Annotated in this window: 53 protein-coding genes and 2 rRNA genes (2 of these 55 only partly in view); 30 read left to right on the top strand and 25 right to left on the bottom strand. The window is 68.6% G+C overall.

The annotated features are described in order from the left end of the window. Window positions 1-1074: the 3' portion of a hypothetical protein gene (locus OG709_RS19650; RefSeq protein WP_329167193.1), read on the top strand. It extends 366 nt beyond the left edge of the window; the window shows 1074 of its 1440 coding nt (coding positions 367-1440); its start codon lies off the left edge, out of view; it ends in the stop codon at window positions 1072-1074. After that, window positions 1071-6107, top strand: a complete 5037-nt coding sequence (locus tag OG709_RS19645; protein ID WP_266922490.1) for an FtsK/SpoIIIE domain-containing protein — start codon at window positions 1071-1073, stop codon at window positions 6105-6107. The genes OG709_RS19650 and OG709_RS19645 overlap by 4 nt, the downstream gene beginning before the upstream one ends. Window positions 6108-6231: 124 nt before the next feature. Here OG709_RS19645 and OG709_RS19640 read toward each other — a convergent pair whose 3' ends face one another. The 3 genes from OG709_RS19640 to OG709_RS19630 all read right to left on the bottom strand — a co-directional run bounded on the left by OG709_RS19640 (window position 6232) and on the right by OG709_RS19630 (window position 8196). Continuing rightward, window positions 6232-6735 (bottom strand): very short patch repair endonuclease, encoded by a 504-nt coding sequence (locus OG709_RS19640; protein WP_266922489.1) that lies wholly within the window; start codon window positions 6733-6735, stop codon window positions 6232-6234. A 202-nt stretch (window positions 6736-6937) separates the two neighbouring features. After that, window positions 6938-7126, bottom strand: coding sequence for a hypothetical protein (locus OG709_RS19635; protein WP_073788316.1), 189 nt, complete (start codon window positions 7124-7126; stop codon window positions 6938-6940). An 872-nt stretch (window positions 7127-7998) separates the two neighbouring features. Next, window positions 7999-8196, bottom strand: coding sequence for a hypothetical protein (locus OG709_RS19630; protein WP_329167185.1), 198 nt, complete (start codon window positions 8194-8196; stop codon window positions 7999-8001). A 489-nt stretch (window positions 8197-8685) separates the two neighbouring features. Here OG709_RS19630 and OG709_RS19625 point away from each other — a divergent pair, with 489 nt between their 5' ends. Further along, window positions 8686-9168: a hypothetical protein gene (locus OG709_RS19625; protein ID WP_329167183.1), complete on the top strand. Its 483-nt coding sequence runs from the start codon at window positions 8686-8688 to the stop codon at window positions 9166-9168. Window positions 9169-9262: 94 nt separating this feature from the next. Here OG709_RS19625 and OG709_RS19620 read toward each other — a convergent pair whose 3' ends face one another. The 8 genes from OG709_RS19620 to OG709_RS19585 all read right to left on the bottom strand — a co-directional run bounded on the left by OG709_RS19620 (window position 9263) and on the right by OG709_RS19585 (window position 15040). After that, window positions 9263-9769, bottom strand: a complete 507-nt coding sequence (locus OG709_RS19620; protein WP_326694315.1) for a GNAT family N-acetyltransferase — start codon at window positions 9767-9769, stop codon at window positions 9263-9265. Window positions 9770-10041: 272 nt separating this feature from the next. After that, the gene (locus OG709_RS19615; RefSeq protein WP_250305548.1) at window positions 10042-10671 is read right to left on the bottom strand and encodes a hypothetical protein; all 630 of its coding nucleotides are present in this window, start codon (window positions 10669-10671) and stop codon (window positions 10042-10044) included. Between the two features lie 40 nt (window positions 10672-10711). Further along, window positions 10712-11131, bottom strand: a complete 420-nt coding sequence (locus tag OG709_RS19610) for a hypothetical protein (RefSeq protein ID WP_250305549.1) — start codon at window positions 11129-11131, stop codon at window positions 10712-10714. A 253-nt stretch (window positions 11132-11384) separates the two neighbouring features. Continuing rightward, window positions 11385-12353, bottom strand: a complete 969-nt coding sequence (locus OG709_RS19605; RefSeq protein WP_329167179.1) for a LysR family transcriptional regulator — start codon at window positions 12351-12353, stop codon at window positions 11385-11387. Between the two features lie 246 nt (window positions 12354-12599). Beyond that, complete coding sequence (locus OG709_RS19600) at window positions 12600-13019, bottom strand: nuclear transport factor 2 family protein (protein ID WP_250305601.1); 420 nt, start codon at window positions 13017-13019, stop codon at window positions 12600-12602. 253 nt (window positions 13020-13272) lie between these two features. Beyond that, window positions 13273-13668 (bottom strand): hypothetical protein, encoded by a 396-nt coding sequence (locus OG709_RS19595; protein ID WP_250305551.1) that lies wholly within the window; start codon window positions 13666-13668, stop codon window positions 13273-13275. 312 nt (window positions 13669-13980) lie between these two features. Further along, the gene (locus tag OG709_RS19590; RefSeq protein ID WP_266641635.1) at window positions 13981-14175 is read right to left on the bottom strand and encodes a DUF397 domain-containing protein; all 195 of its coding nucleotides are present in this window, start codon (window positions 14173-14175) and stop codon (window positions 13981-13983) included. 13 nt (window positions 14176-14188) lie between these two features. Continuing rightward, complete coding sequence (locus tag OG709_RS19585; protein ID WP_266641636.1) at window positions 14189-15040, bottom strand: Scr1 family TA system antitoxin-like transcriptional regulator; 852 nt, start codon at window positions 15038-15040, stop codon at window positions 14189-14191. Between the two features lie 250 nt (window positions 15041-15290). Between OG709_RS19585 and OG709_RS19580 the strand changes: the two genes are divergently transcribed. Both OG709_RS19580 and OG709_RS19575 read left to right on the top strand, forming a co-directional pair. Further along, window positions 15291-15755 carry an ATP-binding protein gene (locus OG709_RS19580; RefSeq protein WP_250305554.1) on the top strand — a complete coding sequence of 155 codons (465 nt, stop codon included), beginning with the start codon at window positions 15291-15293 and terminating at the stop codon, window positions 15753-15755. Window positions 15756-15918: 163 nt separating this feature from the next. Next, window positions 15919-16389 (top strand): hypothetical protein, encoded by a 471-nt coding sequence (locus tag OG709_RS19575; RefSeq protein ID WP_250305555.1) that lies wholly within the window; start codon window positions 15919-15921, stop codon window positions 16387-16389. 104 nt (window positions 16390-16493) lie between these two features. On the opposite strand, the gene OG709_RS19570 is transcribed toward OG709_RS19575, so the two are convergent. Together OG709_RS19570 and OG709_RS19565 are read right to left on the bottom strand one after the other, a co-directional pair. Further along, on the bottom strand, window positions 16494-18374 hold the full coding sequence (locus tag OG709_RS19570; protein WP_329167176.1) for a bifunctional metallophosphatase/5'-nucleotidase: 1881 nt from the start codon (window positions 18372-18374) through the stop codon (window positions 16494-16496). 154 nt (window positions 18375-18528) lie between these two features. After that, on the bottom strand, window positions 18529-19275 hold the full coding sequence (locus OG709_RS19565) for a helix-turn-helix transcriptional regulator (protein WP_329167174.1): 747 nt from the start codon (window positions 19273-19275) through the stop codon (window positions 18529-18531). A 117-nt stretch (window positions 19276-19392) separates the two neighbouring features. Here OG709_RS19565 and OG709_RS19560 point away from each other — a divergent pair, with 117 nt between their 5' ends. The 13 genes from OG709_RS19560 to pstB all read left to right on the top strand — a co-directional run bounded on the left by OG709_RS19560 (window position 19393) and on the right by pstB (window position 33616). Then, on the top strand, window positions 19393-20643 hold the full coding sequence (locus OG709_RS19560) for an MFS transporter (protein WP_266644952.1): 1251 nt from the start codon (window positions 19393-19395) through the stop codon (window positions 20641-20643). A gap of 153 nt (window positions 20644-20796) precedes the next feature. Next, complete coding sequence (mshD, locus tag OG709_RS19555; protein ID WP_250305558.1) at window positions 20797-21726, top strand: mycothiol synthase; 930 nt, start codon at window positions 20797-20799, stop codon at window positions 21724-21726. Between the two features lie 259 nt (window positions 21727-21985). Continuing rightward, window positions 21986-22444, top strand: coding sequence for a GntR family transcriptional regulator (locus tag OG709_RS19550; RefSeq protein WP_329167172.1), 459 nt, complete (start codon window positions 21986-21988; stop codon window positions 22442-22444). Continuing rightward, complete coding sequence (locus OG709_RS19545) at window positions 22441-23334, top strand: ABC transporter ATP-binding protein (RefSeq protein ID WP_250305560.1); 894 nt, start codon at window positions 22441-22443, stop codon at window positions 23332-23334. Before OG709_RS19550 ends, OG709_RS19545 begins: the two co-directional genes overlap by 4 nt. Beyond that, window positions 23331-24293, top strand: a complete 963-nt coding sequence (locus OG709_RS19540) for an ABC transporter permease (RefSeq protein WP_266641641.1) — start codon at window positions 23331-23333, stop codon at window positions 24291-24293. The genes OG709_RS19545 and OG709_RS19540 overlap by 4 nt, the downstream gene beginning before the upstream one ends. Further along, a complete protein-coding gene (locus tag OG709_RS19535) occupies window positions 24290-25072 on the top strand; it encodes a hypothetical protein (RefSeq protein ID WP_250305562.1) in 783 nt (260 codons plus the stop codon). Before OG709_RS19540 ends, OG709_RS19535 begins: the two co-directional genes overlap by 4 nt. Window positions 25073-25287: 215 nt before the next feature. Then, window positions 25288-27513 carry an RNA degradosome polyphosphate kinase gene (locus OG709_RS19530; protein ID WP_250305563.1) on the top strand — a complete coding sequence of 742 codons (2226 nt, stop codon included), beginning with the start codon at window positions 25288-25290 and terminating at the stop codon, window positions 27511-27513. A gap of 32 nt (window positions 27514-27545) precedes the next feature. After that, complete coding sequence (locus OG709_RS19525; RefSeq protein WP_266641644.1) at window positions 27546-28508, top strand: CHAD domain-containing protein; 963 nt, start codon at window positions 27546-27548, stop codon at window positions 28506-28508. After that, complete coding sequence (locus OG709_RS19520; RefSeq protein WP_250305565.1) at window positions 28505-28993, top strand: NUDIX hydrolase; 489 nt, start codon at window positions 28505-28507, stop codon at window positions 28991-28993. The genes OG709_RS19525 and OG709_RS19520 overlap by 4 nt, the downstream gene beginning before the upstream one ends. Before the next feature lie 432 nt (window positions 28994-29425). Continuing rightward, a complete protein-coding gene (gene pstS / locus OG709_RS19515) occupies window positions 29426-30562 on the top strand; it encodes a phosphate ABC transporter substrate-binding protein PstS (RefSeq protein WP_250305566.1) in 1137 nt (378 codons plus the stop codon). A gap of 183 nt (window positions 30563-30745) precedes the next feature. Next, complete coding sequence (pstC, locus tag OG709_RS19510) at window positions 30746-31741, top strand: phosphate ABC transporter permease subunit PstC (RefSeq protein ID WP_250305567.1); 996 nt, start codon at window positions 30746-30748, stop codon at window positions 31739-31741. Beyond that, window positions 31738-32814: a phosphate ABC transporter permease PstA gene (pstA, locus tag OG709_RS19505; protein ID WP_250305568.1), complete on the top strand. Its 1077-nt coding sequence runs from the start codon at window positions 31738-31740 to the stop codon at window positions 32812-32814. Before pstC ends, pstA begins: the two co-directional genes overlap by 4 nt. Window positions 32815-32839: 25 nt before the next feature. After that, complete coding sequence (pstB, locus tag OG709_RS19500; RefSeq protein ID WP_250305569.1) at window positions 32840-33616, top strand: phosphate ABC transporter ATP-binding protein PstB; 777 nt, start codon at window positions 32840-32842, stop codon at window positions 33614-33616. Window positions 33617-33744: 128 nt separating this feature from the next. On the opposite strand, the gene OG709_RS19495 is transcribed toward pstB, so the two are convergent. Together OG709_RS19495 and OG709_RS19490 are read right to left on the bottom strand one after the other, a co-directional pair. Continuing rightward, window positions 33745-34740: an inorganic phosphate transporter gene (locus OG709_RS19495; protein ID WP_250305570.1), complete on the bottom strand. Its 996-nt coding sequence runs from the start codon at window positions 34738-34740 to the stop codon at window positions 33745-33747. 4 nt (window positions 34741-34744) lie between these two features. Beyond that, window positions 34745-35365: a DUF47 domain-containing protein gene (locus OG709_RS19490; protein ID WP_250305571.1), complete on the bottom strand. Its 621-nt coding sequence runs from the start codon at window positions 35363-35365 to the stop codon at window positions 34745-34747. Window positions 35366-35589: 224 nt separating this feature from the next. Between OG709_RS19490 and OG709_RS19485 the strand changes: the two genes are divergently transcribed. Further along, the gene (locus OG709_RS19485; RefSeq protein WP_266641645.1) at window positions 35590-35937 is read left to right on the top strand and encodes a metal-sensitive transcriptional regulator; all 348 of its coding nucleotides are present in this window, start codon (window positions 35590-35592) and stop codon (window positions 35935-35937) included. Between the two features lie 87 nt (window positions 35938-36024). Here the strand turns inward: OG709_RS19485 and OG709_RS19480 are convergent, their stop codons facing one another. Then, entirely contained in the window at window positions 36025-36252 is a 228-nt protein-coding gene (locus OG709_RS19480) for a hypothetical protein (protein WP_250305573.1), read from the bottom strand. Between the two features lie 82 nt (window positions 36253-36334). Then, complete coding sequence (locus OG709_RS19475) at window positions 36335-37156, bottom strand: hypothetical protein (protein WP_329167162.1); 822 nt, start codon at window positions 37154-37156, stop codon at window positions 36335-36337. A gap of 101 nt (window positions 37157-37257) precedes the next feature. Between OG709_RS19475 and OG709_RS19470 the strand changes: the two genes are divergently transcribed. The 3 genes from OG709_RS19470 to OG709_RS19460 all read left to right on the top strand — a co-directional run bounded on the left by OG709_RS19470 (window position 37258) and on the right by OG709_RS19460 (window position 40315). Further along, a complete protein-coding gene (locus tag OG709_RS19470) occupies window positions 37258-37422 on the top strand; it encodes a hypothetical protein (RefSeq protein WP_329167160.1) in 165 nt (54 codons plus the stop codon). Between the two features lie 127 nt (window positions 37423-37549). Further along, on the top strand, window positions 37550-39142 hold the full coding sequence (locus OG709_RS19465; protein WP_250305575.1) for an FAD-binding oxidoreductase: 1593 nt from the start codon (window positions 37550-37552) through the stop codon (window positions 39140-39142). Window positions 39143-39334: 192 nt separating this feature from the next. After that, window positions 39335-40315 carry a YihY/virulence factor BrkB family protein gene (locus tag OG709_RS19460; protein WP_329167158.1) on the top strand — a complete coding sequence of 327 codons (981 nt, stop codon included), beginning with the start codon at window positions 39335-39337 and terminating at the stop codon, window positions 40313-40315. On the opposite strand, the gene OG709_RS19455 is transcribed toward OG709_RS19460, so the two are convergent. The 3 genes from OG709_RS19455 to OG709_RS19445 all read right to left on the bottom strand — a co-directional run bounded on the left by OG709_RS19455 (window position 40277) and on the right by OG709_RS19445 (window position 44151). Beyond that, the gene (locus OG709_RS19455) at window positions 40277-40981 is read right to left on the bottom strand and encodes a phosphatase PAP2 family protein (RefSeq protein WP_329167156.1); all 705 of its coding nucleotides are present in this window, start codon (window positions 40979-40981) and stop codon (window positions 40277-40279) included. The genes OG709_RS19460 and OG709_RS19455 overlap by 39 nt on opposite strands. A gap of 245 nt (window positions 40982-41226) precedes the next feature. Next, window positions 41227-42234 carry a C40 family peptidase gene (locus OG709_RS19450; protein WP_250305578.1) on the bottom strand — a complete coding sequence of 336 codons (1008 nt, stop codon included), beginning with the start codon at window positions 42232-42234 and terminating at the stop codon, window positions 41227-41229. Window positions 42235-42270: 36 nt separating this feature from the next. Beyond that, window positions 42271-44151, bottom strand: coding sequence for a serine/threonine protein kinase (locus OG709_RS19445; RefSeq protein ID WP_329167153.1), 1881 nt, complete (start codon window positions 44149-44151; stop codon window positions 42271-42273). Window positions 44152-44390: 239 nt separating this feature from the next. On the opposite strand from OG709_RS19445, the gene OG709_RS19440 reads away from it, so the two are divergent. From OG709_RS19440 to OG709_RS19410, 7 genes are all read left to right on the top strand, one after another. Beyond that, window positions 44391-44636: a DUF397 domain-containing protein gene (locus tag OG709_RS19440; protein ID WP_250305580.1), complete on the top strand. Its 246-nt coding sequence runs from the start codon at window positions 44391-44393 to the stop codon at window positions 44634-44636. Window positions 44637-45019: 383 nt separating this feature from the next. Beyond that, window positions 45020-45328, top strand: a complete 309-nt coding sequence (locus OG709_RS19435; protein WP_250305603.1) for a hypothetical protein — start codon at window positions 45020-45022, stop codon at window positions 45326-45328. Window positions 45329-45484: 156 nt separating this feature from the next. Next, the gene (locus OG709_RS19430; RefSeq protein ID WP_329167150.1) at window positions 45485-46333 is read left to right on the top strand and encodes a hypothetical protein; all 849 of its coding nucleotides are present in this window, start codon (window positions 45485-45487) and stop codon (window positions 46331-46333) included. After that, window positions 46323-47681, top strand: a complete 1359-nt coding sequence (locus OG709_RS19425; protein ID WP_329167148.1) for a hypothetical protein — start codon at window positions 46323-46325, stop codon at window positions 47679-47681. The genes OG709_RS19430 and OG709_RS19425 overlap by 11 nt, the downstream gene beginning before the upstream one ends. Next, on the top strand, window positions 47678-49228 hold the full coding sequence (locus OG709_RS19420; RefSeq protein WP_250305583.1) for an SCO6880 family protein: 1551 nt from the start codon (window positions 47678-47680) through the stop codon (window positions 49226-49228). The genes OG709_RS19425 and OG709_RS19420 overlap by 4 nt, the downstream gene beginning before the upstream one ends. Before the next feature lie 10 nt (window positions 49229-49238). Beyond that, window positions 49239-50651 (top strand): ATP-binding protein, encoded by a 1413-nt coding sequence (locus OG709_RS19415; protein WP_250305584.1) that lies wholly within the window; start codon window positions 49239-49241, stop codon window positions 50649-50651. A 1-nt stretch (window position 50652) separates the two neighbouring features. Further along, complete coding sequence (locus tag OG709_RS19410) at window positions 50653-52290, top strand: type IV secretory system conjugative DNA transfer family protein (RefSeq protein ID WP_329167143.1); 1638 nt, start codon at window positions 50653-50655, stop codon at window positions 52288-52290. Window positions 52291-52341: 51 nt separating this feature from the next. Here OG709_RS19410 and OG709_RS19405 read toward each other — a convergent pair whose 3' ends face one another. Together OG709_RS19405 and OG709_RS19400 are read right to left on the bottom strand one after the other, a co-directional pair. Continuing rightward, window positions 52342-53058 carry an SDR family oxidoreductase gene (locus tag OG709_RS19405; RefSeq protein WP_266641656.1) on the bottom strand — a complete coding sequence of 239 codons (717 nt, stop codon included), beginning with the start codon at window positions 53056-53058 and terminating at the stop codon, window positions 52342-52344. A 76-nt stretch (window positions 53059-53134) separates the two neighbouring features. After that, window positions 53135-53713 (bottom strand): helix-turn-helix domain-containing protein, encoded by a 579-nt coding sequence (locus OG709_RS19400; protein WP_329167138.1) that lies wholly within the window; start codon window positions 53711-53713, stop codon window positions 53135-53137. A 47-nt stretch (window positions 53714-53760) separates the two neighbouring features. Between OG709_RS19400 and OG709_RS19395 the strand changes: the two genes are divergently transcribed. Further along, on the top strand, window positions 53761-54612 hold the full coding sequence (locus OG709_RS19395) for a class I SAM-dependent methyltransferase (RefSeq protein ID WP_329167135.1): 852 nt from the start codon (window positions 53761-53763) through the stop codon (window positions 54610-54612). A gap of 27 nt (window positions 54613-54639) precedes the next feature. Here OG709_RS19395 and OG709_RS19390 read toward each other — a convergent pair whose 3' ends face one another. The 3 genes from OG709_RS19390 to OG709_RS19380 all read right to left on the bottom strand — a co-directional run. Continuing rightward, window positions 54640-55191 carry a GNAT family N-acetyltransferase gene (locus OG709_RS19390; RefSeq protein ID WP_266641660.1) on the bottom strand — a complete coding sequence of 184 codons (552 nt, stop codon included), beginning with the start codon at window positions 55189-55191 and terminating at the stop codon, window positions 54640-54642. Window positions 55192-55296: 105 nt separating this feature from the next. Next, window positions 55297-55413 (bottom strand): 5S ribosomal RNA (rrf, locus tag OG709_RS19385). Window positions 55414-55509: 96 nt separating this feature from the next. Beyond that, window positions 55510-57671, bottom strand: a 23S ribosomal RNA gene (locus tag OG709_RS19380) (it continues 963 nt past the right edge of the window).

Raw genomic sequence — 57671 nt, 5'->3', positions numbered from 1 at the left:
GCGCACATCTATCCGTTCGTCGGTGAGCTCATCCATTACGACGCAGTCGAACGACGAGTCAAGCAAATCGATGCCAAGAAGAGCGCTAAGAAGCGCAAGCAGGCCACCAAAGTCGATGTCGGCATCAACGCTCCTATTATCGAGCGCTACCTCTTCCGCGATGGTGGGAGTTGGGCCTACAAAGCCCTTCGTGCCGACCTCGATCCTGACCGCAAGGAAGCGACCCGGCAGGGCCTGAGCGACCTCGTGCAGGACAGCGAAACCCCGCTGGGCAATCTCGCGAAGGCCCTCAGCGCGCACGACTTCGACTACGACGAAGCTCCCGTGGAGGGCTCAGACACAGGAATCGAGCTGTATGAGGAGCTCAGCCCGTGGCCTGATCTGCTGAGGGAGGGGACCTGCAACATCGTCAGTCGGATCGCTACGGTCCCGAGGGCCAAGCGCACGGAGAGCCTCATGCACTGGGTCCCCTACTGCTTGGCACGCCATCAGCTCCACCTCGCACGCACCAAGCTCGGTGCCACCAACCGTGAGTCGATCCTGTTGGACTTCGGCAACGAGGCAACCCCGCTGCGCAGGGAATCGCAGAAGAACCTCGCTGGCTTCCGCAACGACATCGTCAAAGCGATCAACGTCCAGGCCCAGGTGATGATCGGCGAAGCCGAAGGCGACGAGGGTAAAAAACGCCGCTACGAGAGATTCATGAAGGAAGGCGGCACCGCGGTCGCCTCACCCCGAGCGTTCTTCAGCGAGACCCTCGCCGCTGTCGGAGCCTTGAACGCGACGGCCGGACGACGACACTTCACCATGAAGCCACCGATGCTCGAGGCTCTGGTCTCTGCCACCGTCGCTCAGGAAGCGGAGATGGAGTTCGACAAGTTCTGCACGCTGCTGTACGAGAGGTATGGGCTTGTGATGGAGGACAAGGTCGCGGCAGCGAGCCCGTTGGCCTACGAGGTCGACCCATCGGTCCTTGACCACAACGGCAAGGCGTTCCGGGAGAAACTCGCCGCTATTGGTCTGCTCACTCAATATTCAGATGCAACCAGCATGGTTCGAGGGGAGCCCCGGTGACCGACAGCAGCATCCGAGCGCTCGGGCGGTTCGTCGCCGACGAAGCACTTCGCAAGGTCACTGAGGCCAACGGGGCCCGCGCCGTCCTACGGGTCAGCGGCTTCGACCGACCGACCGTGGCCGAGGCTCTCCGCCGCACTGCCCGGCAGCTGTTGGGCTCGCAGGACTGTCAGGTTGTCGTCAAGGTCGGCACCTCAGAGCCAATCGAAGGTGTCCCCGCTGACTACCTGTTGGGGCCGCAGGACCAGCTGACCAAGTGGCGAAATTCAGGACAGGGCAGGGCGGTGTTGCTCTTCGAGTGGGGGCAGTCTCCGGACGCACAGGGGCTGGCGGCCATGAACGCCCTGAACGATGCCACGATCCTGGGCAACTACCGTGACTCCTCCGGCGAGCGTGGGTTCGACAGATTCATGGCGGAAGCATGGCGGGAAGCGGGGGGTATCGGCACTGTTCCAGCCGCGATGGGCACCGTTCTGCCGGCGATCTGGGGTGCCGTCACGGATGAGGAGCCCCGGTCCTTGCACCGCTGGGCAGCCTTCCTGGTCGACACTGCGCAGAAGGTCGCAGCAACTCAGGTCCGCACCCCTGACGTGGTCTACCCGGAGATCTCTGCTGCCCTGCCGGCTCTTGATCTCTTCCCAGACCGAGGACTCTTCGTCAAGCCCGCCGCGCTGCCCACCCGGATCAAGAAGAACGTCTCGGTAAGTGCCTTCAAGCAGCCCACGGGCAAGGAGATCACCGAGGACGACCTGATAGACCGCATAAGCGCGACCGAGTTCAGTGCGGAATCCTTGGACCACGTCGGCACGGACTCCGAGACTGCCAAGGAGCTCATGCGCGGCCTCGTACTCAACCTCAATCGCAGTGGCTCCACTCCGCAGGATTCTCGTCAGTTGCGCCGAGAGCAGGACCTGACCCTCTGGCTGGAAGTCTTCGAGCAGAAGTCCAAGAAGATCGGCCTGGGCCAGCAGGTCCGGCAGGAGATCGAGAAGGCCGACGCAGATCGGGTCGACGAGTTCGACGCCATGGTGATCGAAGATGCACTCGACCTCGGAGATCAGGAAGCCGCACAGCGTTTCCTTGACGAGGCTCCTATCGGCGGGGCGGAGCCTCTGGCCGACCTGCTGTCCAAGCGGTCGCGCCGCAAAGTCGAGAAGCTTGCCTTTCCGGACTCTCAGTTCGTCCAGGACCCACTGCGTGCCCTGCTGCGCGAGCTGACCTACTTCTCCGATGAAGAGGAAGGCTCCGTCGTCGTCGGGCTGGAAGGCAACCAGGAAGTTGGGCGGTGGAGCCGTTGGCTCTTCGCTTTCCTGTACGCCAACACCCTGGATGACGTCCGGGAATCCACCGGTCTTCGCCTGACTCTGGACGTCAAGAAGTGCCTGTTGGACCTGACCAAGCCGCCCCTCCCGGAGGAGGACGAGCCGTTCGATCCGAACACGGAGTGGGCCCCGCTGCGCATCCTGGTCGAGATGGACGGCGCCCAGCGACGCTTTCGCTGGGACCCTCTTGGCATCCCGGGGCAGATCGCGCTGGCGGCTCTCATACACGGCTGGCAAACTCCCCCTGGCCAGACCGGTAAATTGACCTTTGACACCTTCCTCGAAAGGTTCAATGACCCCCGGCAGTGGCAGGCCGACGAACCCTTGCCTGTTTCCGAATCGCAGTTTGCCAGTCAGCTGGAGCGCCTCAGGCTGGAGCATTTCAGCCGCTTCTGCGACGGGCTTGACGCCGGGAAGATCAACGATTACGTACGTGAGTGGGAAGGCGTGCTCCGCGAAGCTCGCACCACCCTGGTTCCCGACAACGCTCCGAACGCAGACCTCGAGGCTGTCGTCCTGACCGATGTTGTCGGGCTTGCCGACCACCGCATGATGATGCTGGCCACTCACCCGCTGAAGCTGCGCTGGCTGGCAAAGAACTACGAGGAGGCTGCTGACAGCATCGAGACCGCCCTGAACAAGGAGGGAGGTCTGAGCCTAAACCAGGAAAACGAGGAGCTCTTCTTCGACGCCATTGACCGTATCTCCCCACACGGGACACCTGCTGTCCTCGTCGGTCCCGGCGGCACGATTGCCATTCCGATGCGGGAGTCGGCCGGGCACGAGGAGTACGCACCGGTCCGCTACGGCGGAAACGAGTCCAAGGACTGGCTCTCCAGCGTCGACGAGACCGCGATCGACGAGATGGTCCGCGTCATCACCGACTACCTGACGACCTACCCCCACAAGCTTGATGGGCTGCGCGTACTGCTTCTGGACCGCAACGGCGACCCTGTCCTACCGATGCGCGTGGCCAAGCAGATGCGGGCCAAGAACCCTCGTCTGAAAGTTGATCTGGTTGTACTGGCTCCGCAGGCCACCCACCACGAGATCATCCAGGGTTTCGACCTGCAGTTCTCCGGTACGGAGATGTCCGACGACAGCTTCCTGCCCGACGTCCAACTGATCCTTCAGGCATGGGAGCCCGACCAGGAAGCAGACCTGTCAGGGCTGGAGGACACCATCGACCTCGCTCTGGCGCCGGCACTGTTCGGCACGCAGACCAGTATGAAGGAGAGCACCAAGAAGGAGTCCCTGTCGGGCTACTTCAACCCCTGGAAGCACCCAGCCTCACACAACCTGGCTCAGACCAGCGAGAACGTCGTGAGAGCGCTGTTGCCTGAGACCGCCGACGAGACTCTTGAGTCCTGGTCGACCTTGTGCGTGCGCTACGACCGCCGTTCCCCGGTCTCCCGGGAGAGTGTCGACGGCATCGACTACTTCGAGATGCAGGTGCAGTTCGACCAGCACCAGAACCTGTTCGAGACCCTGCACCGTGTGGCCCACTGGGTCGTCACTCTCGACAGCTTCATCGGCCGTGAGCAAATCGATGCCCTGCGCAACCGCCCTGACGTCATCCTCGTCAAGCCCAGCGTCGGCAAGAACGAGTCCTACACCCTCATTGTCAGCTCGCAGACCGGTCGGCAGTTCGTCGTTCAGCGACTGTGCCGCCGCCTTGAGCAGATCGGTGTCGTCACCCCGCAGGACTCGGAAAGCACCGCTAAACGAATCTACGAGGTCGGCCGCAACGTGGCCCCTGGCGCCGTGCTGCGCTCCCTCGGCATTGGCACTACGGTCAACGAAGTCGTCGGCCTGGTAGCCACGCGGTTTGTCATCGACCAGCAGTTTCCCGTCTCTAGGCAGGGCACGAGCCTGGTCACGTGGATCAGCTTCGACGAGCACCACCGCTGGTTCGGCCGCGGACACAAGACCCGTGCCGACCTCGGCCGGTTTGTGCTGACGGTCCAGGACGACGGCACTGTTCGCCTGGATGTCCTGGTCGCCGAGTCCAAGTTCCGCCAGACCTTCGACGTCGGTTCGGCTGAGGAACAGCTCAACCGCACCACTGACCTGTGTAGGGACGCCTTCCGTTCGGACGGCGAAGCTCGCCACGACCGCCCCTTCTGGCTGGACGAGCTTGCTGCCGCGATCGCTCAGACCAGTGGAAAGACCACGCAGGCCGAAGACCTTCCAGCTCGTACCCTGATCGGTAATGACGACCACCGCCAGGTCGAGGCGAAGGTCCTTGATGCCCTACGCTCCGAGGATGTCCAGCTCGGCCACGTCACTGGCGTTGCCGTGGCTATCTCGGCAGAGGACGATCAGTCGGCACCCGCGGTCGGAAGCCTCGGCAGGCACACCCTGGTGAGGTTGAACAAACGGGAACTGCTGAACCTCATCGGCGCTCTACGCGCCAAGGAGGACCCCACCAACGCCGATCCCCTTGTTGTCTCTGGAGACCTCAGCGGGACCATGAAGGCCGCTGACACTACCGTCGAAACCTCCTCTGTGGGCCTTTCCGCCGAACCGCCCACTCTGGAAGAAACAACGGCATCTGCCGAGGCCGGCGGGGCGGCCGCTCTAACAGCTGCGCCAGGAGCGGTACTTGCGCGTCACCCTGCCGCAGAGGCAGGTCCTGCACCTCTGAAAGCTTCCCGCGGTGGGCTCTCCGAGGAGGAGCTGGCGCTTCGATACAACAAGATCGTTGACGTCTTTGCCCGCCACAAGGTCGCGGTCACCGCACCGGAGGTCGGCAAGTGGCAGGAGGGACCCGGCTTCTATATCTTCCGGTTCATCCCCAATCCTGGGGTCACCGTGGACAAGCTGACCAACCGACGCGACGAGATCTTCCTGGCCCTGGCGCTCCCCTCCGGGTTCAGCATTCGTGCCCGCAGCGACCGCGGCTCCGTGCTCTTCGAGATCCCCAAGATCGACGACGAGAAGTACGGGGTCGACGCCAAGGCGCTGTGGCTGCGGTGCCCGGCCAATCCCGAGAGCCTCATCGCCCCGCTGGGCGCCGACATCGAGGGCAACCCTGTCACCATTGACCTCTCCTCTGCAGACTCACCGCACTTGCTGGTGGCCGGCACTACCGGATCAGGAAAGTCCGTCGCGCTGGATACGATCCTCAAGGGCCTGGTCCGGTACGACAAGAGCACCCTGCGACTCCGCCTCGTTGATCCCAAGGGCACCGAGCTTGTCGACTTCGAGGATGACCCGCACCTTGACGGCGTGATCGGTATGGACGCTGCCGACGCCATCGAGATCCTTGAGGAAACCGTCGAAGAGATGGCCGTGCGCTACAAGGACATGAAGGCAATCCGCACACGCAAGCTCGTCGAGTACAACGCCAAGGTCGACAAGGCAGATCGAAAGCCCTGGATCGTCATCGTCCTTGATGAGTACGCCGATCTCACTAGCGATCCCGAAGAGAAGAAGCAGATCGAAGCGCTGCTCAAGCGCCTGACGCAGAAAGCCCGCGCTGCGGGCATCCACGTCATTACAGCCACGCAGCGACCGAGTGCGGACGTCATCTCTACGACCATCCGCTCCAACTTCCCTGCCCAACTCGCCCTGCGGGTCAAGACAGCGACCGACAGCCGCATCATTCTGGACGAGACGGGAGCCGAAGCTCTGGCCGGACAGGGCGACGCCTTTTTGCACACGGCTAAGAGCACCACGCGACTGCAGGTGGCCTACGACGGGAGCTGACCAGGTCCCGCCAGGTTTGATCAACTCCATCTCGTAGAGAGGCCAAAAAGGCCACCACTGGTACGAGCTCTTCTCGCTGAACTCGGCGGAGTTCAGCTGACCGCTGCCGCCAGCGACGTGACGGTCAGGAGGTCTTCTTCGCGTGCTTTGAGGCTTGGACCTCCTGCCGCCGGGCCGCCACTGCCTCGATGACAGTGGCGGCACACGCCTCTGGTTCGAGGTGTTCCCAGAAACGGAGCACCAGCCAGCCTGCCTCCGTGAGGCGGTTGTCTGTGTCCCGGTCGCGCTGGATGTTCCGGCCGATCTTTTCTTCCCAGTACAGCCGATTCGTCTTGGGCATCACGAAGTGCTCCGGGCAGCCGTGCCAGAAGCAGCCGTCGATAAAGACTGCGACCTTCGTAGGGCGGAAGACCATGTCGGCCGTGCGGCGCATCTTCGGGAGCGGCTTTGCCGCTACCCGGTAGCGCAGTCCAGCGGCGTGGACAAGCGAGCGGAGGAGCAGCTCGGGCTCGGTATCACGACTTCGGTTGCCAAGCATGCTCCGCCGGGTCGCGGCCGACGACGCCCACGACCCCTCCGGCAGTGTCCACTGCTCGGCCGGCGCTTCTGGTACTTCTTGCTCGCTCATACTCCCAGCAGCTCAGAGACAACTTCCTCCAGGGCGTCCCGCCCGGCGAGGACCTGTTCCTGTCCGTCCAACTCCATTCTCGGCGCTTCCCCGTGCCGAGGTCGGGCGGTCGCAAGTCTCGCACCCACGGACGCCACCTGGCTGCACACCGACCTCCCCGATCGCTGCAACGGGAATGGCCTCGCGGCGGTGGGCTCCCCACTCACAGAGTTCCGTCCTGCAGCAGGGCCTTGAAGGCGTCTACCTCTCGCTGCAGCACAATGCGCCCGTCGCCGTCGCTGAACGCCAGGATCCGGCCGCCTGCATCCAGGCCCGCCTCCGCGAGGAGCCCCAGCGGCAGGGACACGCGGCCGTCGTCATCGATCTGCAGTTCTGCTGGTTCGCGTATCACAATCGCAGTCTGCCAGGCTCCAGGTAGGGCTGGGCTGCCCTGACAGGTCCGGCGATCAGGGCAGCCCATGAGCATTACCCTCTTTGACACGTAGATCCGCAGAGGTGAGCAAGAATTGCGATGGTTAACGGACATAGCGCAGACCCCCGGTCCAGGGCAGGTCGGGGCTGACAGGATTGTTCCATGCGCCGTATGTCGCGTGGTCGCCTGCTGCAGAATGCTGGGCCAGCTCCGCGTGGCTCAGCCGAATGTCGAACTGCTCGCCTCGTCGGCCTCCGTGGGTGGCGCGAAACGCGGACTCAGCAGCGGTTGCCTGAGGTCTCGCTGGGAGCCATCTGGGAGCCAACCCGCTCCCCAAGCCCCTTCGAGACCACCCGAGACCAAGACAGACCGACGCTCTGACCAGCGCAAACGCCATCCGCACTGGCTAGATCAGTAACCGGCCCTCATTCGGGACGAAGAGGTCGTGGGTTCAAATCCCGCCACCCCGACAGCCAAAACAGCAGGTCAGGGCTGGTACTGAGAAATCAGTACCAGCCCTGATCTGCGTTGTCCGACACATGACCGTTCGGGGCGGTTGAGCTGGTCCGTTGCTCCGGACGGACGTCGGCCGATCCACATGACGGACACGGATGGCCGGTCTGTGGGACCGCTGCCGCCGAAGCGCGCTGTACGGGTACGGGATCACGCTCCTGGACCTGCGCCTTGCGGCGTCCCAGGCGGGCGGCCCGACTGCCGGGGATTGGCTGCGGCGAGCAAACAAGCAGGCGTCCGGAGGCCTCACCGCTGAGGCGCCCCGGAGCGTCCTCTTCCTTACGAGGAAGCGCCCTGCTCGGAGGCCTTCGCCCGGTCGCCTTCCGGCTCCGCGGCCCTCAGCAGTTCCGCGGACCGGATGGTGCGGGTCCCCGCGAGACCCTCAGCCGCACCTGAGCCCCGGTCGCGATGTCCGGCGAGACCGCGGGCAGCGCCCAGGCGGTGGTCAGGTCCGTGTTCTGGTCGAGGGCCAGGAACCGGGCCACCCCCTTGCCCTTGCGCGACTCCATCCGCAGCACCTCACCGGTGATCACCACTGTGACTCGTTTCCAGCCCTGAGCTGCATTCGAATTACACAAGAACCCCACAACATTCGTGGAATCTCCTCTAATCTGCCCCGAGGCGCCGCACACGGCCGGCCCGGCCCGGCAGGGCGCGTGTGCCGGCATACGCGGACACGGCTCTGCGGCAGTGCAGTGAGTGAAGAACAAGAACTAGGGGGTCGCATGTCTCTTCGGGATGCACCGAGGTCGTCAGAATTCAGCGGTGGCCAGGGCAGAGAGGCCGGCAGAAGGTACGGCCGCAGGGGCTATGGAGGCCTGCTGGTCGGGTTTGTGGCCCTGACCGTCAGCCTGTCGGGGTGCTCCGGCGGGGACCAGGACACCGCCGCATCGGTCAAGTCCTCAGCTGCCGCCTCCGCCTCGGCTCACATATCCGCTTCTCCGTCTACTTCCGCGTCTCCCTCCGCCACGCCTTCGGTATCCCCCTCCGCGACTCCCTCGAAGAAGCCGGTCGTCAAGGAGACGGTGAGCAACTACGCCAACTGGAACGTCCAGAAGGCCGTGGCAGACGCGCGCAAGCACCGGGTCACGTCGGTGTCGTACACGGACGCGAGCGAGCTGAAGCGCACCGTGGTGCACACCTCCAACTGGAAGGTGTGCTCGCAGACTCCGTCCGCCGGCAGCTACAGCACGGCCACGAAGCTCACGTTCAAGATCGTGGGGTCGGGCGAGTCATGCACGCACCCACCGCGCGCCTCGTCCGGCAGTACGTCCAGCAGCGGCGGGTCGTCCTCGTCCGGCGGCGCCGGCACCGGCTCGGGTGGAAGTACGTCGACGGGCGGCAGCTCCACCAAGGCGCAGTTGTGCAGCATCCGTTCCAACGCCGGTAACTGCTACCACGCCGGGCAGTTCTGCCGGAAGGCCGACGTGGGCGCGACGACCACGGACGCGGCCGGGCGGAAGATCGCGTGTGGCTTCGAGTCCGGCTCCAACCGTTGGCATTACTGAGCAACGAGCGGTACAGAGATCACCATGCGGACCCGGTGTGCGAGGGGCAGGGCGTCCCGCGCTCTGCCCCCGCACAGCAGGGTGGGTCGGGAGCCTAGATCCCGAAGGGTGCTGCGTAGTGGACAGTGCCGCTGGGCAATTGGTGGGCCTCGTCGAGGGACATGGCCATCATGGCCTCGTCCGGGACGTCGATGCTCAGGCCGATGCCGTGCGTGGAGGCGCGGATGAAGCCGAAGCGCGGGTAGTACGCGGGGTGTCCGAGGACGGTGACGTAGTGCTCGTCCATGTCCTTGGCGGCCCGGAGGGCGGCACGGATGGCGGCGGAGCCTGCGCCGCTCCTCTGGTGCTCGGGCCGTACGGCGACGGGGGCCAGGCACAGGGCCGGGGTGTCGCCGATGTGGCAACGGGTCAGCAGCGCGTGGCCGATGACCTTGTCGTTCTCGTCGGTGGAGACGAGGGACAGGCCGTCGATCCAGGAGGAGTCGGCGCGGAGGGCGTCGACGAGGTCGGCCTCGCCGGAGGTCTCGAACGCGGCGAGGTTGATGTCGCGGATGGTGGCGATGTCGGCGGGGGTCTCGGGGCGGGTGTCCCAGGTGGTCATGGTTGGGGTTCCGTTCGTGTGTGCACGGGGCGGGGGTGGGGCTGGGAACGCGCGGTGGCGTGGTCGCATTCGCCGCTGTGTTCGCGGCGCAGGGGTGGCCTCCCCCCGCAGCCATGCCTGCGCCTCGCCCGTCCCTGGCCTCGCCCGTCGGCGTGGGCGATCCGCTCGGTGTGCCGAGCAGGTGGCCACCACTGGCGTCGAAGCGGTGCAGACGGCATCTTCGGCCTGGATCTCAGCAGCGTAGGCGTAGGCGTCCACACGCTGCGCCGGAATCATTCCTCGTCGAGGATCTCCCCCAGCGCGGAACGTGTCTCGGCGATCTCGGACTCGGCGAGTTCGTAAGCGCCGTGAGCCCGGTCCACAGCCTCCCTACCAATAGCCAGAAAGCCGAAGAGACCTGCGGTGAACCCAGCCAGGATTGCGCTGAACCTTGCGGCGCGGGCGGCTGATACCGCGTACCGGAGATTCAAGCGAGCTGCGGCTCGCTGCCCCTGTGCCCCTCGATTCCTCGCGGCCTCAGAAGCGTTGACCGTGCCTTTAGCGCAGACCTCCGCGAGGGCCGCGAAAACGAAGGTCAGAGCGACGACACCGCCGAAGGCCGCGCACACTGCGCCGAGAACGCTTCCGAGACGATCTCCCGTCGACGCCCGGCCCATGAGGGCTGCAACCACGCAGTAGCCCGACGCGCCGAAGAGCATGACAGTGAGCCAGGTCCAGCCGAACAACGCCTCTCCGGCCCCTACCCGCTCCTCGGCCTCTTCCTCTTCCGGCTGGTTCCCGGCAGGACGGGCTTTCCCGCGGCATCGCTGTCCCCGGAGTGCCTGAGGCACATCATCCCGGCCGTCACCCGGCGGCGCGTGATGGTTGTTGACGTCCCCGTACACGTCGCCTGCGATGAACACACCAGGCCCACGGTTGTGCTGCCCGCCCTGGCTCGGGGAATCACTCGTGAATGCCATGCGCTGCGCCGTGGTTGATAGTGAGGCCGCCCTCGATGTTTCCGTTGATAAAGGTGCCCGTTCCGTGGTTGTGCTGCTCAACTACAGAGGTCGACCGGCCCTGCCAGGCCAGGGCCGACAGTTCCGCGTACGCGACCGGTTCCGACTCTGCCAGTCCCACGAGCACAGGGGCCCACACAGCCGCGGCGGCCCGTAGGACGGCCTCACGATCACCTGCCAGAGCCTGGACCACAGCGGCCCGGTCCCGGTCCAGACGTTCGAGTTGAGCTGCCGCCTCGTCCTCATGACCGCTACGTCGGCTCAGACGGCCAATTGCCTCCCGAACCCGCTGATACGCCTCCTGGGTCGCCTGGGTGAGAAAGGTCGCAGCCACAGTCGTCGCCGCGAAGGTCGCTTCGTCCACTCGCATCTCCCCCATCCGGTCGCAGCACTGTATCCACGTGCGCCCCAGACGGCGGCCGGAACGGCCCATCCCGCATTCGAGGCAGACTCAAGAGACAAATGCATTCAACTCAGATGTACCAGGGCCGGGCCGACTGGGTAGCTGTTCCCACTAGAGAGTCGGAGCCGTCGGCGTTGTTACCGAGGACCGCGTCCGGGGCGTCTGTCGGAAGCGCGGATGATCCGGTGAACAACGCCAAGAAATGGGGGCCTTCTCACGAAGTTCCCGTCGGCGGGGCGCTCCGTCGCAGGACCGTTCGTGCCGCGGTCAGCAGGGCTGTCAGCGCCGGGTGGTGGTTCCGCGGGAGCCAGACCAGGGCGGAGACCGACGGGGGGAGGTCGGCGACGGAGACATAGGCGACGCCGGGACGGGGGTAGAGGTGCTGGGCCGCGGTGGGGAGGAAGGTGATGGCCTCGCCCCGGGCGACCGTGAGGAGCATCGATTCGATGTCCGGGGCCACCGGCCCGAAGCGTACGGAGGCGCCGTCCGGGCGGGGGTTGACGACCCAGTCGTCCCACCACAGCCGCGGGGCGCCGGCCGGGACGTCGACGACGGTTCGGCCGGACAGCTGCGCGAGGCAGATCTGCGGCTCGCCTGCCAGCGGATCACCGGCGGGCAGGCATGCCATCCGGGGCTCGGTGGCCAGGTGCAGGGTCCTGAAACCCGGGGGCAGCGGGGGCCGCAGAAAGGCGACATCGATGTCCCCGAGCGCGAGGCCCTCGATCTGCTCGGTGAAGTCGACGCTGTGTATCTCGAAGGTGAGGTGCGGGTGTTGGGCGCGCAGTTCGGTGAGGATCGCCTGGGTGTACGGCATGGCCGCCTCGGCGCCGATGGTGCCGATGGTCAGGTGCCCGCGAAGCTCCCGGGAGTGCGCGTCGGCGGTCCGGCGGATCCGGTCCAGCGCCGCGATCACCGCCCTGGCGTCCGGTATCAGCGCGGCGCCGGTGTCGGTGAGCCGTACCGTACGGCTGGTGCGGTCGAGCAACGCGACACCGAGCCGGGTCTCCAGGGTGCGGATCTGCTGGCTGAAGGACGGCTGGGTCACGAACGACCGCGCTGCGGCCCGTCCGAAGTGCAGTTCCTCGGCCAGCACCAGGAACAGACGCAGCTGATGCGTTGTCGGCTCCGGGCGACTGGCGGCAGGCATGGCGTGCGGTTCGGACGTGCCGTTCGCGGGTTCCATGGAGGAAAGGCTATCGATCCGGCGCCATTTCACGCCCGGCCTTCCCCTGGTCTCCCCCTCCCACGGGTGCCAGCATCAGGGAGTCACTCGCTGGGAGGACTTCAGGGGAAAACCGGTCCCGGTCAGTGACGGGGGAAGCGCGATTCGCATCCGCGAGTGCGCTGTGACAGGGGCGACGACCGCACTCGTGGCGAACGGCGTCCCGAACACCGCGGAGCCCTGGGCAGTTGCGGTCCGGGGCTCCGTTCACAGTTCCATGCCTCTTCGTGCCTCGAATGCACCGGCGACGGCAAGGCTGTCCTCGTAGACGTGGTGCCGCGTGACCAGGCCGTTCTCGACCGTGAGGTGGAGGGCGAACCGCGCGCGGTACGCACGTATGGTCGACCGGGCGGTCAGGCGGATCTCGCCGAGCACGACCGCGTCGTTCCCGTCGACGAGGATGCGCTCGATCTCCGTCCCCACCTCCTCGGGCACGTGCTGCTCGGCGAGTTCACGGTAGTGGGCGGCCACGTCGTCCCGGGTGGACCGGTGACGGATCCACGGTGTGGCGGTCCGGCCGTGCTCCGTCTCCGGCCAGTCGAGCTTCCAGTCGACCCGCGCGGCGTACAGTTCGGCGACGCGCGCGGGGTCGCCCTCGCCGATCCTGCCCAGCAGTTCCTCCACCAGCGTGCGTGTGTCGGTGACTGTCGACGTGACTCCCCCTCGATGCCGGGCTCGCGTCCTGGTGACGTGAGCCGGGACGGCCCATTGCTGGCAGCGCGGGAGCAGGAAGAAGGGCTTGCACTCCCCGGGCCTTCTGCCAGTCCGTGGTGACCACCAGATTTCCTCCCGCAAGCAACGCGCCCGATATGACGCCTTTGCCTGCCCCGTCGGATATTGGCAGCAACCGGGATGGCCACGCCAGGCAGAGCCTGGTTGATCAACCGAACGAGTGAGGCAGCACGGGGAGAAGCGCCTCGCCGCGTACGCGAAAGGCCAGGTACGGGCGTACGGTCCACTCGGTCCACGCCCCCCGATGGCTGAGCGAGAAGCCGCAGGGCTCGCCGCGGTGCAGTGCGGCGATCGCGCCGACGCAGCCGCCCCCGTCGACCCAACTCAGCGCGCGGTGCCGCTCCATGGGCGGCAGGGTGTGCGCCAGTTCGCGTACGTCCGCACGGATGCGGCGGATCGCTTCGGCCGGTTCGGTGACGGAGCGGCGCGACGCCTCGGCGATCTTGTCGGCCTCCATGGTCCGGTAGGTGACCCGCTCGCACCAGAAGGCGGGCGTTACGGATGCGGTTGCGGTTACAGGGGCTGTGGATACGGAGTCGCGCACGACGGGACCTCCTGACGCAGCGTCCGGACTACCCCTTGCCCGCGGCCGGCGTGACGAGCAGCGGGCAAGGGGCAGCCCCTTTCTCGCTCCTCAACTGGCGCAAATTGAAGAGGAGTTGCGCACCTTCGGGCGTGGGCCTGCCGAGGAATCAGCCCGTGGCGACGCACTGCGAAGTTAGCTTTTGAGCCCATCCCGTATCAAGCGTTTGACGTCTAACGAGTGAGACCTTTCGCCCGGATGAGTGTTACGCAACGAGACGGGCGGCCCCCACCTGCGCCGGTGGAGACCGCCCGAAGCGGGAGCTGGGCCGTATCAGGCCAGGTCGTCGAACTCGCCCTCCTTCGCGCCCCCGAGGAAGGCGCGCAGCTTGGCCCGGGTCGTGTGGATGACCACACCAGGGTTGTCGCTCTCGCGCATCAGGATCTCGCCTCCCTGCTCGGCGAGTTCGAGGCAGTTGTCCCCATCGGCATCTGCCGACTTGGACGACTTTCGCCACTGAATGTCCATACGTCTCACGCCTTCAGACTTGTTGTGCGATTTCACTGATGAAGTCCCGGGAGCTCTGCGGATCGAGCGACCGCCCCTCGGTCCGGTCAAGCACCGCCCGGAAGTTCAGGAGACGCGTCTCGGCATCGACGAATCCTGAACCGGTCGGGGTGTCCGTCTGCACGGTGTCGAGCTGCGGAACGGGGCCGTACACATAGTGCGTCGAACTCCCGGCGTTCGGAAAGCCACCCGCCGCGAACGGGATCACGCGAACGGTGACGTTCTCACGTTCCGACTCCTTGAGCAGGTGGTCGAGCTGCCTGACGGCGACTTTGCGTCCGCCGTACTGCATACGCAGCGCCGCTTCGTGAATCAGGAAGACACAGGCGGGCGGGTTTTCCCGATCGAGGACGTCGCGACGCCTCAACCGGTGCGAGAGCCGACGGCGAAGGTTCGCCGGCGTCGGCGACGGCATGGCTTCCGCGTACACCGCACGTGCGTAGTCCTCGGTCTGGAGCAAGCCCGGCATATGCATGATCTGCACTGCCCGGAATCCCACGGCGTGATGCTCCAACTCCGCCAGGTCGAGTGCGCCGACCGAGAGATCGCCGCGGTAGTCCTCCCACCACCCCTTCGTACGCTCCTCGGCCATGTCGGCCAGCGCGTCGACATATGCCGGGTCCGGACACGCGTAGCAGTCGGCCCACGTGCGCACTCGCGCGGCGCTCACCCCGAACCGCCCCGATTCGGTGTTGCTGATGGTGGTGCGGTCCGTACCGAGCTGCGATGCGGCCTCCGCAGGCGCGAGACCGGCATGCTCTCGCATCTTGCGCAGCTCGGTACCCAATCGGCGCTGCCGCGCCGTGGGCGGCTTCCTCGGTGGCATCGGCCTCTCCCTTTTCGTCGGGTCCAGTGTGGCCCGCGTCCCTCGAAAGGGTCCACTTCCAGCAAATATTATGGCTATGGATACAACAATTGATACCCAGACGCTAACGTCGTCACTGCACCGCGACGCACGTCAGTTGTCCGAAGTGCAGCCATTTCAGCGCGCCTTGAGACCCGCGCGCCGATCCGGCCATCGCCACGGACAACGAGCGGCGCACCCGTTTCGGATCGAATCCCGTAGGGAGAACGACATGACCCCCGCCGCACCACGCCCCCCACAGGGCGGCGAGTTCTACCGCATCGCTCTGCCCAGTACCGCCAACGCCCCTTGCATCGCAAGGGACTTCGTGGCGTCGCTGCTCACCGTCAGCTGTCATCGCGGGCTCGTCGACGACGCCCGGCTCTGCGTCACGGAGGTGGTGACCAACGCCCACCGCCACACCCGCACGCCCCGGATCCAGCTCTGCGCGACCGTCAACCGCAAGCAGGTCACGGTCTCCGTGGCGGACAACGCACCTTGGTTCCTTCCGGTGTTCACACCCTCGGGTACCGGCGACGAGTTGGAGTGCGGGCGGGGCCTGATGCTGCTCGACCGGCTGGCGTTCGCCTGGGGGTGGACCCTGCTGGGCGGCTGCGCCCCGGACCGTAAGGCCGTCTGGTTCACGCTCGCGCGGGCCGGGGCCGAAGGGGCCGATGAGGTCGGTACGGCCGCCTGACCTGCGCATACAGGTCGAGTGCGGTCCCTTGGCAACGCAGCGGGACTCCGTAGCTCGTTGGAGTGGAAGCGCTGGGCTGATCCCTGCAGAGCGCAATCACTCTGTATACCTATGCCTACGGAGGGTTACCTACACGGTGACCCGTCAGCCAAGGAGCAAGCGCGTGAAATTCCGTACTTCTGTGTGTCTCGCGGCCGTATCGGCAACGCTCGTTCTCGGCGCGGGAAGCGCGTTCGCGGCCCCGGCTCTCACCGCGAGCCAGGCCGGGACCGCCCGGGTCAGCACCGCGCGTCCCGCCAGCGACACCATCATTCGGCCGCGCGCCACCATCTGCAAGAACCAGGCGTGGACCTCGGGCAACGGCCGGGCCGTGCTGCGCATGCAGGAGGACGGCAACTTCGTTCTCTACAAGGACGGCCGCGCCGCCTGGCAGGCTCCCGGCACCTGGTCGCACGGCAACTGCGCGGTGTTCCAGGAGGACGGCAACTTCGTCGTCTACAACTCCGCCAACCAGCCCGTGTGGGCGGCCGGCACCTGGCACAAGGGCGCCTACCTCGCCATTCAGGACGACGGCAACGTCGTCGTCTACAACAGCGCCCGTCAGCCGGTCTGGGCCACCAACACCGGTGACTAGTTGAGCCGTTCCCGGTCCTGCGCGACGTGCTCCTGACACCGCGCGGGGCGGGAAAGGGGTGGCGGGCCGTTCGGCTCGCCACCCCGGTGCACCGTGGCTGTCTGCTACTTGACGACCGTGATCCGGTCCGTCGCCGACGGCGCGATCGGCGCGGACGCCGAGGAGTTCGCCGCCAGGTAGGCGTTGAAGACATCCAGGTCGGACGCGCCGACCAGCTTGTTCGTGCCCTGGCCGAGCGCCGCGAAGCCGTCGCCGCCGCCCGCGAGGAACTCGTTCATCGCGACGCGGTAGGTCGCGGCCGGGTCGATCGCCGTGCCGTTGAGCGCGACGGTGTTCGCGACGACGCGGTCGGCACCGGTCTTCGTCAGGTCGAGGGTGTAGGTGAGGCCCTTCGACACCTGGAGGATCTTCGGTGACTGCTCGTTGGCGCCGCTGACCTGCTGCTGGAGCGCGGTGATGAGCTGCGCGCCGGTCAGGTCGACGACGTTCATCATGTTGGTGAACGGCTGCACGGTGAACGCCTCGCCGTACGTCACCACCCCGTCGCCCTCACTGCCGCTCGCCTTGTAGACGAGGTCGGAGCGGATGCCGCCCGGGTTCATGAAGGCCAGCTGCGCGCCGCCCTTGTCGGCCGGGGCGAGGCCCGCGAGCTGCGCGTCGGCGATCAGGTCGCCGAGCGGGGTCTCGGGCGAGGTGTCGCCGCGGCCGTTGATGTCCGCCGAGATGAAGCCCTGCGGCTTGTCGGCGATCGGCGCGGCCAGCGCGTTCCAGCGGGAGATCAGCGAGGTGATGTCCTTCGCCTTGGGCTGATCGCGGCTGACGATGTGGTTGACGGCCGTCGGGGTCTGTCCCGGCTTACCGGGCTTGCCCGCCTTGACCGCGGTGCGCACGATGTCGTTCGTCCTGAGGTCGTACGTCAGCGTGCTGTCCGTGTACAGCCGCCCGAAGGACGCCGCCGAGGTCACCATGCGGGGGTTCCCCGCCGGGTCCGGGATGCTGCACACGTACGCCTGGTGGGTGTGGCCGGTGACCAGCGCGTCCACCTTCGGCGAGATGCCCTTGGCGATGTCGACGATCGGGCCGGAGATGCCGTCGCCCGCGCCGGGCGAGTCACAGTCGTAGTTGTACGAACTGCTGGCGGGCATGCCGCCCTCGTGGATCAGCGCCACGATCGACTTGACGCCCTGGCGGTCGAGTTCCTTGGCGTACTTGTTGATCGTCTCGATCTCGTCGTGGAACTTGAGCCCCTTGACGCCGTTCGCGGTGACGATGTTCGGCGTGCCCTCCAGCGTCACCCCGATGAAGCCGATCTTGACGCCGTTCTTCTTCCAGACCGTGTACGGCTTGAGGATCGGCTTGCCGGTCTTCTCACTCGTCACGTTGGCGGCGAGGTAGGGGAAGTCCGCGCCCTTGAACTTCTTGCCCTTCTCGAAGCAGCCGTCGGTGGGGTGGCAGCCGCCGTTCTGCATCCGGGCCAGCTCGGTCGCGCCCTCGTCGAACTCGTGGTTGCCGACGGAGGTGACATCGAGCTTGATGTCGTTGAGCGCCTCGATGGTCGGCTCGTCGTGGAAGAGCCCGGACAGCATCGGGCTGGCACCGATCATGTCGCCGCCCGCCGCGGTGATCGAGTACGGGTGACCCTTGCGGGCGGTCCGCAGCGAACTCGCCAGATACTCCGCGCCACCGGCCGGGATCGCCTTCACGGTCCCGTCGGGCTGCGTCTCGTTGACCGTGCCCGAGGAACCGGCGGGCGGCTCCAGGTTTCCGTGCAGGTCGTTGAAGGACAGCAACTGCACGTCGACCGTGGGGTCGGGCTTGGGCTCGTGCTGCCCGTGGTGGCCGTGCCCCGGCCCGTGCCCCGGACCGTGACCGTGGTCCTGCGCCGCGGCGGGCATCGCGGCGACGAGCGCACCGACGGTGGCGAGCCCGGCAGCGGCGGCGAGGATGCGCCGGGTGCCGCGGGTTCTGTGAGGTGTGGCTGACATTCGTCCCCTTGTGAGTTCTGTGTGAAGGGTGAGGGGTGCGAGCGGCAGCCTAGGGTCAACGCGCGTAGCGCGACAGGGGGAACCGGGTTACGAGCTGGTTTCCGTTCGGGTCCTTGCGGGGATCCGAGCCGCCACCGCACCGGTACGGAACCGGTCAGGGGCGGCGGTTGTGGGTGCCCGGGGTGTAGCCGAAGGCGCGGCGGAAGACGTCGATGAAAGCGCTGGTGGAGGACCAGCCGCAGTGGCGGGCGACCGAGGTCACCGGCACGTCGTCGGCCAGCATGCGCAGGGCGTAGTAGAGACGCAGCTGGGTGCGCCACTGAGGGAAGGTCATGCCCAGTTCCCGGCGGAAGAGGCGGCTGAGGGTGCGTTCGCCCGCTCCCGCCGTGGCGGCCAGGGCGGCCAGGGTGCGAGGGTCCGCGGGATTGTCGTGCAGGAGGTCGCAGACGGCCACGAGCCGGGGGTCGGTGGGGGCGGGCAACTGGACGGGTTCCTGCGGTGAGGCCCGCAGTTGGTCGAGGAGGACCGCGCGCAGGCGCAGCCGCTCGGGGGTGTCGTCGTGGGGGTCCCTGGTGAAGGCGAGGATCAGCTCGCGCAGCAGCGGGCCGACGGCGAGGACCGTGGGGGCGCCGAGGCCCAGGGGATTGGTGTCGGGGGGCAGGCCGAGCAGGTGCAGGGCGAGGTGGCCGTAGGCACGGTGGGCGTGCACACATCCGGCGGGGACCCAGATGGCCCGGGTACCGGGAGCGAACCAGGTACCGGCGTCGGTGGTGACGGCCAGGACACCGGAGCCCGCGTAGATGATCTGGTGCTCGTCGTGCCGGTGCGCGTCGATGCTCTCGCCAGGAGCCAGCGTTCGGGTGCAGGTGGTCGCTTCAGGCGTGTGGCGGATTTCCGGCATAGGTTGGCACCTTAATGGAAGCGCGCCAGGACGTGCCCTGGCGACGATGGCACGGTGTCGACCAAAACGAACCAGACCGTGAACCGGACCGCCGACCGGACCGCACGCCCCGGGCCCATCACCCTGCTCTCCCTGGGGCACGCCTGCGTGGACATCTACCAGGGCGCGGTGGCGGCCCTGGTGCCGTTCTTCGTCTCCGAACGCGCCTACTCCTACGCCGCCGCGTCCGGCATCGTGCTGGCCGCGTCCCTGCTGTCCTCGGTGGTCCAGCCGCTGTTCGGGGCCCTCACCGACAAGTGGGCCATGCCGTGGCTGCTGCCGGTGAGCACGCTGGTGGGCGGTGCCGGGGTCGCCCTCGCCGGGGTCAGCGGCTCGTACCCCCTGACCCTGGTGGTCGTCGCGGTGTCCGGCATCGGAATCGCCGCCTACCACCCGGAATCCGCCCGCGTGGCACGGGGCGTCAGCCGTGGCAGCCACACCGCGATGGGCTGGTTCTCCCTCGGCGGCAACCTCGGCTTCGCCGCAGCGCCCCTGCTGGTCTGGGGCGTCATGGCCACCGGCGGTCTGCACGCCTCGCCCCTGCTGATCGTGCCCGCCCTCGCCGGTGCGGCGCTGTGCGTGGCCGCGCTGCGGGGCGTCAAGGCCTCGGCCCCGGCGACGGTGTCCACGCACGCGGACCGGGCCACCGGCCGGGACGACTGGGGGTCCTTCCTGAAACTGTCGGGGGCCATCGTGTGCCGCTCGATCGTCTTCGTCGGGCTCAGCGCGTTCATTTCGCTGTACGTGCGCCAGCGCACCGGAGGCGGCGAAGTCGCCGGTACGGCCGCGCTGTTCGTGCTCTACCTCGGTGGCGCGGTGGGCACCGTGGCCGGGGGGAAACTGGCCACCCGCCACGGCCGTGTCCCGGTCGTCCAGTGGTCCTACGCGCTGACCGTCCTCGCCGTGGCCGGTGTGGTCCTCGTTCCCGGCCCGCTCCTCTATGTGTGCGTCGCCCTCACCTCGGCCGGACTGTATGTGCCCTTCTCCCTGCACATCACCCTCGGTCAGGACTACCTGCCCCGGCGCGTGGGCACCGCCAGCGGCGTCACCCTGGGCCTGGCCGTCAGCGTCGGCGGCGTCGCCAGCCCGGTCATCGGCGCCGTCGCCGACGCCACCTCCCTGCAGACCGCTCTCGCACCGCTGATCGCGCTGCCCGCGCTCGGCTCGCTGCTCCTGTTCACGCTCAAGGAGCCGGCGGGACTCGAAGGGCCCACAGGACTCGAAGGGCCCACAGGGCCCGCAGGACCAGGAGGGCCCGGAGCGGCTACCGGCGGGCCGTCGGCCTCCGCGCAGCCGGAACCCGCCGTGGACCCGACGATCCGCCCCTGAGCACGGCTCCACGAACGCGTCACCCCGAGTCCGAACGCCCTTGAGTTCGCTCGCCCCTGGGTCCGCCCTCGTGGGAACCAGCCCGCCGCAAGTCCCCGGACGCCCGTCCCCGTACACCCGTCCCCTCGCGCCCGTCCCCGTACGCTCGTCCTCATGACGAATGCGCCCGCAGTTCCCGCCTCCGGCCGGCAGATCCAGACCCTCGACACGCTCACCGCCGATCAGGAGCAGGCCGTTCGCGCGCTGCTCGCCGAGGCCGCCCGTACCGATGGACAGCAGGCCGTCTCCGAGCAGGGGCGGCTTCAGCTGCGGGGCGGGCGGCGGGAGGGGGTGCAGCACTTCCTCGTCACCGTCGACGGCACCCTCACCGGGTACGCCCAGCTGGAGGCCACCGACCCGGTCGAGGCGCCCGCCGCCGAGCTGGTCGTGCACCCCTCGCACCGTGGACAGGGGAACGGGCGCGCGCTCGGTTCCGCACTGATGGCGGCCTCCGGGCGGCGCCTGCGGGTGTGGGCGCACGGGGGGCACTCCGCCGCCCGCCATCTGGCGCAGGTCCTCGGGCTGGCCAAGTTCCGTGAACTTCGGCAGCTGCGGCGGCCGTTGGTGCCGCTCGACATTCCCGAGCCGGTGTACCCGGACGGGGTGACCGTCCGTACCTTCGTCCCCGGTCAGGACGATGCCGCCTGGCTCGCCGTGAACGCCGCCGCCTTCGCCCACCACCCCGAACAGGGCGCCATGACCCAACGCGACCTGGACGACCGCAAGGCCGAGTCCTGGTTCGACCCGAAGGGGTTCTTCCTCGCGGTACGGGAGGAGGACGGCGAGGTCGTCGGCTTCCACTGGACCAAGGTGCACACCGACGAGCAGCTGGGCGAGGTGTACGTGGTCGGCATCCGCCCCGACGCGCAGGGCGGCGGCCTGGGCAAGGCACTCACCGCGACCGGGCTGCACCATCTCGCGTCGGAGGGGCTGCCGACGGCGATGCTGTACGTCGACGCCGACAACCCGGCTGCTCTCGCGGTGTACGAGCGGTTGGGGTTCGTGACGCACGAGGTGGATCTGATGTACCGGTCGGAGTCGTGACCGTGGGCGCACGTCGCCGGAGCAAGTAACCCGGGGCGCGCGTCACGGGGCGAGTGCCCCGGGGGCGCGTGTCGCGAGGTGAGTGACCCGGGCGTGCGCGTCGAGGACCGAAGGGTTCACCGCACGCCGCTGGATCACCACGCACGGAAACGCCCTCCCCCTGCCTTGGCGCCTCGGGGGAGGGCGTTTCCGTGTGCGGTTGACAGCAGCCGCCGCCTTGCACCAAGCTTTCACTACTCAATTAGTGAAAGGGGGGTGAGTGATCGAGTTCCGCATCGACCGCCGCAGTGGCGTCTCGACGTACCTCCAGATCGTCCAGCAGACCAAACAGGCCCTGCGCCTGGGCCTGTTGGTCCCCGGCGACCAGCTGCCGACCGCACGCGCCGTCGTCGAGGCCACCGCCATCAATCCCAACACCGTCCTCAAGGCCTACCGGGAGCTGGAGCGCGAAGGCCTGGTCGAGGCCCGGCGGGGGATGGGCACCTTCGTCCGCAAGTCCCTCGGCAGGACCACCCCGGACGACCCGGCTCTGCGGGCCGAACTCACCGCGTGGGCGGCCCGAGCCCGTGCGGCCGGGCTGGAGAAGGACGACGCGGCGGCGCTCTGCGCATCCGTACTCGACGACTGCTTCGACGCCACCACCACCACAGCCACAGCCACCGACGACAGCACCGGCACCAGAGCAGATGACCGCTCCAAGGGGGACGCACAGAAATGACCGGCACCGCGATCGAGGCCACAGGCCTCGGCAAGACGTACGGCAGGCGGCGCGGCTGGGCGCTGCGGAACTGCTCCTTCCGGCTGCCCGCAGGCCGTGTCTGTGCGCTCGTCGGGCCCAACGGCGCGGGCAAGTCGACCCTCCTCGCCCACGCGGCGGGGCTGCTCCGGCCCACCGAGGGCGCCGTTCAGGTGCTCGGCCACACGCCCGGCGCCGCGCGTGAGCGGATCGCGTACGTCGCCCAGGACAAGCCGCTGATCGGGCAGTTGACCGTCGCCGACACGCTGCGGCTGGGGCGCGAGCTGAACCCGGCCCGCTGGGACACGGCGACCGCCGAGCGGATCGTGGCGGGCGGCAAGCTGGACGGGGGCGCCACCGTGCGTACGCTCTCCGGCGGCCAGCGCACCCGGGTCGCCCTCGCGCTCGCCCTGGGCAAGCGGCCCGAGCTGATGCTGCTCGACGAACCGATGGCCGACCTGGACCCGCTCGCCCGGCACGAGCTGATGGGCACCCTGATGTCCGAGGCCGCCGAACACGGCACGACGATCGTGATGTCCTCGCACGTCCTCGCCGAACTGGAAGGCGCCTGCGACTACTTGCTGCTGGTCGAGGGCGGCCGGATCCGGCTGGGCGGCGAGACCGACGACCTGCTGTCCGCCCATACGCTGCTGAGCGGACCGGTGGCCGAGCTGGCCCCGCACACGGTCATCGAATCGCGGACCACGGGCCGTCAGATGACCGCGCTGGTACGGCGGGACGGACCGGTCGCGGGCGACTGGCAGAGCATGGAACCCTCCCTGGAGGAGCTGCTGCTCGCGCACCTGCGGTCACCGGACGCGCCTCTTCTGCTCACCCCGAGCGCGGAGAACCGTACGGCGGTGACGGCATGAGCGCGCTCGCCCCGAGCGGCCCGGCCTGGGTCGCGGTTCGGACGCACCGCAGGACCCTGTGGTGGGCGCTCGGACTCACCGTACTGGCGGTGGCGCTGCTGGTCGCCGTGCGGCTGTGGTCCACCCATCTCGCCGACGAGTTCGCCGGCAGCGGCTGCCCGATCCGGCTGTCGGACGGCACCTGCTCCGACAACACCTGGTTCATCGCGAGCAGCGAATGGACCTACAGCCAGCTGATGGCGAAGGGCAGCGCGGTCATCGCCCTGCTGCCGTTCCTGGTCGCCGCGTTCGTCGCGGGACCGGTGGTCGGACGCGAAATGGAGTCCGGCACCTACCGGATGCTGTGGACCCAGTCCGTCTCCCCCGTCCGCTGGTTCGCGGTGAAGCTCGCCGTACCGGCCGCCATGGCCCTGGCGGGGTCGACGGTCCTGATCGGCGCCTACCGCTGGGCCTGGTCCACCGGTCCGGGCCACGGTGGACCAGGCATGGAGTGGTACGACATCGACGTCTACACCGCGATCGGCCCGGTCGGCATCGCCGCCACCGTGCTGGCCGTCCCCGTCGGCGCCCTGATCGGCCTGCTCGTCCGCCGCACGGTCTCCGCCATGGTGAGCGGCATGTTCACCCTCGGGGTCCTGCTGTACGTGCCCGCCAACTTCCGTGGCAACTTCTGGACGACCCGCACCGTCACAGGAAGCCTCGCCGACGGCTACCCGCCGTACGACGGAATGGTGCTCGGCGACGGCGCGCTGACATCGAGCGGTGCGCGGGTGAGCGACCCGATGTGTGTGGACGACAAGGCGTGCCTGACGGCCCATCACATCGTCGGCTACTACCGCACCTCCCAGCCCGCGTCGCACTTCTGGCAGCTCCAACTGGTGGAAACGGGCATCCTGCTGGCCCTGGCCGTCATCGCGGCGGCCCTCGTACTGCGCATCGTGAAGAGGACGACGGCATGAGCGCGCTGAGCCTGCGCGGGCCGGCCTGGGTGACGGCCCGGGAGCATCGCGGTACCGGATGGTCCTTCCTCATCTTCCTGATCGTCGCGACGGGCACCGTCATCGCACTGCGCACCGGGGCCGGTGACCTGCCACGTACCGGCGGGACCGGCACACCGCCCGCCGACGCGCAGGCGCCGCCATGGCTGACCACCGTCGTCGCCGTGGTGGGCGGTGCGCTGCTGCTCCTGCCGATGGCCGCCGGGGCGTTCATGGCGGGCCCGGCGGTCGGCCGGACCCTGGAGCGCGGCTCGTACCAGCTGCTGTGGACCCAGTCCGTGACACCGGTTCGCTGGCTGGTGGCGCAGTTCGTCGTGCCCGCCTCGGCGCTCACCGCGGGATCGGCCGTGCTCATCGGCTGCTACCGCATCGGCCGGGCCCGGGTGATCGCCGAGGAGACCGACGCGTTCACCTGGTACGACGGAGCTGTCTTCCCCACGCTGGGGCCCGTCACCGTGGCGTACACACTCCTCGCGCTGGCCGTCGGCGCGCTCGTCGGGCTGCTGCTCCGGCGCGAGGTGGCGGCGATGGCTGTGACCCTGGCCATCGCCGCGGGGTTCCTCGTCGTCGGGGCGCGGGTGCGGGGGCTGCTGTGGCCCGGCCCGAACCCGAGCGGCACGGAGCATCCCGCGTCGTCCCACTTCTGGCCCCTCCAGCTCATGGAAACGGGCATCGTGCTGGCCATAGCCGCCCTCGTGACCGCCGCCGCCTTCCAGGTCCTCCGCCGCAAGCACGGCTGAACCCGGCAGGCACCCCGGCGCCGGGCTCTCCGGCGTCCGGGTGGTTCCGGGGCCGGGGGGCTCCGGAACCACCCGAGGGGGCGGCCCCCGGCGGTCCCGGCCCCGCATCCCGGACGTCATGTCCCCGTTACCCGTCATTCAGACGCGCTTGCGACCCTCACGGAATGCAACCCGCCACCGCGCCCGCCGACCCTCCTGCGCGGAACAATGGACACATGAGCCAGCAGCCCAGTGCAGAGGTCCCGGTCCAGCACCTCCAGCCCTCCGTCGGTTCGATCGCGGCGCACCGCCCGCACACCGTCGCGACGGCCGGTCCGGACCTGGATTCGGGCGTCGACGCCGATGTCGACACGTACGACGCGGACGGCGACAGCACCGAGCTGCCCTCGGGCCGCTTCCTCGACCGGGAGCAGAGCTGGCTCGCCTTCAACGAACGGGTGCTGGAGCTCGCCGAGGATCCGACGACCCCGCTCCTCGAACGGGCTAATTTCCTCGCCATCTTCGCGAGCAACCTGGACGAGTTCTTCATGGTCCGGGTGGCCGGGCTCAAGCGCCGCATCGCGACCGGTGTCGCCGCCCGGTCCGCATCGGGTCTCCAGCCCCGCGAAGTGCTGGAACAGATCTGGACCAGATCCCGTGAGCTCATGGCCAGGCACGCCGCCTGCTTCCAGCAGGACGTCGCGCCCGCCCTCGCCGACGAGAGCATCCACCTGATCCGCTGGGACGACCTGACCGACAAGGAACAGGCCAGGCTCTTCACCTTCTTCCGTCAGCGGATCTTCCCGGTACTGACCCCGCTGGCCGTCGACCCCGCGCACCCGTTCCCGTACATCTCGGGGCTCTCGCTCAACCTCGCCGTGGTCGTCCGCAACCCGGTCAGCGGTCACCGCCACTTCGCCCGGGTCAAGGTGCCGCCGCTGCTCACCCGGTTCCTGGAGGCGTCGCCGCAGCGGTACGTGCCCGTCGAGGACATCATCGCGGCGCACCTGGAGGAGCTCTTCCCCGGCATGGAGGTGCTCGCGCACCACATGTTCCGGGTCACCAGGAACGAGGACCTGGAGGTCGAGGAGGACGACGCGGAGAACCTCCTCAAGGCCCTGGAGAAGGAGCTCATGCGGCGGCGTTTCGGCCCGCCCGTCCGGCTGGAGGTCGAGGAGTCCATCGACCCCTACATACTCGATCTGCTGGTCCGCGAGCTGAAGGTCTCCGAGGCGGAGGTCTATCCGCTGCCCGGCCCCCTCGACCTCACCGGACTCTTCGGCATCGCGTCACTGGACCGGCCCGAGCTGAAGTACCCGCCGTTCATCGCGGGCACCCACCGCGACCTCGCCGAGGTCGAGTCGGCGTCGGCGCCCGACATCTTCGCGGCGCTGCGCGAACGGGACGTACTGCTGCACCACCCGTACGACTCGTTCTCCACCTCCGTCCAGGCCTTCCTGGAACAGGCCGCCGGCGACCCCGACGTCCTCGCCATCAAGCAGACGCTGTACCGGACTTCGGGCGACTCACCGATAGTCGACGCGCTGATCGACGCCGCCGAGTCCGGCAAGCAGGTGCTCGTCCTGGTCGAGATCAAGGCCCGGTTCGACGAGCAGGCCAACATCAAGTGGGCCCGGAAGCTGGAAGAGGCGGGCTGCCATGTCGTCTACGGCCTGGTCGGGCTGAAGACGCACTGCAAGCTGTCGCTCGTCGTCCGGCAGGAGGGCGACACCCTGCGCCGCTACTCCCATGTGGGGACGGGGAACTACCACCCCAAGACGGCCAGGCTCTACGAGGACCTCGGCCTCCTCACCGCCGACCCGCAGGTCGGCGCCGACCTCTCCGACCTCTTCAACCGGCTGTCGGGCTACTCCCGGCGCGAGACGTACCGGCGGCTGCTGGTCGCCCCCAAGTCGCTGCGCGACGGGCTGATCACGCGGATCGACAAGGAGGTCACGCACCGGCGTGCGGGCCGCCCCGCCTACGTACGCATCAAGGTCAACTCGATGGTCGACGAAGCGGTCATCGACGCCTGCTACCGGGCCGCGCAGGCCGGGGTGCCCGTCGACATCTGGGTGCGCGGCATCTGCGCGATACGCCCCGGCGTCACCGGGCTCTCCGAGAACGTCCGGGTCCGCTCGATACTGGGGCGCTTCCTGGAACACTCACGGGTCTTCGCCTTCGGCAACGGCGGCGAGCCCGAAGTCTGGCTGGGCAGCGCCGACATGATGCACCGCAATCTCGACCGCCGCATCGAGGCCCTGGTCCGTGTCACCGACCCGGCCCACCGCGCGGCACTCAGCCGGCTCCTGGAGACCGGCATGTCCGACACCACGTCCTCCTGGCACCTGGGCGCCGACGGCAACTGGACGCGCCGCGCGACCGACGCCGAAGGCCGGCCGCTGCGCCATGTGCAGGAGATGCTCATCGACGCCCGGAGGCGCCGCCGTGCGACCCCTTGATTTTCCGCGTGACGTTCCCCGGAGGCTCCGCCGTGCCACGCCCTGACCCGACAGCCACGGCGGGCGAACTGCTCTCCTGCTATCTGCACGACCAGGCCGCGGAGTTCCTGCGCAGCCTGCGCACCTACGCGGACGGGGACGAGGAGGCCGCCCGCACCCTGCGCCGCTCGGCCCGCCGCATCGGCGGCACCCTGCACACCTTCCGTACGCTGCTCGACCCGGTCTGGGCCGATCAACTGCGGTCCGAACTGGCCTGGTTGTCCGGCGCGCTGGCCCGTGAGCACGCGTACGCGGCCCGGCTGGCCCGGCTGCTCGACGCGCTCGGCCGGCTGTCGGACGGCCCGGCCGCGCTGCCCGCCCCGCGCGCGGAGGCGCCCCATCCGACCATGGCCGTGGGGGCCGCGCGGGCCGGGGCGCTCCTGGAGCGGCAGTTGACGCTGGCCAGGACCCGCGCCCACTCCGCGGCGCTCCAGGCACTGGGCTCGTCCCGCTTCCACGCGGTCGCGGACGCGGTGGCGCTGCTGGCGTCGGAGGTGCCGTTCGCCCCGACGGCGGCCGTCCGCGCCGACGACGCCCTGCCGCCCGCCGCGGACTCGGCGGGCCGCAAGCTGGCGGACGCGGTCGCCGCGCTGCCACTGCACCTGGCGGCGCACCCGTACAACGCGGAGGGGCTGAGCGATTCCCAGGACGCCCCCTGGCACCAGGTCAGACTGCTGCTGCGGCTGCACCGGTACGCCCAGGAGGCGCTGTACGCGGACCGCGACAGCCGACCGGGCCCGGACCTGCGGCTGTACGGCGCCGGGCAGGCGCTGGACCTGCACCGCGAGGCCGCCGAAGCCGCGGCGGCAGCGGCGTCGGCGGCCCGCACGCCCCGGATCGCGCCGGCGACGGCGTACGCCCTGGGGGTCCTGCACGCCGACCAGCGCCATGAGGTCGAGGCCGCCCGGTACAGCTTCCAGCAGACCTGGCAGCACACGGCGGTGACGACAGCATGACGAGGAGCGATCCGGTGCGCGGTGGCAGCCTCGTGCCGTCCGACGACGGCACCGCGGGCTCCGGAGCCGCCGACGACACGGTCCTGGCGGCCGGGTGCGTGCTGTGGCGGCGCGGTGCCTCCCACGGGGACGGCGCCGGCGGGCTGGAGATCTGCCTCGTGCACCGGCCCAAGTACGACGACTGGTCGCACCCGAAGGGCAAGCTGAAGCGCGGCGAGGACCTGCTGTCCGCGGCCCGGCGCGAGGTGCTGGAGGAGACCGGTCACCACTGCGCCCCCGGTGCCCGGCTCGCGACCGTGCGGTACGCGGTGAACGGGCGCCCCAAACAGGTCACCTACTGGGCGGCCGAGGCGACGGGCGGCGGCTTCGTCCCGAACAGCGAGGTCGACCGGGTGAGCTGGCTCTCCCCGGCGGACGCCCGCGACCGGCTCACCCGGCCACGCGACCGGGAGCTGATCGACGCGCTGCCCGAGGGGCTGGGCTGACGGCGGCAGGCCGGGCCGACGGTGCCGGGCCGACAGCCGTGGGTCAACAGCGGTAGACCGACGGCGGTAGGCCGAAGGCGTCGTGTTGACGGCGCCGTGTTGACGGTCTCGGGCCCGCGGCATCACGCCGGCAGTACGGGGGCCTGGGCACCGGCGGGAGGGGACAGGGCTGGTGGCACGGGTGCAGGGGCCCCGGGACGAAGGCGCGGCGCCGTCCGCGACCTCTGCGTAGCGCCCCCGTCACCCGTACGACCCCGCACCCGGTCGTCCGCCGAGGTTCACTCTCCGTTCACTCACACCCGCCGGTCACTTCACCTGTTCTGTCTAATTTCGGCCTTACACGGTGCACGGCACCCCGCCGCACCGGTCACCTCTTCGCACGCCGCCGTACAACGAGACGAAACCCGGCGGCTCCTGGAAGGAACACCCGAAGTGAAGCTTCAGCAGCGCAAGACCCGGCTTCGCGCCGCCGCGCTCGGCGCCCTCGCCGTATCCGGCGCCCTGGTCCTCACGGCGTGCGGTTCGGACAACAACAGCAACTCGACCGGTGGCACCGGCACCAAGACGAGCGCCGCGTCGAACGTCAAGTGCGACGGCGCGAAGGGCCAGCTGCGCGCATCCGGTTCGAGCGCGCAGAAGAACGCGATGGACCTGTGGGCCAAGGGCTACATGTCCGCCTGTTCCGGCGTCGAGATCAACTACAAGTCGTCCTCGTCCGGCGAGGGCATCGTGGCCTTCAACCAGGGCACCGTCGGCTTCGCCGGTTCGGACTCCCCGCTGAAGCCCGCCGAGGTCGCGGACTCCAAGAAGATCTGCACCGGCGGCCAGGGCATCGACCTTCCGATGGTCGGCGGCCCGATCGCGGTCGGTTACCACCTGGAGGGCGTGGACAACCTGGTCCTGGACGGCCCCACCCTCGCGAAGATCTTCTCCACGAAGATCAAGACCTGGGACGACCCGGCGATCAAGAAGCTCAACCCCGACGCGAAGCTGCCGTCGAAGCCGATCCAGCCGCTCCACCGCTCCGAGGACTCCGGCACCACGGAGAACCTGAGCAAGTACCTCACCGCCACGGCGCCCAACGACTGGAAGTACGAGATCGGCAAGTCGTGGCCCGCCCCGGGCGGCCAGGCGGCCACCGGTTCGGCCGGTGTCTCCCAGCAGGTGAAGGCGACCGACGGCTCGATCGGTTACTTCGAGCTCTCGTACGCCACCTCGCAGAAGATCTCCACGGTCAAGATCGACACCGGCGCCAGCACCCCGGCGGAGGCCACCTCCGAGAACGCGTCGAAGGCCATCGCCGCCGCGAAGATCGTCGGCACCGGCTCGGACCTGTCGCTCAAGCTCGACTACAACACCAAGGCCGACGGCGCCTACCCGATCGTCCTGGTGACGTACGAGATCGTCTGCGACAAGGGCAACAAGGCCGACACCCTCGGCACGGTCAAGTCCTACCTGAACTACACCGCGAGCGACGAGGGCCAGAAGCAGCTCTCGACCGCTGGTTACGCCCCGATCCCGGCCGAGATCAACGCCAAGGTCCGCACCGCGATCGCCTCGCTCTCCTAGCACCACCGCACCACCGCACCACCGAACGACCGCACGACCGCACGACAGCTACACCGCACGAAAGCAACACCGCACACGACGGCAGTCGGCCCGGCGCACTCCTCCGGGCCGGCCACCGTCCCCCTCCATCCGGTGCACCGCCGCCAGGGGAGCCGAAGCTCCCCCACACAGACCGGAAAGACGATGGCTACCACCACACAGATAGACACTCCCCCACCGGAAACACCGGTCCACAGCCTGTCGGGTCCCTCCACGGGCCGGATGGGCGACCGGGTCTTCATGGGCCTCACCAGGGGCTCGGGAATCCTGCTCCTCGTGGTGATGGCAGCGATCGCGGGGTTCCTCACCTACCGCGCCTCCATCGCCATCTCGAAGGACCAGGCCAACTTCTTCACGTCGTTCGACTGGCTGCCGTCGCAGACGCCGCCGGTCTTCGGCATCGCCGTCCTGCTCGTCGGCACCGTCGTCAGCTCGGTCGTCGCGATGATCATCGCGGTCCCCGTCGCCGTCGGTATCGCCCTGTTCATCTCGCACTACGCGCCGCGCAAGCTGGCCACGTCCCTCGCCTACGTGGTGGACCTGCTGGCCGCCGTGCCGAGCATCATCTACGGCATCTGGGGCGCCCTCGTCCTGGTGCCCTACCTCGACGGACTCAACGTCTGGCTCGACCAGTACTTCGGCTGGACGTACATCTTCGACCAGACCCAGCCGGGCGCCGCCAGGAACATGCTCACCGTCGGCATCCTGCTCGCGATCATGATCCTGCCGATCGTGACCAGCGTCAGCCGGGAGGTCTTCCTCCAGGTCCCGAGGATGAACGAGGAAGCCGCGCTCGCCCTGGGCGCCACCCGCTGGGAGGTCATCCGGCTGTCCGTCCTGCCCTTCGGACGCTCCGGAGTGATCTCCGCCTCGATGCTCGGCCTCGGCCGTGCGCTCGGCGAGACGATGGCCGTCGCCATCGTCCTCTCGCCGAACTACCTGATGTCGCTGCACCTGCTCAACCCGGGCGGCGGCACCTTCGCCCAGAACATCGCGGCGAAGTTCGACGAGGCCAACCCGCTCGGGCGTGACGCCCTGATCGCTTCCGGCCTGGTCCTCTTCGTCCTGACCCTGCTGGTGAACGGCGCGGCCCGACTGATCATCGCCCGCCGCAAGGAGTACTCGGGGGCCAACGCATGAGCGACACAGCCGTAGAGACCGAGCAGGCGCGGTACCCCGCCGTGAGCACATCGAGCCTCAGCGGGCGCAGCCTTCCCCGCTGGGCACCGGTCGGCTTCGCCGCCGTGGCGATCGTGCTGGGCGCGGGCATCGGCGCCGCCGCGGACCTCAGCAGCAAGGTCCAGTGGGGCCTGATCGCCGTCGTCGCCTTCCTCGTGCTGTCCTACGTCACCACCGCGGTGGTCGAGAACAAGCGCCAGGCCAAGGACCGCTTCGCCACGAGCATCATCTGGGTCTGCTTCATCCTGGCCGTGATCCCGCTGTTCTCCCTGCTGTGGACCACCGTCAGCCACGGTGTGAAGGACCTCAGCCTCAACTTCCTGACCCACTCGATGGGCGGCGTTCTCGCCTCCGACCAGGGCGGCGGCGTCTACCACGCGCTGATCGGCACCCTGGAGCAGGTCGGCATCGCCACCGTGATCGCCGTGCCGATCGGGCTGCTGGTCTCCGTCTACCTGGTGGAGTACGGCAAGGGCCCGCTGGCCAAGGCCGTGACGTTCTTCGTCGACGTGATGACCGGCATCCCGTCCATCGTCGCCGGTCTGTTCATCCTGTCGATCATGCTGATGGCCAAGATCGAGCCCTCGGGCCTGATGGGCTCCCTCGCCCTGACGATCCTGATGATGCCGGTCGTGGTCCGCTCGACCGAGGAGATGCTCAAGCTCGTCCCGAACGAGCTGCGCGAGGCCGCGCTGGCCCTCGGCGTACCGAAGTGGCGCGTGATCCTCAAGGTCGTCCTGCCGACCGCGATCGGCGGTATCACCACCGGGGTGATGCTGGCCATCGCGCGCATCGCCGGAGAGACCGCCCCGATCATGCTGCTGGTCTTCGGCAGCCAGATGATCAACACGAACCCCTTCAAGGACGGGCAGTCCTCGCTGCCGTACTACATCTACGAGCAGTACAAGCTCGGCGAGCCGCCCTCGATCGACCGTGCCTGGGCAGCGGCCCTGGTGCTGATCGCCTTCGTCATGATCCTGAACCTCGTCGCCCGCGGGATAGCCCGCTGGAAGGCCCCGAAGACCGGCCGATGAGGCCGAGAGAAGAAGCTGATTTCCCATGGCCAAGCGAATCGACATCAGCGGCCTGACCGCCTACTACGGCTCCCACAAGGCCATCGAGGACATCTCGATGACCGTGGAACCCCGCTCGGTGACCGCCTTCATCGGCCCCTCGGGCTGCGGCAAGTCGACCTTCCTGCGCACCCTCAACCGGATGCACGAGGTCACGCCCGGAGGCCGGGTCGAGGGCAAGGTACTGCTGGACGACGAGGACCTGTACGGTCCCGCCGTCGACCCGGTCGCCGTACGCCGTACGGTCGGCATGGTCTTCCAGCGCCCGAACCCCTTCCCGACCATGTCGATCTTCGACAACGTCGCGGCCGGGCTGCGCCTCAACGGCTCGTACAAGAAGAGCGAACTGCACGACATCGTCGAGAAGTCGCTCAAGGGCGCCAACCTCTGGAACGAGGTCAAGGACCGCCTCAACAAGCCGGGCTCCGGTCTCTCCGGCGGCCAGCAGCAGCGGCTCTGCATCGCCCGCGCCATCGCGGTCGAGCCGCAGGTCCTGCTGATGGACGAGCCGTGCTCCGCGCTCGACCCGATATCGACCCTCGCCATCGAGGACCTGATCGGCGAGCTGAAGGAACGCTTCACGATCGTGATCGTGACGCACAACATGCAGCAGGCGGCGCGCGTCTCGGACCGTACGGCCTTCTTCAACCTCTCGGCGGTCGGCAAGCCCGGCAAGCTCGTGGAGATCGACGAGACCGAGCGGATCTTCTCCAACCCGTCCGTCCAGGCGACCGAGGACTACATCTCGGGGCGCTTCGGATAGACGACACGACTTGCGGTGCTGCATGGCGGTGCCACCGCAAGACAGAAAGGGCCCGCCCCCGTGGATTCCGGGGGCGGGCCCTTTGCCGTACGCCGTACGGGTACTGCCGGTCGGACGGGTACTGCCGGTCAGAAGATCAGCAGGATGACCCAGTAGCTGAGTGCCGCGACCACCGCCGCGGCCGGCATGGTGATGAACCAGCCGAGCACGATGTTCTTGGCCACGCCCCAGCGCACCGCGCGCGGGCGCTTGGTGGCGCCCACACCCATGATCGCCGAGGTGATGACGTGCGTGGTCGAGATCGGCGCCTGGAAGAGGTACGACGAGCCGAACATGATCGCGGCGCCGGTGGTCTCCGCGGCGAAGCCCTGCGGCGGGTCCAGCTCGATGATCTTCCGGCCGAGGGTCCGCATGATGCGCCAGCCGCCCGCGTACGTGCCGAGCGAGAGCATCAGCGCACAGACCAGCTTGACCCAGACGGGGATGGCGTCCTCGAAGGTCTCGTGCCCCGAGATGACCAGGGCCATCATGACGACACCCATGGTCTTCTGCGCGTCCTGGAGGCCGTGGCCGAGCGCCATGCCCGCCGCGGAGACCGTCTGGGCGATCCGGAATCCGCGCTTCGCCTTGTGCGGGTTGGCCTTACGGAACAGCCACAGGATCGCGACCATCACCAGATAGCCGACGACCAGACCGACGACCGGCGACAGGAACATCGGGATGACGACCTTGTCGACCACCCCGCCCCAGTGCACCATCGTTCCGCCGGCCAGCGCCGCGCCGACCAGACCGCCGAACAGCGCGTGCGAGGAGGAGGACGGCAGGCCGAAGTACCAGGTGATGAGGTTCCAGACGATCGCGCCGACGAGCGCGGCGAAGAGGATTCCCATCCCCTTCTGGCCCTCGGGCGTGGCGATCAGCCCTTCGCTGACGGTCTTGGCGACCCCACTGCCCAGGAAGGCACCAGCGAGGTTCATCACAGCGGCCATCGCCAGGGCCGCCCGGGGCGTCAGGGCCCGGGTGGAGACCGAGGTCGCGATGGCATTGGCGGAGTCGTGGAAGCCGTTCGTGTAGGTGAACCCGAGCGCGACAGCGATGGTCACGATCAGAGTGAAGGTGTCCACGAGGTCAGGACTCCTTGACCGCGATGGTCTCCACCGTGTTGGCGACGTGCTCGAACGCGTCGGCCGCCTCTTCCAGTACGTCCACGATCTGCTTGAGCTTCAGCACCTCCATGGCGTCGTACTTGCCGTTGAAGAGGTGCGCGAGCAGCTTGCGGTGGATCTGGTCGGCCTGGTTCTCCAGGCGGTTGACCTCGATCCAGTACTCGGTGAGGTTGTTCATGGTCCGAAGGCTCGGCATGGCCTCAGCGGTCAGCACGGCCGCCCTGGCCAGCACCTCGATCTGCTGCTCGACGCCCTTGGGCAGCTCCTCGACCTGGTACAGCACGACGAGGTCGACGGCCTCCTCCATGAAGTCCATGATGTCGTCGAGGCACGACGCGAGGTTGTAGATGTCCTCGCGGTCGAACGGCGTGATGAAGGAGGAGTTGAGCTGGTGGAAGATCGCGTGAGTCGCGTCGTCCCCCGCGTGCTCCGCTGCCCGCATCCGCTCCGCGATCTCGACCCGGGCGGAGGCGTCCGCGCCGAGCAGTTCCATGAGGAGCTTGGAGCCCGTGACGATGTTGTCCGCGGACGCGGCAAACATGTCGTAGAAGCTCGTCTCCCTGGGGGTCAGACGAAAGCGCACGTGGGGTCCTCGGGTGCTCTGGATTCGGTCAGGCTGATGCTAGGCGCATCATCCGGCCACGGCTAACCGGCATTCTTCAGTGTCGCCCATGGGGCACAGTGATCAGCACGGGGCCCGCCCCGATTTTCGGAAGGATCGGTACCATATACCCACGAGGGGTATCGAGGACCTTTCGGGGCAACGGGTCATCACCATTCACAACGGTTCCACAACGGGAGGACGCGATGACGACCACCGAGGCGACGGGCGCGCCCGACCACGCCGGACACGAGCCCGGCAGCGAGCCGGTCGTGCACGGCTACCACAAGCAGAAGGACGAACACCTCAAGCGGCTGCGCCGTATCGAGGGCCAGATCCGGGGCCTCCAGCGGCTCGTCGACGAGGACGTCTACTGCATCGACATACTCACGCAGGTTTCGGCCTCCACCAAGGCCCTGCAGTCCTTCGCCCTCCAGCTGCTGGAGGAGCACCTGCGCCACTGCGTGGCGGATGCCGCTGTCCGGGGCGGCGAGGAGATCGACGCGAAGGTCGAGGAAGCGACGAAGGCGATCGCGCGGCTGCTGCGTACGTGAGAGGGCCGGTCCCGGGGCCGACCGTCACGGTCGGCCCCGGGTGGCCGAAAATCGACGCCGGAGACGGGCATTCCGCTCAGCCGTGACTCAGCAGCTGCCCGTGCTCCACCCGGCGCTCGTGCCCCACCCGGTGCCCGCCCGTCGCCCATGGCCTCGGCAGGCGACCGAGGTATCGGACCCCACCATGAGCACCTCGTCGATACGGTCCGGGCTGAGCCGGTCCCCGATCGCGGCGGAGGCCGCGATCATCAACTCACCGCACAGCTCGATCTCGACGAGGGCGATGTGTTCCTGGACGGTCAGTACCCCAGGCATGGCGATCACCCCTTCTGCCGCAGTCGGCTTCCTAGCGTAGGGAGGCGGCCACACCCCGCGCATGGCACGGACGGACCATTTCCTACTGGACAGTTCCGGCGTAGATCCGGCCCGCGGGCGGCAGCGCGAACGCCACCGGCGCCCCGAAGTCGTACAGCAGGGTCGTCGATGCCACTCCGACCGTGTGCCCCTGGTTCGCGAAGCTGAACGTCTCGCGCACCTTGCGCAGCCGTCCCTTCACGTCGAAGTAGGCGTCGAAGGGGACGACGGGCCGGGCGAACCCCTTCGCTGCGGCAGCCAGCACCGGCCTGGCCTGCGGCGAGGCGTTCCGGGCGGCCACCGACAGATCGGCGGTCCCCTTGTAGTGCCGCACCCGGGTCCCGGCCAGCTCCTCCGTACCGGCGTACGTCACCTCGCGCGCCCCGCACAGCAGCTCGGCCGCGACCATCGGATCGGTCGCCCCGTTGGTCACCAGATTCCCGTCGGCGAGCGCGGCGGGGCGGACCCGGACCCACTGGTCGGCGGGCACGTTCGCGCCCCGGTTCTTCATGTACACCGCGGCAGGCGTCAGCAGTTCGGTGATCGGCGGGTGCTCCTCGGCCCCGGCGGCGTCCGCCGGCAGCACCACCCGGAGCCGTCCGGCCCGCCGCTTGAAGTCGAAGCCGCCGGTGCCCCGCACGGTCACCCGGGTGCCGCCGGTCGCCATCGTCATGGACGTGCTGGTCCGGGAACTCCCGGCCCTGGCCAGCACCTCGGCGGCCTGCCGTACGGCGTCGGGTCCCCCGTGCAGGTCATCGGCCGAGGCCCCGGCCCGGGAGGAACAACCGGCGGCCCCCACCACCCCCACCAGAGCGAACGCGGCACCGGCCAGCGCCCCGGCCCTGCCTCTGTTCTGCTGCACCATCGTCTGCCGACCCCCAACGCCTGGCCAGTAATCGTCCGTGGACCGCCCGCTTCGCATAACGACGCCTGGGGATCGCCGTCACGCCCCAGTACCGTGGACGGGTGCACGACCACGCCCCCCCACCGGACGCCCGGGACCACACCACGACCACCTCGGAACGCGGTTCCTTCTGCACGGCACGCTGCGTGTGCGGCTGGCGCGGTCCGGCCCGCCGGTCGAGGGACCGCGCGCGTACGGACGCGGCGGAGCACGCCGCGGACACCTGACCCTCGGCGGAACGGTCACGGGACGGATCACACGGTCCGGGGGGGGCACGGAACCTGACGGCGCGAAACATCCCCGGGCAGGGAACCCCGATGCCCCGGCCGCTCGTCTCGTACCGGGAGGCCCCACATGCATCGTCGCACCCTGCTCACCGCAGTCCCCGTCCTGGCCACCGCCGTCGCCTGCGACAGCAGCGGCGCCACCGGCGACAACAGCCCGCCCGGGACCACGGGCGGCCCCGCCACCGGGACCACGTCGGCCACCGGGACCACGACCACCACCGCCGTACCCGGTCCCAGGACCAGCGCCGCGGCCGACTGGACCGCGCTCGCCCGGGGACTCGACGGCAAGCTCGTCCGGCCCGGCGACGCCGACTACCCCACCGCACGCCAGCTCTACAACACCCGTTACGACGGCCTGAAACCCGCCGCCGTCGCGTACGTCGCGGGCGAGGCCGACATCCGTGAGTGCCTCGCCTACGCCAGGGCGCACGGCGTCCCCGTCTCGATCCGCAACGGCGGGCACTCCTACGCCGGCTGGTCGTCCGGCAACGGCCGCCTGGTCGTGGACGTGTCGAAGCTCTCGCACGTCTCCGCCGACGGCACGATCGGCGCCGGTGCCAAGCTCGCCGACGTCTACGAGACCCTCGGCCGGAGCTCCCGCGCGATACCGGGCGGTTCCTGCCCCACCGTCGGCATCTCCGGTCTCACGCTGGGCGGCGGCCACGGCGTCGCCTCCCGCGCGTACGGCCTGACCTGCGACAGCCTCACCTCCGCCACCCTGATCACCGCCGACGGCACCCGCCTCACGGCCAACTCCAAGGAGAACAAGGACCTCTTCTGGGCGCTGCGCGGCGCGGGCAACGGCAACTTCGGCGTCGTCACCGAGCTGACCTTCCGTACCCACCCCGCCCCGCAGACGGTCTCCGCCTATCTCTCCTGGCCCTGGTCGAACGCGCGCGCCGTCATCGACGCCTGGCAGCGCTGGGGCCCCGAACAGGCCGACGAGATCTGGTCGTCGGCGCATCTGGAGGCGGCATCGGGCGGCGCCACCCCGGGGGTCACCGTCGCCGCGTTCTCCCTCGGTACGTACGGAGATCTGCAGAACGCCGTCGACCGCCTCGCCGACATGGCCGGCGCCTCCGCCTCCTCGGTGTCGCTGCGCCGCCACAGTTACGAGGAGGCGATGCTCGCGTACGCGGGCTGCGCGAGCGTCGGCGCGGACCGGTGCCGACTGCCCGGCGCGACGCCGGGCCGCGGCGTCCGGGGCGTGCTCCAGCGCGAAACGTACGCGGCGGCCTCGGACTTCTACGACCGTACGGTCCCGGCGGCCGGGATCGACGCCCTGCTCTCCCGCACCCAGGCCTTCTCCCGGCTGAGCGCCACGACGGGTTCCGGCGCGGTCGCGCTCACCGCGCTGGGCGGCGCGATCAACCGGGTCTCCCCGACGGCGACGGCGTTCGTCCACCGGCGCTCACGGGTGCTGGCCCAGTACATCGCCTCCTGGCCCCCCGGCACGGCGGGCACCGCGCAGCAGGCCTGGCTGACGGACATCCACACGGCGATGCGGCCGTACGTCTCGGGCGGCGCGTACCAGAACTACATCGACCCGAAACTGACGGACTGGCGGAAGGCGTACTACGGGGATGCGGCGCCGCGGCTGGGGCAGTTGAAGAAGCAGCACGACCCGGACAGGCTCTTCGACTTCCCGCAGGCACTGTGAGCGGCTGAGCAGGGGCGGGCGGGCGGACCCCGGCGACACGAACCGGTCAGGCGGACGGCGATCAGGCCAACGGTGATCACGTGAACCCGGTGACCGGCGAAGCCACCGGAGCCCGCACGCACACGGCACCTCCCGCGCACGACACGATGGGCCCCACGGACATCGGACATCGGCGGAGCGGAGCAGCACAGCATGGACCAGCGGACGGCACCGGACGACGGAGACAGCCCGGCCCCGCCGCGGCTCCCCCGCCCCGGCGGCCCGGCGCCCGCCCCCGGCCGCTCCTCCGGCGCCTGGGCCCACGGACGGACGGCCCTGCGCCGGACTCCCCTCTCCCTGTGGAACGAGGACGTGTCCGACTGGGCCGCCGCCCTCACCTACTACGCGATCCTCGCGCTCGTCCCCGCGCTCCTCGTCACCATCTCCGTCATCGACCTGGTCGCCCCCGCGACCACCGACGAACTCATCGCCGACGTCAGCTCCTGGGCCCCCGCCGAATCCGGCACCGCGCTCCACCAGGCCCTCAGCGGTATGGCGGGCCAGCGCTCCGCCGCTCTGACCGTGCTGATCGGCGGCACGTTCAGCGCCCTGTGGTCCGCCTCCAGCTATCTGGCGGTCTTCCGCCGCGCCCTGCACTCCATGTACGCGGTCAAGGACGAACGCCCCGCCTGGCGCAAGGCGCACCGCATCCTGCTGACGGCCGTGATCCTGCTGGCGCTGCTCGTGGTGAGCGCGCTGGTCCTGGTACTCAGCGGTTCACTGGCCCAGTCGCTGGGCCACGCGCTCGGCCTGGGCAACGCCGGAACGGACGCCTGGGACCTGCTCAAGTGGCCCGCGCTGCTGTGCTGTGTGGCGCTGCTGGTCCTGATCCTCTTCCGCTCGGGACCCCCCGCGGCCCGAACCATCCACCGGGGCCTGCCCGGTGGCGTGCTCGCGGCGCTGCTCTGGCTGACCGCATCGGCGGGCTTCACCGCCTACGCGACGGGCTTCGGCACCTACAGCAGGCTGTACGGATCGCTGGCCGGGGTGGTGGTGTTCCTGGTCTGGCTCTGGGTCTCCAACCTGGCGCTGCTGGCGGGTGCCCAGTTCAACGCGGAACTCTCCCGCGCGGCGGCGGAGACCGCCACCCGGCCGTCAGGCGGCCAGGTCGTTGCGCCCCGACTCCGACCGTGACTCGGGGATCTCCACCGCGGCGGCGGCCAGCGACCGCACCCGCCGGGACCGCACCAGCACCGCGCCCCGCCCCGAGCCGGCCACGGCCCGCACCAGCGGCGTCAGCAACGCCATCGCGGGCACCGAGAGCAGCAGGGTCACCGCGGTCCCCAGTGCGAACCCGCCGACCACGTCGGTCGGATAGTGCACTCCCATGAAGACCCGGCAGAACCCCTCGGCCAGCGCCAGACCGATCGCCGCCAGCCCGAACTTCCGGTGCGCCACGAAGAGTCCGGCCGCGATCGCCATCGCCAGCGTCGCGTGGTCGCTGACGAAGGAGTAGTCCGTCTTGCCCTTCACCAGGACGTCGAGGCCCTGGTGCTCGACGAACGGTCTCGGCCGCTGGACGAATCCACGGATCGGGATGTTCACCAGGACCGCGATCCCGGCGGCCAGCGGCGCCCAGACGGTCCCGGCGACCGCCGTCGCGGCCGACTCGGCGCAGGGCTGCCTGCGCGCGTTCCACCAGCAGCCGAGGACCAGCAGCACCAGGGCGAGCAGGATCCCGTACTCGCCGATGAACTCCACCGCCCGGTCCAGCCAGCCGGGCGCCGACTTCGCGAGGCCGTTGATGTCGTAGAGCAGACCGACATCAGGGGTCGACCCATCGCTTGCGAGTCCAGCCATCTGCTGCCCCTTGCCTTTGCTCCACTGCGCGGCGTACATCCGTGTATGCCGCTGTACCAACCCCCGCGGTCAGTGCGCACTCTTGCCGGTGTCCCAGTTCAGGGAACGCCCGGCACACCCACGGCGTTCCGCTCTCTACCGAAAGATCACCAGGACGTTATCGAAGAGTGACTCATCGTCGCAGCTCAGGGAAGGGGGCCTCACGGTGAGTTCAGGCCATGCAACAGAGCGTCTCCGGCGGCCTCTCAGGCTTCCGGCAGGTGTGTCGGGAGTGCATTCGCGCCATCCTTGGTGACGCGGGTGGCGCCGAAGTAGTCCGGCGCATCGATCTTGTCGAACCGGATCACCGACCCGGTGTACGGCGCGTCGATCATGTATCCGCCGCCCACGTAGAGCCCCACGTGGTGAATGGCCCGCGAGTTGGAGAGGTCGTTCGAGAAGAAGACCAGGTCCCCGGGGAGCAGTTCGTCGCGCGACGGGTGCGCCCCCGCGTTGTACTGGTCGTTCGCCACCCGCGGCAGCGTGATCCCGACACTCTTGTACGCGGCCTGCGTCAGCCCCGAGCAGTCGAACCGCCCGCCCTGACCGGCCGTACCGGTGCCGCCCCAGAGATACGGCGTGCCGAGCTTCTGCTGCGCGTAGTAGATGGCCGCGGCGGCCTGCTGCGAGGCGGCGACACCGTTGACGGGCCTGGCGAAACTCTTCTCCAGGGTCCGGATGACCTTCACGTAGTTCTGCGTCTCACGGTACGGCGGGACGCCTCCGTGCTTGATGACGGCGTAGGAACCCGCGTTGTACGCGGCCAGCATGTTGTCGCTCCGGTCGCCCGGCACGTTCTTGACGTAACCGGCCAGTTCGCAGTCGTACGAGGCGGCTGACGGAATCGCGTCGGCAGGATCCCAGATGTTCTTCTTGCCGTCGCCGTTCCCGTCTATGCCGTGCGTGGCCCAGGTGCCGGGGATGAACTGCGCCATCCCGAGCGCGTTGGCCGGGCTCTTGGCCTGCGGGTCCCAGCCGCTCTCCTGGTACAACTGCGCCGCCAGCAGTGCAGGGTTGAGGGAGGGACAGAGATTGCCCCACTTCTGCACGATCTCCTGGTACGCGCTCGGCACGGCCCCCTTGGCCAGCGCGACCGTACTGCCCGCGGCGCCGCCGAGACCGGCAGCGGCGGAGTACGTACCGACGAGGAGCAGGCCGATGAAGCCCAGGCCCGTCCCGAACCCGATCCCGCTGACCACCAACGCTTTACGCATCCTTCAACCCTCCCCCATTCACGACTGGTTCACCGCCTACTTCACCCGGAAGCCCGAACAACTGATGCTGGCGTAATCCGTTGGGGTCGATTTGACGTGATAGAAGACCACGGTCCAGTCCCCGGGATCGTTCCCGACCGGGATGCTGTCGTAGACGTTGCCGTTCATGTCGTGGTTCTCGAAGTCGTCCGGGTACGTCAGCGTGACGAAGTCGCCCGTCCGCCAGTGCGTGTAGGCGTCGACGGGTCTGCTCGTGTAGCCGACGGTCTTGTCCGGATAGGGCAGGTTCGGTTTCCCCGTACGGAAGTCGATCTCGTGCGGCGGCTTCACGCCGACGGAGATGTAGTACGGGGCACCTTCCGGCCTCTTGCTGCTGAGGTCGGCGTACTTGATGCGGAACTCGATCTTCACCTTGTCCGAGACGTACGGCAGGGTCTCGGAACTGGCGTTGCGCACCGAGTTCTGGAACTCGCCCGGAAGGTTCGACTCCCCGCCGAAGGTACTGCACGCACCCATCCCGTGGATGGTGCCGTCGGGTCCTTCGGACAGGGCCCACCGGTCGAGCGAGATGCGGTTGTCCGTGATGTACGCCGGCGGCTTCCCTGACTCCTCGTCCGTCGCCCGGCCGTCCGCCGACGCCTGACCGGACGGCTTGCCCGTGCCCTTGTCCGTGCCCTTGTCCGCACCCGTGTCCGACGTCCCGTGGCCGGGCTTGCCGCCGGGCATCAGCTGCGCGACGGCGAAGGCACCCGCGCCGACCGCCACCACCAGAGCCGCCGCCACCATCCACGCCGTGCCGCGGCGGGGCGCACGGCCGGGGGCCGTGCTCGCCGCCGGGCCGCCGGTCGACACCTGGGTCGCCGGGTGGCCGGGGGCGTACGGCGGCTGCTGCCCCGCCGCGGTCGCGGTGGGCAACTCGTGCGAACCCGGCGGCGGGCCTTCGGCCACCCCGACCGGGTGGACGGTCTGCGGATGGGCGGCCTGCGGGTGGACGGTCTGCGGATGGGCGGCCTGCGGCTGACCGGACTCGGACCGGGGCCCCGGCTCGACGGGCCGCACCGGCGCCGCCTCCCCCAGCCCCGCCAACGGCCCGTAGAACGCGTCGTCCACCAGCGCGGACCGCACCTCGCACCGTTCGATCAGCGCCGCGAGCGTCGGCCGGGCCGCCGGGTCCTTCGCCACGCACCACTCGATCAGCGCCGCGAGCCCCGGCTCGACCCCCGCCACGTCGATCGGCTCGTGAACGACCCGGTAGCCGATCCCGGCGGGCTGCCCGCCCCCGAACGGCGCCCGCCCGGTCGCCGCGTACGCCATGGTCGCCCCCAGCGCGAAGACATCCGCCGCCGGGCCGACCTGATTGGTCATCAGCACCTCGGGCGCGGCGAACCCGGGCGTCCCCGGAGCCAGGCCCGTCTCGGTGAGCGCCGTGTCCGCCGTACCGCGCGCGATCCCGAAGTCGATCAGCTGCGGGCCCTGCGCGGACAGGATGATGTTCTGCGGCTTGAGGTCACGGTGCGTCACCCCGTACGCGTGCACGCTGGCCAGTCCCTCGGCGAGCGCCGCGAAGACGCCCCGGCAGGTGGCGGCGGGGAACGGCCCGCGCTCACCGACCGCATGACTGAGCGTCGGCCCCGTCACGTACTCGGTGGCCAGCCAGTACGGCGGCGCGCTCAGCGAGGCGTCGATGAGGTTCGCGGTGTACGCGCTGCGCACCGCCCGTACGGTCTCGGCCTCCCGCCGGAACCGGCTCAGCGCCTCCGGGTGATCGGTGATCTCTTCCCGGATCACCTTGATCGCGACGAGCCGCCCGCCGGGCGAACGCCCCAGATAGACCTGCCCCATACCGCCCGCCCCGAGCCTGGCGAGAAGTACGTGCGCGCCTATTCGCGCCGGGTCCTGCGGTCTGAGTGCGTCCACCGGGCCAACTGTTTCAGTCGATTCCCCTGTGATCAAGGGGCATTGGAGCCGCCTGGAACCGGCCGTCCCCCACGGTGCCGCCGGTACCGACTCCTGTTCACCCAAGGGGGAATCCCGCCCCCACATCACCTCCGCTCCCGCCCGTACGATCGGACCGACCGAGAGCACCGGCCCCCACGGGGCCACCCGTATCCCCGCCGCCCACCCGGGCGGCTCGCACCGACACCCGAGGGAGACCCGTGTCCGACTCCGCGATCCCCGCCGACCTCGACTGGATCCGCGCCGCGCCCGAGGGCGAAGAGGGGCCGGGCCCCTGGATCGAGGTCGCGTTCGGCGCGGACGACCTCGTCCACCTGCGCGAGACCAGCGACCCCGAGAACGTGGTCACGACCACACGCCGGAAGTGGGACGCGTTCGTACTGGGCGTCCAGGCGGGCGAGTTCGACCACTTCGCCGAGCTGGACGGCCAGGGGCCGGCCGCCTGAGCGCACAGGCCCCGGCCGGCCACCCGTCACCGGCCATCGACGGGCCGGGTGCCGAGCCCGCGCGTCGACCTCTTCCGGCCATTCCGGCCGGTACTCGACCACGGCAGCCGGCGCGACCTCACCGGCGAACGGCACAGCCGCTGAGCCCACGCAGCGGCGTCATTGCCCGGCGTCACTCTCCGTGATACACAGAGTAACCATGCATGTTCGACTGCACACCGGTTCGCGTCGCAGGTCAGGGCGACATGACCGGACAAACGTGCGGGCATACGGGTAAAGAGAGCCGCCGGGCTACACACGGAGGCAGTTTCATCAGCGAAGATAGGGCGTACCCCACGCAGTAGGGCGTGGGAACGAACTACCGGATAGGGGCGGTGAGTTACATGAACCTGGCAGCCGACAAGGGCGACATCAGCACCATCATCGGCGGAATCGCCCCCAACTGGGGGCCGTTCGGCAGCCTCGGACACGAGGCCCGGATCATGGTCGAGGTCGTGATGGCGGTCTCCATCCTCCTCTGCCTCGGCATCGCGATCTGGGGTGCGGCCAAGCAACGTATCGGCGCCACCGCACTCCGGGACACCTTCAGTGCGGAACAGGGCAAGGGTCTGATCGTCGCCGGCCTCACAGGCGTATTCATCATCGGCTCACTGGGAACGGTCTTCACCATCGTGTACGGGATGGCTGTCTGACCGCGCCTCAACCGTCCCGCTGTCCCCGGGCATGCCCGGCCCACTCAGAGGTTGCGCATCCCTGATGTCGAGTCACCACACCCCGCCCGCGCGGGAACCAGCACAGTTACCGTCGTACTGCACGACACGGCAAACGGTTGAGGGGGCGTCCGCGGCATGAGTCTCGGCGACGAGCACGACTACGGCAGCGACGCGGGCCGCACCGAAGGCATCGGCGGCACGGGCCAGACCCGTACGCGACTGCCCGACGGCGGCGGCGACGTCTACGGGAACGGCCGACGGCCCGTACGGGCCTCGCGCTCCCTCGTGACGGTCGTGGGCGTGGTGGTGCTGCTGATCGCGGCCATCGCCTTCGCCAACCGGGGCAACGGCGACGGCACGTCGACGGACAGCAGCGGCTCGAAGAGACCGGGATCGGACTCCACGGCGGCTTCGGGCGTGAAGCCCGTGACGGGGAACAACGAGGGGATCGCCTCCGGCTTCGCGCACAGCGAGCAGGGGGCACAGAGCGCTGCGGCGAACTACGCGGTGGCGCTGGTCTCCGCAGACATCCTGAAGCCCAGCCGCCGCGCGGGCATCGTGACCGAAGTGTTCGCCCCCGACCATGTCGACGCGTACAAGAGCAAGCTCGACAAGGCCTACGACAAGCAGTTCCTCGACAAGGTCGGACTCGATGCGAACGGCGAAGCGGGCAAGGGTCTGACCTACGTCTCACGTACCGCACCGGTCGGAACCAAAGTAACGGAGCAGTCCGGCGACACCGCGACCGTCGAGGTCTGGTGCACGGGAGTGTTCGGCACAGCGGGAGTCGGCTCGACCAGCCCGGTGACCAACGACTGGTTCACCATGACGCTCAAGCTCCAGTGGGTGAACAACGACTGGAAGGTCGAGAGCTTCGCCCAGAAGGACGGCCCGGCCCCGGTGAACACCGACAGCAAGGCATCCACCGCCGACGAGATCGCCAAGGCGGTCGAGCAGTACGGAGGGTTCACCTATGCCCGCTAAACCGCGCCGCGCACTCACCGTCGCGGCAGTCCTCACCGCCGTGCAGACAACGGCGGTGCTGCTCTCGGCCCGCGCCTTCGCCGCACCGTCACCGACCCCGACGGGATCCGCGGCATCACCGTCACCGTCTCCGTCGGCCAAGGGCGACTGCGATCTCATCGTCGGCCGCGCCCGCGACTTCTGCGAGGGCGACGCAGGCAGCTCCCACTCCAGCAACACCCCCGCAGCCGACACCCTCGACCCCCTCTCCTCCCTCGCAAAGGGCTGCGCCGACGCCGCGGCCTGGATCGTCGGCAAGCTGTCCGAGGCCGTCAAGAGCACCGCCAACGTCGACTTCACCAACAGCTCCTTCCTCCGTCAGTACGCCGTCGTCTTCGCCGCCTCCACCATCCTCACGCTCGTCCTCTGGCTGCTCGCCGTGGCCAAGCGCGCCGTCCGCGGCGTGCCGCTCACCACCGCGCTCTCCGAGGCCGTCGGGTTCCTCTGGCTGACCGTCATCGCCTCCGCCTTCACCCCGCTGATCCTCTACACCCTCGTATCGGCGACCGACAGCGTCACCGATGTCATCGCCTCCTCCACCGGCGGCCAGAACGACGTCTTCTTCGGCTCCTTCGCCGAGGCGCTCAAGAAGGGCTCGGACATCGGCGGCGGTCCGATCATGCTGATCGTGACCTCCCTGGTCTCGATCCTCGCCGCCGGCGTGCTCTGGCTGGAGCTCGTCATCCGGGCCGCTCTCCTCTACGCGGGCGCCCTCCTCGGCACCGTCGTCTACGCAGGCCTGGTCGACAAGAACATGTGGGGCCACGTCCGCCGCTGGGCCGGCATCATGATCGCGGTGATCATGGTCAAACCGGTCATCGTGATCGTGCTCGGGCTCGCCGGCGCGCTCTCCTCCGACAAGGGCCCCAACTCCTTCTCCGCCGTCGTGTCCGGGCTGGCGATCATCCTGCTCGCCATCTTCGCCAGCGGCATGATCTACCGCTTCGTGCCCGGCTTCGGTGACGAGGTCGCCGCCTCCCGTACGAACCGCAAGTCCGCCACCGACGGCTCCCAGGCCGCCGCCATGATCAGCTCGCCCGCCGCGCTCGTGTCCCAGGGCATCAAGACCCACAGCAGCCGCGGCGGAAACGGCAACGAAGGCGGGGGCGGTGGAGGCGGCCAGGGCGGGCGCCCCGCCAACCCGGTGTCCGGCGGCGTCGCGGCCCACAGCAACCGCGGCGGTTCGGGCGGCGGCCAGGGCGGCGGCAGCGGAAAGGTCCCCAACGCCGCGTCCCCGCCGCGTACCAAGCCCAGCAGCACCGGAACCCACAGCACACGTAACAACGGCACAGGAGGTGGAGGGCGTTGACGACCCAGGCCCAGCCGGTCGCGCCCCGCCGCACGTATCTGATCGGCCGCGCCCGGCCCTCAGCCATCGTCGGCAAGAACCGCGAGACGGGCGAGATCGCACTGATCATCGCGGGCGCCTTCCTCGGCATGATGTGCGGACTGCTCGTCCCCGTCCTGCCGCTGCGCATCGTGACCCTGACCGGGTTCCCGATGCTGGCCCTCGCCGCGGTGTACGTCCCGTACAAGCACCGCACGTTCTACAAGTGGTTCGAGATCAACCGCAGTTACAAGCGCTCCCTGCGCCGCGGCACCGCCTACCGCGCCCCCGCCATGGAGGCGGGCACCGGGCTCGACGGCCGCGAGGTCGAGGTCGGACCGCCCCCCGGCATCGGCCGGATCAACTGGCTGGCCGCACCCTTCGGCCCCGACGAGATCGCCGTACTGCTGCACGCCGACCGGCGTACCGTCACCGCCGCCATCGAGATCGAGGGCCCCGGCGTCGGGCTGCGCGACTCCGAGGACCAGGAAGCCCTGGTCGACCGCTTCGGCACGCTGCTGAAGCATGTCGCCAACGGCGACGGCTTCGTGACCCGCCTCCAGATCCTGGCCCGCACGCTCCCCGCGGACCCGGACGCCCACGCCAAGGACGTCGCCCAGCGCGGCGACCCCCGCGCCCCCGGCTGGCTCCAGGACTCGTACGACCAGCTCGCCTCGATGGTCTCCACATCGAGCGAGCAGCACCGTGCCTATCTCGTGGCCTGTATGCACTTCACCCGCGAACTGGCCTCCGAGGCACACGCGATGGCCCGCGCCGCCCGCCCCACAGCAGGCCGCAGGCTGGACAGGGACGCCGGACTCGCGGTCGTCATGGCCCGCGAACTCACCGACATCTGCGCCCGGCTCGCCGAGGCCGACATCCGGGTGCGCCAGCCGCTCGGCCAGGGCCGCCTCTCCTCGCTGGTGCACTCGATGTACGACCCCGACCACCCCATCGACCACATCCAGGCGATGACCAAGCGCAACGCCTGGCCCGCCGAGCTCGACGCCATGGAGCCCACCTACCTCCAGGCGAAGACCCGCGAATCCTCCACCCGCGCCCCCTGGTGCCACGCCACGGCCTGGGTGAAGGAGTGGCCGATGACCCCCGTCGGCGTCAACTTCCTGGCCCCGCTGCTCGTCCACACCCCGGACGTGATCCGCACGGTCGCGGTCTGCATGGACCTCGAACCGACCGAGGTCGCCATCGAGCGCATGCTGACGGAGAAGACCAACGACGAGGCCGAGGCCTCCCGCGCCGCCAAGATGAACCGGACCGTCGACCCGCGCGACATCGCGTCCCACGGCCGCCTCGACCAGCGTGGCGAAGACCTCGCCAGTGGTGCGGCGGGCGTCAATCTGGTCGGGTACATCACGGTGTCCTCCCGCTCACCCGAAGCACTGGCCCGCGACAAGCGGACCATCCGCGCATCGGCCGGCAAGTCGTATCTGAAGCTCGAATGGTGCGACCGCGAGCACCACAGGGCCTTTGTGAATACACTGCCGTTCGCGACCGGCATCCGCCGATAGGGGCTCTGTCATGCGAGATCCGATGTCAGCCGTCACCGACGCCTTCGCCGCGTTCCTCTTCGGCAAGGTGGAGACGACCCGGCTCCCCGTCCGTACGTCGACGGGCCAGGCCCAGGCCGTCTACCTGCCGACCGCCGCCCCCGGCCTCGGCGACTCGGGCGTGATCATCGGCCGCGAGGTGTACTCGGGCAAGGGGTACATCTACGACCCCTTCCAGCTGTACGGGCAGCAGCTGCCCGCCCCGCACTGGCTGGTCCTCGGCGAGTCCGGCAACGGCAAGTCCTCGCTGGAGAAGACGTACGTCCTGCGCCAGCTCCGCTTCAAGGACCGGCAGGTGGTCGTCCTGGACGCCCAGGGTGAGGACGGCGCCGGCGAATGGGCCCTCATCGCCCAGCAGTTGGGCATCACGCCCATCCGCCTCGACGCGATGGCCGCGCTCGACCACGGCATCCGCCTCAATCCGCTGGACCCGGCGATCGCGACGACCGGCCAGCTCGCCCTGCTCCGTACGATCATCGAAGTCGCGATGGGCCACGGCCTGGACGAACGCTCCGGCTTCGCGCTCAAGGTGGCGCACGCCTACGTCAACGAGACGATCGTGGAACGCCAGCCGGTCCTCACCGACATCGTCGAACAGCTCCGCCATCCGGAACCGGAGTCGGCGGAGGCGATGAACGTCGGCATAGACGACGTACGGGCCTGGGGCCTGGACGTGGCCCTGGTCCTGGACCGACTGGTCGACGGCGACCTGCGCGGCATGTTCGACGGCCCGACCTCCGTCGGCATCGACCTGGACGCACCACTGATCGTCTTCGACCTGTCGCACATCGACCGGAACTCCATCGCGATGCCGATCCTGATGGCCATCGTCGGCGTCTGGCTGGAACACACCTGGATCCGCCCCGACCGCAAGAAGCGCATCTTCCTGGTGGAGGAGGCGTGGCACATCATCAACAGCCCCTTCGTGGCGCAGCTCTTCCAGCGTCTGCTGAAGTTCGGCCGACGCCTCGGGCTGTCGTTCGTGGCGGTGGTGCACCACCTGTCGGACGTGGTGGACGGCGCGGCGGCCCGGGAGGCCGCGGCGATCCTGAAAATGGCGTCGACCCGGACCATCTACGCGCAGAAGGCCGACGAGGCGAGAGCGACCGGCCGGGTGCTGGGCCTGCCCCGCTGGGCGGTCGAGATCATCCCCACGTTGACGCCCGGCATCGCCGTCTGGGACGTCAACGGCAACGTACAGGTCGTCAAACACCTGATCACCGAGGCGGAACGCCCGCTGGTCTTCACCGACCGCGCCATGACGGAGTCGTCCACACCGGATGCCGACGACGCGCTGGCCATACAGCTGGAAACGGAGGCGGAGGAACGGGCGGCCAGGATCGAGAAGCAGCTGAACGAGTCCTCCGAGTCGACGGTGGCCTGATATGTACTCCACCCAGCCCCACCAGCCCCACCAGCCCGACCGGCGCCGGCCGCCACCGCCGCCCCAGCCGCGCGGCATTCCGGACGGGCTGCTGATCGGGCTGATCGTCCTTCTGCTGGGCCTGACCCTCCTGGTCTGGCTCGCGGCGGGTCTGTCGGGGGTACTCACCCACGGTGCCTGGCCGGACTCCGTGTCCGTCGCGCACACCCCGGCCGCGATCCGCCAACTGGCGAGCTCCCCGCACGACCTGGCGGCGGCCTGGCCGGACACCCCGCCGTCCCAGCTCCCGGGGTACGGACTCTTCTGGGGCCTGCTGGTCGGCGAGCTGCTGATCCTGCTGGCCCTGACGGTCTTCGTGGTGGGCACCGTGACCCGCTGGCGAGCACTCCGCACCGCGCAACGAACCGCCGCGGCAGAACCGGCCGACCTCGGCCCCGGCTCCGGCTCCGGCTCCGGCTCCGGCTCCGGCTCCACGGAACAGTTCCCCGCCTGGCAGCCCGTCACCGGGCAGTTCCCCGTACGGCACGAGACCCCAGCCGGCCCGGACGGAACAGCCGCAGCAGGCACCTCCCCAGCCCCTGCTCCCGCACCCGCTCCCGCACCCGTGGAATTCGGCGCGGTCGAAGCCGAAGCGGTAGAAGCCACGGCGCTCGGAGCCGTCGCCCCCGTACCCGCGCGCACGCCCACCGTCGCGGATCCGCCCCCCGAACTGTCCGACCGGGGCATCCACTTCGGTCCCGCCGAGTCCCGCAGGAACGCCGCCGTCCAGGCCGTACGTGATGCCGCCGGGCCCGCACTCGTCGTCACCTCGTCGCCCTCGGTCTGGGCGGAGACCAAGGACGCACGGGCCAAACTCGGCCCCGTACTCGTCTACGACCCCGGTCATGTCTGCGACACCCCGGCCCGGCTCCACTGGTCCCCCACCAGCGGCTGCGAAGACATGGAGACGGCCGCGGCCCGAGCAGTCGCACTGCTCGCGCCGGTACGCCCGCAGGCCCGGATCGACGCCACCATGGCGGACACCGCGGAGACGCTCCTGCAGAGCTGGCTGCACGCCGCCGCCATAGACGGCCGCCCTTTCAAGCAGGTGCACCGCTGGGCCCAGGGCGCGGGCTCGGCCCATGAACCCGTACGGATCCTCCGCACCCACGCCAAGGCGTCGAGCGGCGCGGCCGGACTGCTGGAATCGGCACTCACCGCCCACCCGGAACGCCGGGACGTCGCACAGCAGTTGACGGTACGCGCGCTCAGCGCACTCTCCACGGTCCACATCCGTGAGACATGCACACCCAACAGAACCGACACGGTCACGCTGGAATCATTCATCCACGAGGGGGGCACTCTCTATCTGGTGGGTGAAGCAATCGAGGACCCGCGTACGCGCCCCGGCGCGATGCCGTTGCTCACCGCACTCGCCTCACACGTGGTCGGGCACGGCCGCCGCTTGGCTGCAAGGTCAACTGACGGTCGGCTCGACCCACCAATGGCGCTCGTCCTCGACGACATCGCGGCCGTGGCCCCGCTCCCCCAGCTCCCGGAGCTCCTGGCGACCGGCAGGGAACAGGGGCTGCACGCACTGGCCCTGCTCCGCTCACGCGAACAGGCCCACAGCCGCTGGCCGCACCTGGACCGGGCGTAAGCCCGACCGGCAATCGGGGGCAGCAGCTGAGCGCTCACGACCTCTGCACGCTCACCACGGCACGGGGGTCCCGTCCCAGGAGAAGAACCCGCCGGTGGGGCCCGCGTCCGGCAGGAGCGCCAGCCGGACAGCACCCCGGGCAGCCTCGGCCGGATCCCCACCGGTGGCAGCGGCCCGGGGGTTGAGCTCGGTGGCACGCAGGCCAGGAGCGAGCGCGTTGACCTTGAAGCCCTCCTCGGCCAGCGTCTGTCCGTAGAAGACGGTCAGGGCGTTCAGGGCGGCCTTGGACGACCGGTAGGCCGCACCGCCGCCGTGTCCCGGGGTGAACTGAGGGTTGGGGCTCGTGCTCCAGGTGAGCGACGCGGTGCCACTGGAGATGTTGACGATCCGCGGGTGCGCGGACCGGCGCAGGGCGGGCAGGAAGGCGTTGGTGACCTCCAGGACCGCGAACACGTTCGTCTCGTACGTGCGCCGGAACTCCTCGGCGCCGGACTCGGCCGGCGGGGCGAGCGAGGGCGAGATGCCCGCGTTGTTGACCAGAACGTCCAGATGGTCCACCTGGGCCGCGGCCTCGGCGACGCTGTCGGGGTCCGTCACGTCGAGGACCAGCAGGCGGGCGCCGCCGCCGATCTCCTCGGCAGCCCGCTGCCCGCGCCCGGCGTCGCGGGAGCCCACGTACACCGTGAAGCCCTCTGCGGCGAGTTGGGCGGCGATGTGTCTGCCGATGCCTTTGTTGGCACCGGTGACCAGTGCCGTTCGCTCGTTCATGACACCCAGCATTCCCCCGCTGCGACCGTTCTGCCAGGGACAGTTTGTACCTGGCAACCCGAGGTCCCGGCCCCGTTCACGCCGGGGGGTGGAGGTGGGTGCGCCGTCCGTCGTGATCGAGGATGCACAGGATTTCCGCCGGCCCGCCGTGTGCCTTGATCGCGTGCGGAACCATCGTCGAGAACTCGGCCGCCTGGCCGGTCTCGACCCGGATGGCGCGCTCGCCGAGGATCAGCGTGACGGTCCCCGAGAGGACCGTGAACCAGTCCGTCCCCGGGTGCACTCCGAGTTGATCGGCCCCCTTGCCCTTCACCTCTTCCGTGATGCGCATCCTGGCGACAGTGATCCCACCCGGACCCGAACCACGGTTCAGCAGCCAGGTGGTCACTCCGCGATGATCGTCGCGCTGAGGCCTGATCACGACGTCGTCATCGGTGACGGTCTCCACCAGCTGATCGAGCGAGACGCCCAGCGCACGCGCCAGCGAGGTCAGCTGGTCCAGGCTGATGCGCCGGTGCCCGGTCTCGATCCGGCTCAGGGTGGAAGGGCTCAGGAAGGCGCGCTCGGCGAGGCTGTCGAGAGACCAGCCGCGTGCCTGCCGCAGACTCCTGATGCGCATGCGGACCGTACTGTCCAAATCGCTTTCTTGCGTCATACGCAAGACTGTACGCGTTACACGCAAGGTAGCGCTATCGTCGGCGTATGAACACCACCGATACGCACGCCGCCCACACGCACCACGGCCATGGCGGGGCCGACGCCGACGCTGCCGTCATGGCCGAGGTTCTGGAATTGGACGCCGAGGTTCTGGCTGCCTACCTGTCGGAGCTGACTGCCTGGCTGGACGAATTGAGCGACCGGGAACCCGGCCGCATCCTCGATCTGGGCAGTGGGACCGGGACCGGCGTCATCGCGCTGGCACGGCGCTTCACGCAGGCCGACGTGACGGGCGTGGATCTCTCCCCGCACATGCTCCACCGGTTGTCCAAGAAGGCATCCGCCCTCGGCCTCGCCGACCGGGTCCGGGGCCTCCAGGCCGATCTGAACGAGGACTGGCCGGAGTCCGGCACCTACGACCTGGTCTGGGCGGCCTCGTCGCTGCATCACATGGCCGACCCCGACCGCGTGCTGGCCGGAGCGTTCGACGCCCTGCGGCCGGGCGGTCTCCTGGCCGTGACCGAGATGGACTTCTTCCCCCGCTTCCTGCCCGACGACCTGGGCATGGGCCGCCCCGGGCTGGAAGCCCGTGTACACGCCACGCTGAACCAGGGCCCGGCCGTCGACTGGACCGATCACCTGGCCCGCGCGGGCTTCGTGCTGGACACCAAGCGCCTCTTCACGATCGACCTGCCCGCTCCGCTGCCTGCCGCTGCCGCCCGCTACGCCCAGGTGTGCCTGGGGAGGATGCGCTCCCGCCTCGACGGGCAGCTGTCCGCCGAGGACCTGGCCACACTCGACACGGTTCTCGCCGACGGAGGCCCCCACAGCATCCAGCGGTGCGAAGACCTCACTGTCCGGACCACCCGGATCACCTGGGCGGCCCGCCGACCCTGACCGCCCGACGGGGCGGCCCCACTGCGGTTACGGCCGCCCGAGCACCATCTCCACTTCCCGCCCGCCCGAGGAGCCGGGGGCGGGAACGGTCACCCCGGACGGTGCGAAGCCGAACTTCCGGTAGAAGCCGGAAGCCCGCCCGTTCGCCGCGTGCACGAACAGCCGTACCCGCTCCAGCTTCGGGGCATCCAGTGACCAGGCCCACTCGATCGCGCTGCGGAAGAGCTGTTCCGTGAGACCGGTTCCACGGAACTCGGGGCGCACGTAGACGCCGACCAGATGCGCCTGGGTCACGGAGCTCGCCGCGCCGAGGACACTCTCGGTGCCGGCGGGCTCGACCAGCACGACCACCGTGCCGGTCCACTCACCGTTCTTGTTCTCCGCGACGAACTGCCGGGCGTCACCACCGTGCGAAGCGCCCTTCGCACGGTCCTGCCAGAAGGAATCGGGCCTGGCGGCGGCCTGTGCACGGGTTTCGAGGTACGCGACCGGCGCCGCGGGGTCCTCCAGAGCCATCAGCCGCAGCTCTTTGACCTTCAGCCACTCCTCGGCCCGTACCGGACGTATCAAGTAATCCATCGTGGGATCGTGCCAGAGGCTTCACGACCACCGCACACAGTTTTTCGTCTGAACGCAAAAATGCCTCAACCCCCGGACAAAGTCCGGGGGTTGAGGCTAAAAATTGTTCGGCGGCGTCCTACTCTCCCACAGGGTCCCCCCTGCAGTACCATCGGCGCTGAAAGGCTTAGCTTCCGGGTTCGGAATGTAACCGGGCGTTTCCCTAACGCTATGACCACCGAAACACTATGAAATTAACCAACACCGACTGCGTCTAATTAAAGACAGCAAACACGGCCGTTCATTATTTCAGAACTAACACAGTGGACGCGAGCAACTGAGGACAAGCCCTCGGCCTATTAGTACCAGTCAGCTCCACCCGTTACCGGGCTTCCACATCTGGCCTATCAACCCAGTCGTCTACTGGGAGCCTTAACCCCTCAAAGGGGGTGGGAATACTCATCTCGAAGCAGGCTTCCCGCTTAGATGCTTTCAGCGGTTATCCTTTCCGAACGTAGCCAACCAGCCATGCCCTTGGCAGGACAACTGGCACACCAGAGGTTCGTCCGTCCCGGTCCTCTCGTACTAGGGACAGCCCTTCTCAATATTCCTACGCGCACAGAGGATAGGGACCGAACTGTCTCACGACGTTCTAAACCCAGCTCGCGTACCGCTTTAATGGGCGAACAGCCCAACCCTTGGGACCGACTCCAGCCCCAGGATGCGACGAGCCGACATCGAGGTGCCAAACCATCCCGTCGATATGGACTCTTGGGGAAGATCAGCCTGTTATCCCCGGGGTACCTTTTATCCGTTGAGCGACAGCGCTTCCACAAGCCACTGCCGGATCACTAGTCCCGACTTTCGTCCCTGCTCGACCCGTCGGTCTCACAGTCAAGCTCCCTTGTGCACTTACACTCAACACCTGATTGCCAACCAGGCTGAGGGAACCTTTGGGCGCCTCCGTTACTCTTTAGGAGGCAACCGCCCCAGTTAAACTACCCATCAGACACTGTCCCTGATCCGGATCACGGACCGAGGTTAGACATCCAGCACGACCAGAGTGGTATTTCAACGACGACTCCACAATCACTGGCGTGACCGCTTCAAAGTCTCCCACCTATCCTACACAAGCCGAACCGAACACCAATATCAAACTATAGTAAAGGTCCCGGGGTCTTTCCGTCCTTCTGCGCGAAACGAGCATCTTTACTCGTAGTGCAATTTCACCGGGCCTATGGTTGAGACAGTCGAGAAGTCGTTACGCCATTCGTGCAGGTCGGAACTTACCCGACAAGGAATTTCGCTACCTTAGGATGGTTATAGTTACCACCGCCGTTTACTGGCGCTTAAGTTCTCAGCTTCGCCACACCGAAATGTGACTAACCGGTCCCCTTAACGTTCCAGCACCGGGCAGGCGTCAGTCCGTATACATCGCCTTACGGCTTCGCACGGACCTGTGTTTTTAGTAAACAGTCGCTTCTCGCTGGTCTCTGCGGCCACCCCCAGCTCACCGAGTAAATCGGATCACCAAGAATGGCCCCCCTTCTCCCGAAGTTACGGGGGCATTTTGCCGAGTTCCTTAACCATAGTTCACCCGAACGCCTCGGTATTCTCTACCTGACCACCTGAGTCGGTTTAGGGTACGGGCCGCCATGAAACTCGCTAGAGGCTTTTCTCGACAGCATAGGATCATCCACTTCACCACAATCGGCTCGGCATCAGGTCTCAGACTATGTGTTACGCGGATTTGCCTACGTAACGTCCTACACCCTTACCCCGGGACAACCACCGCCCGGGCTGGACTACCTTCCTGCGTCACCCCATCGCTTACCTAGTACAGATCTGGTCCGACGGCTCCACCACTCCCCTTCACCCGAAGGATCCAGGACGGCTTCACGGCCTTAGCATCGTCTGATTCAGTATTGGGCGTTTCAAAGCGGGTACCGGAATATCAACCGGTTGTCCATCGACTACGCCTGTCGGCCTCGCCTTAGGTCCCGACTTACCCTGGGCAGATCAGCTTGACCCAGGAACCCTTAGTCAATCGGCGCACACGTTTCTCACGTGTGTATCGCTACTCATGCCTGCATTCTCACTCGTGAACCGTCCACAACTCGCTTCCGCGGCTGCTTCACCCGGCACACGACGCTCCCCTACCCATCCCAGCCCCCGTTGGGGGTATGTGCTGGAATGACACGACTTCGGCGGTACGCTTGAGCCCCGCTACATTGTCGGCGCGGAATCACTTGACCAGTGAGCTATTACGCACTCTTTCAAGGGTGGCTGCTTCTAAGCCAACCTCCTGGTTGTCTCTGCGACTCCACATCCTTTTCCACTTAGCGTACGCTTAGGGGCCTTAGTCGATGCTCTGGGCTGTTTCCCTCTCGACCATGGAGCTTATCCCCCACAGTCTCACTGCCGCGCTCTCACTTACCGGCATTCGGAGTTTGGCTAAGGTCAGTAACCCGGTAGGGCCCATCGCCTATCCAGTGCTCTAC

The sequence above is a fragment of the Streptomyces sp. NBC_01267 genome (assembly GCF_036241575.1).
Classification (GTDB): Bacteria; Actinomycetota; Actinomycetes; order Streptomycetales; family Streptomycetaceae; genus Streptomyces.
Note: the sequence above shows the minus strand (reverse complement) of the source record. Positions and strands in the feature narration are given on the sequence as shown.

Excerpts from the sequence above, each read along its gene's own strand:
- OG709_RS19640 (WP_266922489.1), bottom strand. The coding sequence starts at position 6,735 with ATGAGCGAGCAAGAAGTACCAGAAGCGCCGGCCGAGCAGTGGACACTG.
- OG709_RS19620 (WP_326694315.1), bottom strand. The coding sequence starts at position 9,769 with ATGACCACCTGGGACACCCGCCCCGAGACCCCCGCCGACATCGCCACC.
- OG709_RS19605 (WP_329167179.1), bottom strand. The coding sequence starts at position 12,353 with ATGGAACCCGCGAACGGCACGTCCGAACCGCACGCCATGCCTGCCGCC.
- OG709_RS19590 (WP_266641635.1), bottom strand. The coding sequence starts at position 14,175 with ATGGACATTCAGTGGCGAAAGTCGTCCAAGTCGGCAGATGCCGATGGG.
- OG709_RS19585 (WP_266641636.1), bottom strand. The coding sequence starts at position 15,040 with ATGCCACCGAGGAAGCCGCCCACGGCGCGGCAGCGCCGATTGGGTACC.
- OG709_RS19580 (WP_250305554.1), top strand. The coding sequence starts at position 15,291 with ATGACCCCCGCCGCACCACGCCCCCCACAGGGCGGCGAGTTCTACCGC.
- OG709_RS19570 (WP_329167176.1), bottom strand. The coding sequence starts at position 18,374 with ATGTCAGCCACACCTCACAGAACCCGCGGCACCCGGCGCATCCTCGCC.
- OG709_RS19565 (WP_329167174.1), bottom strand. The coding sequence starts at position 19,275 with ATGCCGGAAATCCGCCACACGCCTGAAGCGACCACCTGCACCCGAACG.
- mshD (WP_250305558.1), top strand. The coding sequence starts at position 20,797 with ATGACGAATGCGCCCGCAGTTCCCGCCTCCGGCCGGCAGATCCAGACC.
- OG709_RS19545 (WP_250305560.1), top strand. The coding sequence starts at position 22,441 with ATGACCGGCACCGCGATCGAGGCCACAGGCCTCGGCAAGACGTACGGC.
- OG709_RS19540 (WP_266641641.1), top strand. The coding sequence starts at position 23,331 with ATGAGCGCGCTCGCCCCGAGCGGCCCGGCCTGGGTCGCGGTTCGGACG.
- OG709_RS19535 (WP_250305562.1), top strand. The coding sequence starts at position 24,290 with ATGAGCGCGCTGAGCCTGCGCGGGCCGGCCTGGGTGACGGCCCGGGAG.
- OG709_RS19530 (WP_250305563.1), top strand. The coding sequence starts at position 25,288 with ATGAGCCAGCAGCCCAGTGCAGAGGTCCCGGTCCAGCACCTCCAGCCC.
- OG709_RS19520 (WP_250305565.1), top strand. The coding sequence starts at position 28,505 with ATGACGAGGAGCGATCCGGTGCGCGGTGGCAGCCTCGTGCCGTCCGAC.
- pstC (WP_250305567.1), top strand. The coding sequence starts at position 30,746 with ATGGCTACCACCACACAGATAGACACTCCCCCACCGGAAACACCGGTC.
- pstA (WP_250305568.1), top strand. The coding sequence starts at position 31,738 with ATGAGCGACACAGCCGTAGAGACCGAGCAGGCGCGGTACCCCGCCGTG.
- pstB (WP_250305569.1), top strand. The coding sequence starts at position 32,840 with ATGGCCAAGCGAATCGACATCAGCGGCCTGACCGCCTACTACGGCTCC.
- OG709_RS19485 (WP_266641645.1), top strand. The coding sequence starts at position 35,590 with ATGACGACCACCGAGGCGACGGGCGCGCCCGACCACGCCGGACACGAG.
- OG709_RS19480 (WP_250305573.1), bottom strand. The coding sequence starts at position 36,252 with ATGCCTGGGGTACTGACCGTCCAGGAACACATCGCCCTCGTCGAGATC.
- OG709_RS19475 (WP_329167162.1), bottom strand. The coding sequence starts at position 37,156 with ATGGTGCAGCAGAACAGAGGCAGGGCCGGGGCGCTGGCCGGTGCCGCG.
- OG709_RS19465 (WP_250305575.1), top strand. The coding sequence starts at position 37,550 with ATGCATCGTCGCACCCTGCTCACCGCAGTCCCCGTCCTGGCCACCGCC.
- OG709_RS19460 (WP_329167158.1), top strand. The coding sequence starts at position 39,335 with ATGGACCAGCGGACGGCACCGGACGACGGAGACAGCCCGGCCCCGCCG.
- OG709_RS19455 (WP_329167156.1), bottom strand. The coding sequence starts at position 40,981 with ATGGCTGGACTCGCAAGCGATGGGTCGACCCCTGATGTCGGTCTGCTC.
- OG709_RS19450 (WP_250305578.1), bottom strand. The coding sequence starts at position 42,234 with ATGCGTAAAGCGTTGGTGGTCAGCGGGATCGGGTTCGGGACGGGCCTG.
- OG709_RS19435 (WP_250305603.1), top strand. The coding sequence starts at position 45,020 with ATGAACCTGGCAGCCGACAAGGGCGACATCAGCACCATCATCGGCGGA.
- OG709_RS19430 (WP_329167150.1), top strand. The coding sequence starts at position 45,485 with ATGAGTCTCGGCGACGAGCACGACTACGGCAGCGACGCGGGCCGCACC.
- OG709_RS19425 (WP_329167148.1), top strand. The coding sequence starts at position 46,323 with ATGCCCGCTAAACCGCGCCGCGCACTCACCGTCGCGGCAGTCCTCACC.
- OG709_RS19415 (WP_250305584.1), top strand. The coding sequence starts at position 49,239 with ATGCGAGATCCGATGTCAGCCGTCACCGACGCCTTCGCCGCGTTCCTC.
- OG709_RS19410 (WP_329167143.1), top strand. The coding sequence starts at position 50,653 with ATGTACTCCACCCAGCCCCACCAGCCCCACCAGCCCGACCGGCGCCGG.
- OG709_RS19405 (WP_266641656.1), bottom strand. The coding sequence starts at position 53,058 with ATGAACGAGCGAACGGCACTGGTCACCGGTGCCAACAAAGGCATCGGC.
- OG709_RS19400 (WP_329167138.1), bottom strand. The coding sequence starts at position 53,713 with ATGACGCAAGAAAGCGATTTGGACAGTACGGTCCGCATGCGCATCAGG.
- OG709_RS19395 (WP_329167135.1), top strand. The coding sequence starts at position 53,761 with ATGAACACCACCGATACGCACGCCGCCCACACGCACCACGGCCATGGC.
- OG709_RS19390 (WP_266641660.1), bottom strand. The coding sequence starts at position 55,191 with ATGGATTACTTGATACGTCCGGTACGGGCCGAGGAGTGGCTGAAGGTC.